The organism is Clostridium sartagoforme (assembly GCF_004794105.1).
GTDB classification, from domain to species: Bacteria; Bacillota; Clostridia; order Clostridiales; family Clostridiaceae; genus Clostridium; species Clostridium sartagoforme_B.
Genome location: NZ_SRYR01000004.1, coordinates 115,173 through 172,843, shown reverse-complemented (window position 1 = coordinate 172,843; position 57,671 = coordinate 115,173). Strand labels below are relative to the sequence as shown.

The 57,671-nt window shown below is 28.9% G+C and carries 54 protein-coding genes, 2 tRNA genes, 1 pseudogene, 1 riboswitch and 1 other annotated feature (2 of these 59 cut by a window edge); of the genes and pseudogenes, 15 read left to right on the top strand and 42 right to left on the bottom strand.

Going from position 1 to position 57,671, the window contains the following annotated elements:
• The 8 genes from E5347_RS10425 to E5347_RS10390 all read right to left on the bottom strand — a co-directional run.
• Nucleotides 1-804: the 5' portion of a heavy metal translocating P-type ATPase gene (locus E5347_RS10425; protein ID WP_136007114.1), read on the bottom strand. Its footprint begins 1,440 nt before the window's first position; the window shows 804 of its 2,244 coding nt (coding positions 1-804); the start codon lies at nucleotides 802-804; its stop codon lies beyond the left edge, outside the window.
• 15 nt (nucleotides 805-819) lie between these two features.
• The gene (locus E5347_RS10420; RefSeq protein WP_136007112.1) at nucleotides 820-1,179 is read right to left on the bottom strand and encodes an ArsR/SmtB family transcription factor; all 360 of its coding nucleotides are present in this window, start codon (nucleotides 1,177-1,179) and stop codon (nucleotides 820-822) included.
• A 323-nt stretch (nucleotides 1,180-1,502) separates the two neighbouring features.
• Nucleotides 1,503-2,096 carry a zinc dependent phospholipase C family protein gene (locus E5347_RS10415; RefSeq protein WP_341472510.1) on the bottom strand — a complete coding sequence of 198 codons (594 nt, stop codon included), beginning with the start codon at nucleotides 2,094-2,096 and terminating at the stop codon, nucleotides 1,503-1,505.
• A 51-nt stretch (nucleotides 2,097-2,147) separates the two neighbouring features.
• Nucleotides 2,148-2,576: an NUDIX hydrolase gene (locus E5347_RS10410; protein WP_136007110.1), complete on the bottom strand. Its 429-nt coding sequence runs from the start codon at nucleotides 2,574-2,576 to the stop codon at nucleotides 2,148-2,150.
• A 30-nt stretch (nucleotides 2,577-2,606) separates the two neighbouring features.
• Nucleotides 2,607-3,680, bottom strand: a complete 1,074-nt coding sequence (gene ytvI, locus E5347_RS10405) for a sporulation integral membrane protein YtvI (RefSeq protein WP_136007107.1) — start codon at nucleotides 3,678-3,680, stop codon at nucleotides 2,607-2,609.
• Between the two features lie 196 nt (nucleotides 3,681-3,876).
• A complete protein-coding gene (locus tag E5347_RS10400) occupies nucleotides 3,877-4,086 on the bottom strand; it encodes a heavy-metal-associated domain-containing protein (RefSeq protein ID WP_136007102.1) in 210 nt (69 codons plus the stop codon).
• Nucleotides 4,087-4,350: 264 nt separating this feature from the next.
• On the bottom strand, nucleotides 4,351-6,795 hold the full coding sequence (locus E5347_RS10395) for a heavy metal translocating P-type ATPase (protein ID WP_207670475.1): 2,445 nt from the start codon (nucleotides 6,793-6,795) through the stop codon (nucleotides 4,351-4,353).
• Between the two features lie 330 nt (nucleotides 6,796-7,125).
• Nucleotides 7,126-8,193 carry a mannose-1-phosphate guanylyltransferase gene (locus E5347_RS10390; RefSeq protein WP_136007098.1) on the bottom strand — a complete coding sequence of 356 codons (1,068 nt, stop codon included), beginning with the start codon at nucleotides 8,191-8,193 and terminating at the stop codon, nucleotides 7,126-7,128.
• A 327-nt stretch (nucleotides 8,194-8,520) separates the two neighbouring features.
• Here E5347_RS10390 and E5347_RS10385 point away from each other — a divergent pair, with 327 nt between their 5' ends.
• Entirely contained in the window at nucleotides 8,521-11,187 is a 2,667-nt protein-coding gene (locus tag E5347_RS10385; RefSeq protein WP_136007096.1) for a cation-translocating P-type ATPase, read from the top strand.
• Nucleotides 11,188-11,370: 183 nt separating this feature from the next.
• On the opposite strand, the gene E5347_RS10380 is transcribed toward E5347_RS10385, so the two are convergent.
• From E5347_RS10380 to E5347_RS10365, 4 genes are all read right to left on the bottom strand, one after another.
• Complete coding sequence (locus E5347_RS10380) at nucleotides 11,371-12,051, bottom strand: DUF3298 and DUF4163 domain-containing protein (protein WP_136007094.1); 681 nt, start codon at nucleotides 12,049-12,051, stop codon at nucleotides 11,371-11,373.
• A gap of 703 nt (nucleotides 12,052-12,754) precedes the next feature.
• On the bottom strand, nucleotides 12,755-13,525 hold the full coding sequence (gene rluF / locus E5347_RS10375; protein ID WP_136007092.1) for a 23S rRNA pseudouridine(2604) synthase RluF: 771 nt from the start codon (nucleotides 13,523-13,525) through the stop codon (nucleotides 12,755-12,757).
• Nucleotides 13,526-13,545: 20 nt separating this feature from the next.
• Nucleotides 13,546-14,541 carry an anti-sigma factor domain-containing protein gene (locus tag E5347_RS10370; RefSeq protein ID WP_136007090.1) on the bottom strand — a complete coding sequence of 332 codons (996 nt, stop codon included), beginning with the start codon at nucleotides 14,539-14,541 and terminating at the stop codon, nucleotides 13,546-13,548.
• Nucleotides 14,542-14,559: 18 nt separating this feature from the next.
• Nucleotides 14,560-15,150, bottom strand: a complete 591-nt coding sequence (locus tag E5347_RS10365) for a class D sortase (RefSeq protein ID WP_136007088.1) — start codon at nucleotides 15,148-15,150, stop codon at nucleotides 14,560-14,562.
• A gap of 566 nt (nucleotides 15,151-15,716) precedes the next feature.
• Here E5347_RS10365 and ispF point away from each other — a divergent pair.
• Complete coding sequence (gene ispF, locus E5347_RS10360) at nucleotides 15,717-16,193, top strand: 2-C-methyl-D-erythritol 2,4-cyclodiphosphate synthase (RefSeq protein ID WP_136007086.1); 477 nt, start codon at nucleotides 15,717-15,719, stop codon at nucleotides 16,191-16,193.
• A gap of 72 nt (nucleotides 16,194-16,265) precedes the next feature.
• On the opposite strand, the gene E5347_RS10355 is transcribed toward ispF, so the two are convergent.
• The 4 genes from E5347_RS10355 to E5347_RS10340 form a co-directional block, all read right to left on the bottom strand.
• Nucleotides 16,266-17,543, bottom strand: coding sequence for a Na+/H+ antiporter NhaC family protein (locus E5347_RS10355; RefSeq protein WP_136007084.1), 1,278 nt, complete (start codon nucleotides 17,541-17,543; stop codon nucleotides 16,266-16,268).
• Between the two features lie 152 nt (nucleotides 17,544-17,695).
• Nucleotides 17,696-17,771 (bottom strand) — tRNA-Lys (locus tag E5347_RS10350).
• A 5-nt stretch (nucleotides 17,772-17,776) separates the two neighbouring features.
• A tRNA-Gly gene (locus tag E5347_RS10345) sits at nucleotides 17,777-17,850 on the bottom strand.
• 63 nt (nucleotides 17,851-17,913) lie between these two features.
• A complete protein-coding gene (locus E5347_RS10340) occupies nucleotides 17,914-18,588 on the bottom strand; it encodes a hypothetical protein (RefSeq protein WP_136007082.1) in 675 nt (224 codons plus the stop codon).
• A 312-nt stretch (nucleotides 18,589-18,900) separates the two neighbouring features.
• Between E5347_RS10340 and E5347_RS10335 the strand changes: the two genes are divergently transcribed.
• Together E5347_RS10335 and thrS are read left to right on the top strand one after the other, a co-directional pair.
• Nucleotides 18,901-19,311 carry an HNH endonuclease signature motif containing protein gene (locus E5347_RS10335; RefSeq protein ID WP_207670474.1) on the top strand — a complete coding sequence of 137 codons (411 nt, stop codon included), beginning with the start codon at nucleotides 18,901-18,903 and terminating at the stop codon, nucleotides 19,309-19,311.
• A gap of 150 nt (nucleotides 19,312-19,461) precedes the next feature.
• Nucleotides 19,462-19,677: a binding site (T-box leader), on the top strand.
• A 114-nt stretch (nucleotides 19,678-19,791) separates the two neighbouring features.
• Nucleotides 19,792-21,729 (top strand): threonine--tRNA ligase, encoded by a 1,938-nt coding sequence (thrS, locus tag E5347_RS10330; RefSeq protein ID WP_136007079.1) that lies wholly within the window; start codon nucleotides 19,792-19,794, stop codon nucleotides 21,727-21,729.
• 98 nt (nucleotides 21,730-21,827) lie between these two features.
• On the opposite strand, the gene E5347_RS10325 is transcribed toward thrS, so the two are convergent.
• The 8 genes and pseudogenes from E5347_RS10325 to E5347_RS10295 all read right to left on the bottom strand — a co-directional run bounded on the left by E5347_RS10325 (nucleotide 21,828) and on the right by E5347_RS10295 (nucleotide 27,980).
• Complete coding sequence (locus E5347_RS10325) at nucleotides 21,828-22,205, bottom strand: four helix bundle protein (RefSeq protein ID WP_136007077.1); 378 nt, start codon at nucleotides 22,203-22,205, stop codon at nucleotides 21,828-21,830.
• Between the two features lie 134 nt (nucleotides 22,206-22,339).
• Nucleotides 22,340-22,798: a hypothetical protein gene (locus E5347_RS10320; protein WP_136007075.1), complete on the bottom strand. Its 459-nt coding sequence runs from the start codon at nucleotides 22,796-22,798 to the stop codon at nucleotides 22,340-22,342.
• Nucleotides 22,799-22,916: 118 nt separating this feature from the next.
• Nucleotides 22,917-23,476 (bottom strand): annotated as a pseudogene (locus E5347_RS10315) (sugar O-acetyltransferase).
• A gap of 23 nt (nucleotides 23,477-23,499) precedes the next feature.
• Nucleotides 23,500-23,670 (bottom strand): hypothetical protein, encoded by a 171-nt coding sequence (locus E5347_RS16900; RefSeq protein WP_168354948.1) that lies wholly within the window; start codon nucleotides 23,668-23,670, stop codon nucleotides 23,500-23,502.
• Nucleotides 23,671-23,875: 205 nt separating this feature from the next.
• On the bottom strand, nucleotides 23,876-24,055 hold the full coding sequence (locus E5347_RS10310; protein ID WP_136007071.1) for a hypothetical protein: 180 nt from the start codon (nucleotides 24,053-24,055) through the stop codon (nucleotides 23,876-23,878).
• Nucleotides 24,056-24,353: 298 nt separating this feature from the next.
• Entirely contained in the window at nucleotides 24,354-25,631 is a 1,278-nt protein-coding gene (locus E5347_RS10305; protein WP_136007070.1) for an O-acetylhomoserine aminocarboxypropyltransferase/cysteine synthase family protein, read from the bottom strand.
• Nucleotides 25,632-25,826: 195 nt separating this feature from the next.
• Nucleotides 25,827-26,050, bottom strand: a riboswitch (SAM riboswitch).
• Between the two features lie 58 nt (nucleotides 26,051-26,108).
• A complete protein-coding gene (locus tag E5347_RS10300) occupies nucleotides 26,109-26,684 on the bottom strand; it encodes a 5-formyltetrahydrofolate cyclo-ligase (RefSeq protein ID WP_136007068.1) in 576 nt (191 codons plus the stop codon).
• Nucleotides 26,685-26,969: 285 nt separating this feature from the next.
• Nucleotides 26,970-27,980: a homoserine dehydrogenase gene (locus E5347_RS10295; RefSeq protein WP_136007065.1), complete on the bottom strand. Its 1,011-nt coding sequence runs from the start codon at nucleotides 27,978-27,980 to the stop codon at nucleotides 26,970-26,972.
• Between the two features lie 323 nt (nucleotides 27,981-28,303).
• Here E5347_RS10295 and E5347_RS10290 point away from each other — a divergent pair, with 323 nt between their 5' ends.
• The 3 genes from E5347_RS10290 to E5347_RS10280 all read left to right on the top strand — a co-directional run bounded on the left by E5347_RS10290 (nucleotide 28,304) and on the right by E5347_RS10280 (nucleotide 30,330).
• Complete coding sequence (locus tag E5347_RS10290; RefSeq protein WP_136007063.1) at nucleotides 28,304-29,473, top strand: iron-containing alcohol dehydrogenase; 1,170 nt, start codon at nucleotides 28,304-28,306, stop codon at nucleotides 29,471-29,473.
• Between the two features lie 20 nt (nucleotides 29,474-29,493).
• Nucleotides 29,494-29,904, top strand: coding sequence for a cupin domain-containing protein (locus E5347_RS10285; RefSeq protein ID WP_136007062.1), 411 nt, complete (start codon nucleotides 29,494-29,496; stop codon nucleotides 29,902-29,904).
• Between the two features lie 87 nt (nucleotides 29,905-29,991).
• A complete protein-coding gene (locus tag E5347_RS10280) occupies nucleotides 29,992-30,330 on the top strand; it encodes a MerR family transcriptional regulator (protein ID WP_136007060.1) in 339 nt (112 codons plus the stop codon).
• 168 nt (nucleotides 30,331-30,498) lie between these two features.
• Here E5347_RS10280 and E5347_RS10275 read toward each other — a convergent pair whose 3' ends face one another.
• Nucleotides 30,499-31,452, bottom strand: coding sequence for a metallophosphoesterase family protein (locus tag E5347_RS10275; protein ID WP_136007058.1), 954 nt, complete (start codon nucleotides 31,450-31,452; stop codon nucleotides 30,499-30,501).
• 410 nt (nucleotides 31,453-31,862) lie between these two features.
• The gene (locus E5347_RS10270; RefSeq protein WP_136007056.1) at nucleotides 31,863-33,557 is read right to left on the bottom strand and encodes a PTS transporter subunit EIIC; all 1,695 of its coding nucleotides are present in this window, start codon (nucleotides 33,555-33,557) and stop codon (nucleotides 31,863-31,865) included.
• 533 nt (nucleotides 33,558-34,090) lie between these two features.
• Here E5347_RS10270 and E5347_RS10265 point away from each other — a divergent pair.
• Genes E5347_RS10265 through E5347_RS10250 form a run of 4 tightly spaced genes read left to right on the top strand, consistent with a single transcriptional unit; the run spans nucleotide 34,091 to nucleotide 36,792 of the window.
• Complete coding sequence (locus E5347_RS10265) at nucleotides 34,091-34,756, top strand: DUF969 domain-containing protein (RefSeq protein ID WP_136007054.1); 666 nt, start codon at nucleotides 34,091-34,093, stop codon at nucleotides 34,754-34,756.
• Between the two features lie 12 nt (nucleotides 34,757-34,768).
• Nucleotides 34,769-35,698: a DUF979 domain-containing protein gene (locus E5347_RS10260; protein ID WP_136007051.1), complete on the top strand. Its 930-nt coding sequence runs from the start codon at nucleotides 34,769-34,771 to the stop codon at nucleotides 35,696-35,698.
• Between the two features lie 21 nt (nucleotides 35,699-35,719).
• Nucleotides 35,720-36,361, top strand: a complete 642-nt coding sequence (gene pcp, locus E5347_RS10255) for a pyroglutamyl-peptidase I (protein WP_136007050.1) — start codon at nucleotides 35,720-35,722, stop codon at nucleotides 36,359-36,361.
• Entirely contained in the window at nucleotides 36,361-36,792 is a 432-nt protein-coding gene (locus tag E5347_RS10250) for a gamma-glutamylcyclotransferase family protein (RefSeq protein ID WP_136007048.1), read from the top strand. The genes pcp and E5347_RS10250 overlap by 1 nt, the downstream gene beginning before the upstream one ends.
• 381 nt (nucleotides 36,793-37,173) lie before the next feature.
• Here E5347_RS10250 and E5347_RS16895 read toward each other — a convergent pair whose 3' ends face one another.
• The 6 genes from E5347_RS16895 to E5347_RS10235 all read right to left on the bottom strand — a co-directional run bounded on the left by E5347_RS16895 (nucleotide 37,174) and on the right by E5347_RS10235 (nucleotide 39,892).
• On the bottom strand, nucleotides 37,174-37,347 hold the full coding sequence (locus E5347_RS16895; protein WP_168354947.1) for a hypothetical protein: 174 nt from the start codon (nucleotides 37,345-37,347) through the stop codon (nucleotides 37,174-37,176).
• Between the two features lie 3 nt (nucleotides 37,348-37,350).
• Nucleotides 37,351-37,851 carry a DNA topology modulation protein gene (locus tag E5347_RS10245; protein WP_136007046.1) on the bottom strand — a complete coding sequence of 167 codons (501 nt, stop codon included), beginning with the start codon at nucleotides 37,849-37,851 and terminating at the stop codon, nucleotides 37,351-37,353.
• Nucleotides 37,852-37,929: 78 nt separating this feature from the next.
• Entirely contained in the window at nucleotides 37,930-38,091 is a 162-nt protein-coding gene (locus E5347_RS16890; RefSeq protein WP_168354946.1) for a hypothetical protein, read from the bottom strand.
• A gap of 153 nt (nucleotides 38,092-38,244) precedes the next feature.
• Nucleotides 38,245-38,778 (bottom strand): GNAT family N-acetyltransferase, encoded by a 534-nt coding sequence (locus E5347_RS10240; RefSeq protein ID WP_136007044.1) that lies wholly within the window; start codon nucleotides 38,776-38,778, stop codon nucleotides 38,245-38,247.
• Between the two features lie 238 nt (nucleotides 38,779-39,016).
• A complete protein-coding gene (locus tag E5347_RS16885; RefSeq protein WP_168354945.1) occupies nucleotides 39,017-39,190 on the bottom strand; it encodes a hypothetical protein in 174 nt (57 codons plus the stop codon).
• 222 nt (nucleotides 39,191-39,412) lie between these two features.
• Nucleotides 39,413-39,892, bottom strand: coding sequence for a hypothetical protein (locus E5347_RS10235; RefSeq protein WP_136007042.1), 480 nt, complete (start codon nucleotides 39,890-39,892; stop codon nucleotides 39,413-39,415).
• Nucleotides 39,893-40,106: 214 nt separating this feature from the next.
• On the opposite strand from E5347_RS10235, the gene E5347_RS10230 reads away from it, so the two are divergent.
• Nucleotides 40,107-40,844, top strand: coding sequence for an NAD-dependent protein deacylase (locus E5347_RS10230; RefSeq protein WP_136007040.1), 738 nt, complete (start codon nucleotides 40,107-40,109; stop codon nucleotides 40,842-40,844).
• 94 nt (nucleotides 40,845-40,938) lie between these two features.
• On the opposite strand, the gene E5347_RS10225 is transcribed toward E5347_RS10230, so the two are convergent.
• The gene (locus tag E5347_RS10225) at nucleotides 40,939-41,625 is read right to left on the bottom strand and encodes a GTP pyrophosphokinase (protein WP_136007038.1); all 687 of its coding nucleotides are present in this window, start codon (nucleotides 41,623-41,625) and stop codon (nucleotides 40,939-40,941) included.
• Between the two features lie 184 nt (nucleotides 41,626-41,809).
• Between E5347_RS10225 and E5347_RS17190 the strand changes: the two genes are divergently transcribed.
• From E5347_RS17190 to E5347_RS10215, 3 genes are all read left to right on the top strand, one after another.
• Nucleotides 41,810-41,950, top strand: coding sequence for a DUF6019 family protein (locus E5347_RS17190; protein WP_279230098.1), 141 nt, complete (start codon nucleotides 41,810-41,812; stop codon nucleotides 41,948-41,950).
• A 93-nt stretch (nucleotides 41,951-42,043) separates the two neighbouring features.
• Nucleotides 42,044-43,027, top strand: coding sequence for a P1 family peptidase (locus tag E5347_RS10220; RefSeq protein ID WP_136007036.1), 984 nt, complete (start codon nucleotides 42,044-42,046; stop codon nucleotides 43,025-43,027).
• A gap of 180 nt (nucleotides 43,028-43,207) precedes the next feature.
• Complete coding sequence (locus tag E5347_RS10215; RefSeq protein ID WP_136007034.1) at nucleotides 43,208-44,560, top strand: MATE family efflux transporter; 1,353 nt, start codon at nucleotides 43,208-43,210, stop codon at nucleotides 44,558-44,560.
• A gap of 103 nt (nucleotides 44,561-44,663) precedes the next feature.
• Here E5347_RS10215 and E5347_RS10210 read toward each other — a convergent pair whose 3' ends face one another.
• The 9 genes from E5347_RS10210 to E5347_RS10170 form a co-directional block, all read right to left on the bottom strand.
• Nucleotides 44,664-45,059 (bottom strand): GtrA family protein, encoded by a 396-nt coding sequence (locus tag E5347_RS10210; RefSeq protein ID WP_136007032.1) that lies wholly within the window; start codon nucleotides 45,057-45,059, stop codon nucleotides 44,664-44,666.
• Entirely contained in the window at nucleotides 45,019-46,023 is a 1,005-nt protein-coding gene (locus E5347_RS10205; protein WP_136007030.1) for a glycosyltransferase family 2 protein, read from the bottom strand. The genes E5347_RS10210 and E5347_RS10205 overlap by 41 nt, the downstream gene beginning before the upstream one ends.
• A 54-nt stretch (nucleotides 46,024-46,077) precedes the next feature.
• A complete protein-coding gene (locus E5347_RS10200) occupies nucleotides 46,078-47,544 on the bottom strand; it encodes a glycosyltransferase family 39 protein (protein WP_136007029.1) in 1,467 nt (488 codons plus the stop codon).
• 29 nt (nucleotides 47,545-47,573) lie between these two features.
• Nucleotides 47,574-49,370, bottom strand: coding sequence for an LTA synthase family protein (locus E5347_RS10195; protein WP_136007027.1), 1,797 nt, complete (start codon nucleotides 49,368-49,370; stop codon nucleotides 47,574-47,576).
• Nucleotides 49,357-50,799 (bottom strand): glycosyltransferase family 39 protein, encoded by a 1,443-nt coding sequence (locus E5347_RS10190; protein WP_136007025.1) that lies wholly within the window; start codon nucleotides 50,797-50,799, stop codon nucleotides 49,357-49,359. Before E5347_RS10190 ends, E5347_RS10195 begins: the two co-directional genes overlap by 14 nt.
• 627 nt (nucleotides 50,800-51,426) lie before the next feature.
• A complete protein-coding gene (locus tag E5347_RS10185; protein WP_136007023.1) occupies nucleotides 51,427-52,035 on the bottom strand; it encodes a copper homeostasis protein CutC in 609 nt (202 codons plus the stop codon).
• 198 nt (nucleotides 52,036-52,233) lie between these two features.
• Nucleotides 52,234-55,764, bottom strand: coding sequence for a pyruvate:ferredoxin (flavodoxin) oxidoreductase (nifJ, locus tag E5347_RS10180; RefSeq protein WP_136007021.1), 3,531 nt, complete (start codon nucleotides 55,762-55,764; stop codon nucleotides 52,234-52,236).
• Nucleotides 55,765-56,430: 666 nt separating this feature from the next.
• Nucleotides 56,431-57,135 (bottom strand): pirin family protein, encoded by a 705-nt coding sequence (locus tag E5347_RS10175; RefSeq protein ID WP_136007019.1) that lies wholly within the window; start codon nucleotides 57,133-57,135, stop codon nucleotides 56,431-56,433.
• Nucleotides 57,136-57,237: 102 nt separating this feature from the next.
• Nucleotides 57,238-57,671, bottom strand: the 3' portion of a protein-coding gene (locus E5347_RS10170; protein ID WP_136007017.1) for a nitroreductase family protein. It continues 166 nt past the right edge of the window; only the last 434 of its 600 coding nucleotides appear in the window; the start codon falls outside the window, past its right edge; it ends in the stop codon at nucleotides 57,238-57,240.

Below are 57,671 nucleotides of genomic sequence, written 5' to 3'. Positions count from 1 at the left end.
TGTTTCTGGATTTACTTTTTCTTCTACACCATTTCTTATAACATTTGCATAGTCAGCTCTTATATCCATAAGTGAAGTTATAGATTTCCTTGATCTATTAACTGCATATGATTGGAACAGCTCACCAACTTCATAGAATAACATAACTGCTACAGCTTCTGGATATTCTCCAACAAAGAATGCTCCTAAAGTAGCTACTGTCATTAAGAAGTTTTCATCAAAGATTTCTCCTCTAAAGATATTTTTAATTGCTGTAGTTAATACTTTTCCACCAATTAAAAGGTAACTTACTACAAATAATACTCCATTTAATAAAGATTCATTTCTAAATACTACTGCAATTGCATATATAATTACCCCTAATATTAAAGGTATATTTTCTTTTAAAGTAATAGGTTCATTATGAGAATGATCGTGACCATGTGAGTGATCATGTCCATCTTCATGAGAATGTTCATGAGAGTCACCATGAGAATGATGATTATGACTATCTTTATCATGTGAACCATCATCTATAGCACATCTTCCATCAGCACAAGAAGAAGTATTTCTAATTGGTTCCTTAACTTCATCTTTATTATAAACCTTAACTTCTGGCTCAAGCTTATTTATTATCTCTTTTGCCTTAACTATTAATTCATCCTCTTCCTTACTTCCATCTCCTTCAATAACTAAGGTAGAAGTTGTAAAGTTTAAATTAGCTTCCTTTACTCCATCTAAATTATTAACTCTTGTCTCTATTTTATTAGCACAGTTAGCACATGTTAATCCTGATAATACTAATTTTATATCTTTGTTACTCATTTTCTCACCACTTCCTTATTCTAATATATGCTTAAAGCCTTCATGGAAGATATGCTTAATATGATCATCTGCTAAAGAATAATATATTACTTTCCCATCTCTTCTAAACTTTACAAGCTTATTTGATTTTAAAACTCTTAGTTGATGTGAAATAGCAGATTGAGTCATTTCTAGTAAAGCTGCTAAATCACAAACACATAATTCTTCTTGAAATAGTGCATGTAAAATCTTAATTCTTGTAGAATCACTAAAAGCTTTAAAAAGGTCTGCCAAATCATATAAAATTTCTTCTTCTGGTAAGTTTTCCTTCACTCTTTCAACTACATCCTTATGAATTATAGTACAATTACAGCTTTCTAATTTATTTTCTCCCATATCAGCTTCCTCCATTCATTTTTACATATGAACAGCTGCTCATATGTTCCTTTGTTTTTATTATATGCAGATTTCATATTTTTGTCAACATTTTTGCCTTAAATATATTTAATATTTACTCTTATATTTTGTATCTAAATAGAAACTATTCTAGGGTTAAAATTACTAATATTATTAAAAAAAGAGAGATCTATAATCTTACTATTTTCTCAGCTTTTTTCTAAGATATACGCTTTTCCATATATCCCATAAATAATAAATATAAAAAAAGAAGCCCAGAAATTCTGAGCTTCTAATCTTATATATTTTATTTCAATTTTTAACTATATAACTAAAGCAATATGTTCCTTTAGCTTTTGGTTTAAAATTACTTCATCTAATATTAAGTTAATTACTGTATTGCATATATGACTTGCATATACTAGGTCCTTCTCATAAGAAACATTACCATCATATTCTTTTTGAAGGTTTTCTATATATTTTCTTATATCTTCTGATTTTAAACTAGTATTAATATCCTGTCTTATTGTGCAAAGCTTAGCATATTTATTTAGGTCATTTTCATATAGTACATGATCCTTTACAGCACCAGGACTTTTAAATTCCCATCTTTGAAAATGTGGTACACAGAAGTAATCACATAAAAAGTGGCATACAACTCCTAATTCCTGATTAAACTTTCCTATTGAATATCTTATATAAATATCATCTAATGTTAATGAAGACAAAAATTCTATCTTCTTAACTATCATATCAAAACTCTCATCAAAATAGTGTTTTTTGAATTTATATTTTGATGCTGAATCTGGTTTTAAATTTCCCCATATAAAATGACCACTACTAATAATAAATACCTTATCATCTTCAAGTCCATTAATAAATCCTTGTGCTAAAGCTTTGTGAGTGTTCATCATCATAACTTACTCACCCCATTTGTTCTTTATATTTTAATAATAATACTATATATATTAAAATACAAACTTATTTATTTCTTCTTTTACCTTATTATGAAGCTTAGGTTGAATATTAGGATAAGTAAGATTTTTTGGAATTTCGTCAAAAAATCCAACTTCACCTATTTCATAATCCGGCAATTCACCTAGCTTTTCTATTTCTGCAAAGAATAATGAAGCATAACTTTTATTTTCTTTAATTTTTAAAGAATAATCACATATATATGTAATTTCATATTCTTTTGCTCCTGTTTCTTCAAAAAGTTCTCTTTTAGCTGTGCAATTTATATCTTCATTTTCTTCTCTATGGCCAGCTGGTATTTCCCAAGTACTTCTTTCCTTATGCCTTACAAAAACCCACTTACCATTATATCTAGATACTACTATGGCATATAATAATTTTTCATTATCAATACTACCACTTTCATAAAATTCTATTTCCATACTCGCTCCTAACATTTCTCTAAATACATATTACTTAAAAATATGTATTTTCCCACTATCATTTAAATTCTTTAATATTATCATTATTATTGGTAACACAAATAATCCTAAGACTCCAAAAAACTTCACTCCGACAAACATACAAATTAACATAATTAATGGATGCAATCCTATTTGTTCACCAACTATTTTAGGTTCAAGAATGTTTCTAATAACTGTAATAACAACATAAACTATAGTTAATCCAATTGCTAAGGCTGTATTTCCTTTAAATAGCTCTATAAATATCCAAGGGATTACTATCCCCCCTGTGCCAAGGACAGGCAGTATATCTACACAAGCAATTAATAAAGCAATAGAGATTGCACTTTCTACCCTAAGTATAGATAGTCCAATAGATAGTTCTATAAATGTTATACATATTAATATTGAATAGGCCTTTATTATTTTAAATAAAGTTCCTACTATATATTCTTTAATATCTAATACAATTTCTCTTCCCTTAGGAGAAAATTGTCTTATAACAAAACTCGTGATTTTCTCATAATCCATAGCAAAGAAGAAAGATGAAATTATAGAGAAAATTAATATAATAAAGAAACTAGGAACTACAGAAACTGTTGAAGTTATAAATGAAACAGCTCCTGAAGATACACTTGAAATTATGGACCCTAAAGAATCAGCTATTGATGTTATAGCTTGCTTAATAGCTTCAAGTAATGCAGGATCTAAATTAACTAAAATATCTTCTACCTTGGCAGCCAGCTCATATATTAAAGGTTCAATAGTATTTAAATAAATACTTGGTAGCTTTATAAATAAATCCTTCATGACTAATCCAAGCTTAAATAGTAATAGTGTAAATAAAGCTCCAACTGTGGCATAAAAAACTAAAACTGTTAATCCAGCTACAACCTTCCTCTTAATCTTTAATTTTTTAGTTATTAAATTAATTAAAGGCTTAAGAATAAATGCTATACCAAATCCAATTACAAAAGGTAAGAACCATCCTAATGCATATTTTAATGTAATATATAAAACAGCACCTACAATTAATATATAAATTACGTTTATTATAAAATCCCTCTTTTTCTCCGTCCCCATATTCCTCTCCTTACATAATAATAAATTATTTAAATGTTTCTAACTTTCCAACTTATTAAGGTTTTTATTTGATTATACACCTAAATTTTATTAAAATACATTTTCATTTCTTAAATAATACTTAAAAATATTAATACCTATAGTATATCCACTTAAAAAGGCTGATACTCTAATGAATATCAGCCTTTATTTCCTCTTAAATATTTTCTATTTTAACAACATCATATCCCATATCTTCGATCTTTTCTGTTATAATATCATCTTTCACATTTGTTTCAACTAATGCATATTTTCCATTTAAATTTACTTCTATGTTCTTTGAATCATCTAACTCATTTAATGCTTCAGTCACATGAGCTACACAATTATTACAACTCATTCCTTCAATTAAAATCTTCTTTTTCATCCTTCATTTCTCCTTAACTAATTAATTATTTTAAATAATGATAAATTCTAGTAAATATAAATAAAATATTCGTACAATTATCTATTACAATTCTTTATATATGCAACTACAATCATTGAAATTCAGCTCGTCTGAATTTCTTCCTTTAGCATACTTGCTTCTGCACCATTAAATTATTCAAGGAGTCTTTAACATATTATGCGTAAGCCGACTTGGAGCTTGCGACGGAGGCCGAGCGTAATATGTTAAAGACTACTTATTGATTTATTTATTAGGATTAAATCCTCTTAATCTTAGTGCATTTGTTAATACTGATACTGAACTTAAACTCATTGCAGCTGCAGCAATCATTGGGTTTAATAGAGGTCCACCAAATACATGTAATAATCCCATAGCTACTGGTATTCCTAAAACATTATATCCAAATGCCCAAAATAAGTTTTGTTTTATATTTCTAATAGTTGCTTTACTTAATTTAATAGCTGTAGATACATCTCTTAAATCGCCCTTCATAAGAACTATATTAGCTGATTCTATAGCTACGTCTGTTCCTGTTCCTATGGCAATCCCAATATCAGCTTGTGCTAATGCTGGAGCATCATTGATTCCATCTCCAACCATTGCCACCTTACTACCCTTTTCTTGAAGCTTTTTCACTTCATTTGCCTTATCTTCTGGTAATACTTCAGATAATACTATATCTATTCCAACTTGCTTAGCAATTGCATCAGCTGTCTTTTTATTATCTCCAGTAATCATTGCAACCTTTATTCCCATCTTGTGAAGATTTTCAATTGCTTCATTACTACTTGATTTAACTGTATCTGCAACAGCTATAATTCCTTCTAATTTATTATCTATTGCAATATACATAGGTGTCTTACCTTCATTAGCTAATCTATCAGATTCATCTCCTAAATCTCCGATTTCTATAGAATTTCCCACCATTAACTTCTTATTACCAAGTAATATAGTTTTTCCTTCTATCTCAACTTGAATTCCATGTCCAGGAATTGCATTAAAGTTAGATATATCTTTTAATGTAAGATTCTTTTCTTCTGCACCCTTTACTATAGCTTCTCCTAATGGATGCTCTGAACCTTTTTCACTACTTGCAGCTAATACTAATAAATCATCCTTAGATATATTCTTTGTAACAATATCAGTTACAACTGGTTTACCTTCTGTAATTGTACCTGTCTTATCAAATACAATAGTATCTATTTGATGAGTAACTTCTAAGGCTTCTCCACCTTTAATTAATACTCCATACTCAGCACCTTTTCCTGTTCCAACCATAATAGCTGTTGGTGTTGCAAGACCCAATGCGCATGGACATGCTATAACTAAAACTGCTATAAATATAGTTAATGAAAATGTTCCAGTTTCTCCAGCTATTAACCAAGCTATACTTGCAAATATAGCAAGACCAATTACTATTGGTACAAAGTATGATGATATTATATCAGCCATCTTTGCAATTGGAGCTTTTGAACCTTGAGCATCTTCAACTAGCTTAATAATTTGAGATAATGCAGTATCTTTACCAACCTTAGTTGCCTTATATTTAATAAATCCTGTTTTATTAATACTTGCACCTATTACTTTACTTCCGACATTCTTTTCTACAGGAATACTTTCCCCTGTAAGCATAGCTTCATCAACTGATGTATTTCCTTCAACAACTTCACCATCAACTGGTAATTTTTCACCTGGTTTAACAATAACTATATCTCCAACAATAACTTCATCTATTGGAAGAACTATTTCCTTACCATTTCTAACTATAGTCGCAGTCTTTGGAGCTAATCCCATAAGCTTTTTAATTGCTTGAGATGTCTTCCCTTTTGAAACAGCTTCTAAATACTTACCTAAAGTAATTAATGCTAGTATTGTTGCTGATGCTTCATAATATAACATCATTGCAAAATGTGCATCACCCATATAAATTTTATACGTTCCATAAAGGCTATAAATAAATGCTGCACTAGTTCCTATTGCAATTAAAGAGTCCATATTAGGACTTAACTTGAATAAATTTCTATATCCTATAGAATAGAACTTATATCCTGTTAAAACTACAGGAAGAGTTAATACTAATTGAATAATAGCAAAGTTCAATGGATTCATCATTGGATCTATAATTTCTGGCAGTGGCATACCTACCATATGGCCCATTGTTATTATTAGTAGTGGAACTGTAAATACTAATGATAATATTAATCTTTTTAATAACTTACTTTGTTCAGTAACTTTTTTACCTTCATTATTAACATTATCTTCTTCTCTTATTAGCTTATATCCAGCTTTTTCAACAGTAGCCTTAACTTCTCCAAAAGTTACTTTATCTGCATCAAAGCTTATTGATAACTTTTCTGTTGCAAAATTAACTACAGCATTCTCAACACCTGGCATTTTATTTGTAACTTTTTCCACTCTACTTGCACAGGCAGTACATGTCATTCCTTCTATCTTATAGTTATGAGATTCAATATTTTTTTCTACCTTATAGCCTAGCTTCTCAACCTTATTTTCAATATCTAATGGCTTAAGCGCTAAATCATCATACTCTACATTTAAAGTTTCAGTTGCAAAGTTAACATTTGCTTCTTTAACCCCCTCCATCTTGCTTACACCTTTTTCTATTCTATTTGCACATGCAGAACAGGTCATTCCGCTTATCTTATATTTATCTTTCAAAGCATTCATCTCCTTTAGATCATAATTATATTTTATATAAAAAGATAATTTCTATTCTTTTTACCCCCACCCCCAGGGGGTGGTATAGTTTTATTATATTCCAACTTTTTGATTTTGCAATACCTTTTTTAAATATTTATTTGTTTTTCTTATTAAAACTTACTACTTTATTCTTTCTATTTATTTTTAAGTCTAAAAAATACCTCTTCTTTTTACTTTAGGTATCTTCATATCTAGAACTTCTTATACGAAGTAAAACTAATTTTCATTAAATAATATATTAAAGTAAAAAAGGTTGTAACCTAAGCCTAAACTTAAATTACAACCTTTTTATGCAAGTTAAATAAAATCCCTATACCCGTTCTTATCATTTAAATCATTTAGTAAATGCTTTATTTCCTGTTCCCTATTTCTATCCATCACTAGTATCACATCTCCAGCGTCTACTATGATTAAATCCTTAATGCCAAAGCCTATTACTAAGTTTTTCTCCCCAAAAACCGCACAATTTTCGCTATCTTGAAGGTATACATTTTCACTAATCTTATTGCTTCTATTTTCTATTAAATATCTACTTAAGGCTGAAAAGCTTCCTATATCATCCCAAATAAAATCACTTTTAATAACAAAAGCCTTTCTTGTTTTTTGCATAACTCCAAAATCAATTGAGATTCCATCTATTATAGAATATTGTTCTTTAATAACTTCCTCTTCATCCTCTTCTCCCAAATGCTTATAAATTTCCATTAAAGATTTATAAAGCTTAGGAAGATATTTTTCTATTTCTCTTAGTATTACATCAGCTCTAAAAATAAACATACCTGAGTTCCATAAATAACTACCCTTTAATAAAAAGTCTCTTGCTACCTCAATATTAGGCTTTTCAGTAAATCTAGCTACTCTAAAACTAGGTATTTCCCCTTGGATTCTTTGTCCCATCTCAATATATCCATATCCTGTTTCTGCTCTACTTGGTGTTATCCCTAAGGTTACTATTCCCCTCTTTTTATTTGCAATATCTACAGCTTGCCCTAAAGTTTCAATATATAGCTTCTCATTTTCAATATGATGGTCTGATGGTAAAACAACCATAATAGCATCATTATCTTTTTTCAATAGCTTAACTGCTGATAAACCTATACATGTAGCAGTTTCCTTATTCATAGGCTCTGTAAATATATTATTAGAATTAATATTTTCAAGCTCAAGCTTAACTTTATCCTGATATTCCTTATTTGTCACTATATAAATATTGTCATTATCTATTAATGGTGTTACTCTCTCTACTGTATTTTGTAGAAAGCTTTTGTTATTAATAACTTTAAGAAATTGTTTAGGCCTTTCTGATCTAGATAAAGGATAAAGTCTTGTCCCTTTTCCTCCTGCTAATATTAGCCCGTATATCAATAATTTTCAACTCCATGTAAATACTATGTTATATATTATGCCATTGATTTTTTTTTGTGAAATTTTGAAAATACAAATATTATATATTGACATTTTTTTCGATTCAATCTATTATAATATTATAAGTAAATATTCCATTAAGAGGGAGTAGTTAAAAATATAACATCAACATTCGCGGCTATTATAGTCTGGTGTTATATACCATCTTGGTAACGAGACTTTTAATACAGTTTTTATTTTTATAAAAATTGTATTAAGAGTCTCTTTTTTTATAGACTCCTAGAAATTATCTATATTCTTATTATTATTATGTTTGGAGGAATCAAAATGAAAAAGTATTTTTCGATGCCTTATGAAGAAGTCCTAAATGAGTTTAATGTTACTTCTGAAGGTTTAAGCGAAAAGCAACTTAAGGACAACCTTGATAAGTATGGTCTTAACCAATTAACTGAAAAGAAAAAACAAACAGTACTTCAAGTATTTTTAAGTCAATTTAAAGACTTATTAGTATTAATCTTAATTGCAGCTGCAGTTATCTCTGCAATTACTGGAAGTTTAGAAAGTACAATAGTAATTATTGCTGTTATTGTACTTAATGCTCTTTTAGGTACTGTTCAACACTTTAAGGCGGAACAATCTTTAGATAGTTTAAAAGCTTTATCTTCACCTTGTGCAAAGGTATATAGAAATGGGCATAAAGTAGAAATCCCTTCTAAGGAATTAGTACCTGGTGATATTTTAATTCTTGAAGCTGGAGATATGATTTCTGCTGATGGTAGAATTATTCAAAACTTCTCTCTTCAAGTAAATGAAAGTTCCCTTACTGGTGAATCAGAGAGTGTGGACAAGATAGTTGATATTATTGAAAAAGAAGAAATTGCTTTAGGTGATCAAAAGAACATGGTATTCTCAGGTTCTCTAGTTACTTATGGTAGAGCTTTAGTAGTAGTTACTGGAACTGGTATGAATACTGAAATAGGTAAGATTGCTAACCTAATGGAAGAAACTCAAGAAAAACAAACTCCTCTTCAAGTAAGCTTAGATGACTTTAGTAAGAAACTTGCTATTGGTATATTCATAGTTTGTATCTTAGTTTTTGGTTTAAGCCTTTATAGAGGAACTAACCTTTTAGATTCTCTTATGTTTGCTGTTGCCTTAGCTGTTGCTGCTATACCAGAAGCATTAAGCTCAATAGTTACAATAGTTTTAGCTCTTGGAACTCAAAAGATGGCAAAAGAAAATGCTATAGTTAAGAAATTAAGAGCTGTTGAAGGATTAGGTTCTGTATCTGTAATATGTTCAGATAAAACTGGTACTTTAACTCAAAATAAAATGACTGTAAAGAAAATTTATTTTGATAACAAATTAGTAGATGGTGAAGAATGTGACTTAAATGATGAAGTTGCTAAATACTTAGTTAATGCTTCTATATTATGTAATGATTCTACTTCAAAAGATGGGGTAGAAATTGGAGATCCAACTGAAGTAGCTTTAGTTAACCTTGGTCATAAACTATCTATAGAAGAATTAGATTTAAGAAAAACATATGGAAGATTAGGCGAAATACCTTTTGATTCTGACAGAAAGCTTATGAGTACACTTCATAACTTTGATAATAAGTACTTAATGTTTACTAAAGGTGCTTTCGATGTACTTTTAGATAGAATAGTTAAAATTAAGACTTCTTCTGGAGTTAGAGATATAACTTATGAGGACAAGCAAAATATCATTAATACTAATAAACAATTATCTCAAAGTGGTTTAAGAGTATTAGCCTTTGCTTATAAAGAGTTTGAAACTGCTGACAATGCTTTAACTTTAGAACATGAGAATGGATATACCTTCCTTGGTCTTATTTCAATGATAGATCCACCAAGAGAAGAATCTGCTGAAGCTGTTAGAGATTGTATAACTGCTGGAATTAAACCAGTTATGATTACAGGAGACCATAAAATAACTGCTTCTGCTATAGCTAAGCAAATAGGAATCCTACAAGATGGTGATAGAGCTGTTGAAGGTGTTGAATTAGAAAAAATGACAGATGATGAGCTTAGAGAAAATGTTGAGCATATATCAGTTTATGCTAGAGTTTCTCCTGAGCATAAAATAAGAATCGTTAGAGCTTGGCAAGAAAGAGATGAAATTGTTGCTATGACAGGTGATGGAGTTAATGATGCGCCTGCACTTAAACAAGCTGATATCGGTATAGCTATGGGTATTACAGGTACAGAGGTATCTAAAGATGCTGCATCAGTAATATTAACAGATGATAACTTTGCAACTATAGTTAAATCTGTTGCTAATGGTAGAAATATTTATAAGAATATAAAGAACTCTATTAAGTTCTTATTATCTGGTAATGCTTCAGGTATATTATCAGTATTATATGCTTCAATTATGGCGCTACCAATGCCATTCCATGCAGTACATTTACTATTTATCAACTTATTAACAGATAGTTTACCTGCTATTGCAATAGGTATGGAAAAGCCTCAAAAAGATTTATTAAAGGATAAACCTAGAGGAAGAAATTCTTCAATACTATCTAAAGATCTTATAGCAGAAATTGCTCTTGAAGGTTTAGTAATTTCAATATTTACTTTAGCAGCATTCTACATGGGCTTAAAAGTAAATGATGCTGTTGGTTCAACTATGGCTTTTGCTACACTATGTTTAGCTAGACTATTCCACGGATTTAACTGTAGAGGAGATAAATCAATATTCTCTATTGGATTATTCTCAAACAGATATAGCTGGATGGCTTTTGGTGTAGGATTATTATTACTAAATGCAGTTTTATTCCTACCATTTATGCAAAGCTTATTTGAAGTTTCTGTATTAACTGGATCACAAGTAGGATACATTTACTTATTTGCTTTCCTACCTACTGTAATTATTCAAGTAGTTAAGGTAATAAGAGATTTAGTATCTAGCAATAAATCCTCTAAAGAAAATATAGTTGAAGAAAAGAATGATATAAGCAAAGTCGCATAATAAAATGCGTTGCATTTTATTAATGAAAGAATGAAAAAATTAAAGAATAAAAAAAAGATGATTAAAAATCTTTGCAGATTTCTTATAAGATCATTTATATAGTTAGGAGGTTTTGCACAGCAAAACCTCCTTAATTTTTTCCTTCATTTTTTCACTTTTTCATTTCTTCATTCCTTCATTCTTTCATTTTTTAATTTCTATCGTGAATTCTGGCATTCCAGATGCATATGGTGCTATTTCATAGTAAGGAAAGTGTATAATAAGCTTACCATCTTTTATGTAGAATTGTTGATTTTCTTTTATTCCATTAAAGCCTTCTTTTCCCGGGAAATAATATTCTGGATGTTTATTTACTTCTTTTCTTATTTCTTCATTAATATAACTAGTATAATCATATCCTTCATTAAATAGATCTTTTAACTGTACATCTTCCCCACTACTTATTTTTATATTATAAGTATCTCTTATAGTTATCCCATGAGCCCCTCCACTAAATTGATAATTATCTATGTAAAAACTTAGAACTTCATTATCATTAGCTAAAGTATATCTAGCAAAAACTTCATATGGTATTGTAGGCTTTAAATCCTCACTTGTATCTTTAACATCTTTTATCCACAGATTAGTTTTATCTAAAATTTTGTTGTTGATATCTTTTTCCCTATCCTTATTAGCAAGTCCTACAATCTGAGGAATTTCTACATCAATATTTATATAACTTGTCTTTTCTTTTATAGGTTTATCCACAAGAATAGGATTTTCGACAAAGTTTTCCTTTTTAGTTATTAACACCCCTTGTGGATAACTATTGATATTTAATAGAATTACTATTACTGATACTATTATCTTATTTACTGCTCTCATAATATTTTCTCCTACTTACATAGTAATTTTCTTAATATTAAAATATATTTATTCTGTATATTTAATAGTATGTACATATTTATTATTATTTATTAACACTCATGTTAACACCCTTTACACAACTTATCCACACCCACCTGTGGATTATGTGCGTAACCTTCATATTTTTACCATAAAATCCTATAATTAAATTTTACCATTTTCTGAACCCCTTATGATAAGCCACTTTAGAGGTTGTGGATAACTTTTTCGCATAATTATTAATTGGTGGACAATTTTCTATTTTAAGAAGACTTTAACAATAAACTTTTTCCTTTATTCAAGTAGGAGGGGTTTAATTTGTATATTCTTTTATTATGATTTGAATAAAACTTATGGATCAAACAGATTTAAATTAATTTCTTATTAAATTCACCCTTTAGAATTTCACAAAAATATCATATATAGAATTATATACAGTACTTGTGAAAGTTATATAAAAATTCCCCTTGGTTCAATTAAAGGCTTTTTAACAATCAATAGTTTATATATTAATTATTAATAATTGAAATTAAGCTTACTTAATTTCTTCCTTTATCCTACCAAGGGGAATTTATATGATTCATCCCATCACTTCCATTACTATTGCTAATACTCCCTCTTCTCAAAGTGGGAGCTAAGCACTGCTACGCACCTGGATTAGTTCTTCTAAGAATCACTTTATCTAGCTATATTCTTTGGTTTTTCCTGAAGTACCTATTAACTTACTTAGTTCTTTTAATTCTTCTGTAGTTAAGTCTCTCCAAGCTCCTATTTTTAAATCATCTAATTTTATATTCATTATTCTTATTCTTTTTAGTTTAACTACAGTATATCCTAATGTTTCACACATTCTTCTTATTTGTCTATTCATACCTTGAGTTAATATTATTCTAAAAGTCTTTACACCTATTTTTTCTACATGGCATTCCTTAGTAATAGTACCTAGTATTCTTACTCCTGATCCCATTGATTCTATAAACTTTTCACTTATTGGCTTATCTACTGTAACAATATATTCTTTTTCATGACTGTTTCCAGCTCTTAAAATCTTATTTACTATATCTCCATCATTTGTTAAAAGTATTAACCCTTGTGAATCTTTATCAAGTCTTCCTATAGGAAATATTCTTTTTTTATGATTTACAAAATCCACTATATTTCCTTTAACCTTTTTTTCTGTTGTACAAGTGATTCCTACAGGTTTATTTAAGGCTATATAAACTAATTCCTCTTCTTTAAATAGAGACTTACCATCTACTCTTACGTCAGCACCTTTAGGAACCTTAGTACCCATAACAGCCTTCTTACCATTCACAGTTACTCTACCAGATTCTATAAGTTTATCCGCTTCTCTTCTTGAGCAGAATCCAGTTTCACTTATAAACTTATTTAACCTTACTTCTTCCCCTCTATCCTTATGTACTATTATGTATTTGTTATTTTTGTTATTCATTCTTATCACCTTTTTAATATTTAAGGACTTACCTTATGTTCATCACCTGAGTTATTAAGTTTAATCTTTAAATCTTTTTCGTCGATAAACTTCTCTGTTTTCTCTAATGCATTGTATTCTAGAGCATTTCCAGTTACAGTTATTATTATACCTGATTCAGGAATCATTTCATTTTTAGATGCATAATCTATAATGCTTAATACAGATTCATCTAATTTTCCATTATGGAGATTTAATTTATCTAACATAATATTACCTTTTTCAGTTGCTGTATATGCATTAATAATAGTATCATATTTATTTACTTCTAAAGTAATTGATGATGTTGTATCTATTACTATAGTTTTATCTAATTTCTTATAACTAAATATTACTATTGCTGATACAAGTACTACTATACTTAAGAAAATAGATATTTGAAGCTTGTACTTTCCTATTCTAAAACCTTCCTTAGCAACTACTTCTTCTCCAATCATAGCATCTTTTTCAGCCTTAACTTTAAGAAACTCACCTTTAGAAGTTAAAATTACAGCAGCTCCCATAAGCTTCTCTAATATAATCCCCCTATGCTCTTCCTCTTTAATAGATTGGCTAATTTCTTCAGCCCCTAAAATATTTATTGATTCAACTATTTGAATATAATCTTGTAGATTCTTATAATATGGATCAGCAAGTATTATTGCATATGCGATAATATGCTCCTTCCATTCCACTAAGAACTCCTTATTTACTGGAGTTCTTCTTAAAAGTCTATTCATTGGAAACTTCTTACTAGTATTAAAAATTTCAAATATCTCAACATCTTCAATTATAAAATATGCTATATTTAAAATTTTATTTCTTGTTATATATGATGGCTCATCATGGTACAAGTCCTTAATTAATATCTTATAATTTAAAAGTTCTTCACCTAACTTTGCAATTTCTTCTCTTCTTTTCTCTATAACTTCCTCTAAAGCTAAAACAGATGGAGCCTTTGTGGAAAACTTATATTTATCAGCAATAAAATCTGCCATTTCAAAACTCCTCCTTTATTATAAATTATTCTCCCCTACTAATTTTCCTTTAACTATAACCCTCTCTTTTGCACCAACAGTACAAGTAACTAAAGTAATAGTTGCATCATCAGTATCATCAAGTACATCAACCCTATCTGGTGCTACAATAAAACTCTCTGTTATCTCATATATATACTCTTTTTTATTTGCCTTAACTAATATCTCATCTCCTATTTCAGCCTTATATAAATTAACAAAAGCTTCTGAGTAATCTGAAACTCTATGTCCTGCTACAGCAAAGTTACCTTTTTCACCAGGCATTGCTGAGCCTTCAAAATGGCCTAAATAATATTGAAGAACATCATCTGCAATTCCTTCTACTAAGCCTTGTGATAAATTGATGCTTGGTATTTCCATTAAAGCAATAGGTTTATAACCATTTATTAATTTTTCTTCTTCTTCTTTAGATAATTCCTTTGGTTCATCATTAATTACTTGCTCTAAAATATTCTGAAGTTCTTTTTGCTTATTATTTGTTTCTATTTTCTTATACACAATGGACGCTATTATACTTAAACCTACTACTATTAAGAGAAGCCCTATTATCCTTCTAATCTTTTCTTTCAAACTTACCCAACTCCTATAAACTTTTATTAATCTTATTCATATATTATATCATAAAGAAGTATTATCATTAATCATTTAGGAGCAAGTTGTGAAGGAAAAAATTATTTATGTAGACTTTATTTTTAAACGTAAGAAGATTAAATCTAAATCCTTATTACTTATCTATAAAATTAGATATTTTTGTAGATATTCATTAAATAACTTATTCCAATATAGATTCATAAAAAAAGAAAATTATGATAACGAATCTAAAATATATACTTTTAAAAAAGTATTATAATTTGCTAATAACATAGTGAAATATTTATATAAACTTATACTTATTTCACTATGTTATTTAATTTTTATTATGATTTCATGCCTAAATAAGATAATTATTACCTTAAAGCCTATAACTTTACTTTAAATCCTTGAATTTATATTTCTTTAAGGTAAAATTATCTATATAAAAATCAAAAAACTATGATTTCAATTTCTGTAATTTACTTTTATATTTTTTCACTTGAAACTTTATAAGAACTTAAGATACAGTTTATTTATTGGAACATAGACCATGGAGGTTATTAATGAGAATAGGATTAGGATACGATGTACATCGTCTAGTTGAAGAAAGAGATCTTATTATAGGCGGGGTAACTATCCCTTACGAAAAGGGTCTGCTTGGTCATTCAGATGCAGATGTTCTTCTTCATGCAATAATGGATTCATTGCTAGGTGCCTCAGCTCTTGGCGATATAGGTACACATTTCCCAGATACGGATGAAAGGTATAAGGGGGCTTCTAGTATTAAATTATTAGAGGAAGTTGGTAAGCTTTTATATAAAAATGGATTCTCTATAAATAATATTGATTCAACTATAATAGCTCAAAGACCAAAAATGTCTCCTCATATAATGAATATGCGTGAAAACATAGCAAAAGCCTTAAATATTGATATTAATAAAATCAATGTTAAGGCTACAACTGAGGAAGGTTTAGGCTTTACTGGAACAGGAGAAGGAATCTCTTCTCAAAGTATATGCCTTCTTACAGTCAACAGTTAATAAAAAAAGCTATGCTTCTTTAGAAGCATAGCTCTTTTTTCGGTTATATATATATTAATTTTACAACAGCCTTTATTTATTTCTCCAATAAAAGTATATTGCTATTATAGCACATATTCCCATAAGATATGGGTAAAATAAATATTTCATTATTGAAAAAGGTGAAATTGCAGCTAATCCTGCTGCTGATATTAATTGCGCTCCATATGGTATTATTCCTTGGAAAACACAAGAGAACATATCCATAATACCTGCAACTCTTTTTGGCTCTAAGTCAAATTCATTTGAAATATCCTTTGCAATAGGTCCAACTGTTACTATTGCAACAGTGTTGTTAGCAGTACATATATCTACTAAGCTTACTAAGGTTGCAATTCCATATTCAGCCCCTCTTTTACTTTTAAAGCCTCTTAAGCCTTTACTAAGTATAAAGTCTATTCCACCATTATGTTTTATAATTTCTATAGTTCCTGCAATAAGTATTGATATAATAATAAGCTCACTCATTCCAGAAATACCTGTAGATATTGAATTAAAAAATCCTAGAATATCAAAGCTTCCAAATATAAATCCAATTAATCCAGAAGATAAAATACCTAATAATAAAACTATTATTACATTTACTCCAAGTAAAGCAGTTGCAATTACTATTATGTAAGGTAAAATTTGAACTAAATTAAAATCTAATGTATCTAAGCTTATTGCTGATGAATTTCTAGTTAATACCATAAATATCACTGCAGTTAATATTGCTGCTGGAAGAACTATTCTAAAATTCATTTTAAACTTATCCTTCATTTCACAACCTTGAGTTCTAGTTGCTGCTATAGTAGTATCTGAAATTATAGATAAATTATCTCCAAACATAGCTCCACTAACTACTGCTCCAACTGCTAATGCTACTGCTATACCTGTCTTATCTGCAATTCCTACTGCAATAGGAACAAGTGCAACTATAGTACCCATAGAAGTCCCTATTGATAAGGAAATAAAGCAACCTATAATAAACATACCAGGTATTAAAAGTCCACTTGGTAATAATGATAAACCAAGATTAACTGTAGAATCTACTGCCCCCATATCCTTAGCTACCTGTGCAAAAGATCCTGCTAATATAAATATGAGAACCATTAATAAAATATTACTATTCCCTGCACCCTTACAAAAAATTTCTATCTTATCATTAAAATTTTCTTTTCTATTCATTAATAATGCTGTCAATGCAGCTGCTAAAAATGGAACTATTATAGATATAGCATAAAAATCCTTAGCTACCATAGCTCCACCAAGGTAAACTAAAATAAATACTCCCAACGGAAGTAATGCTAGTCCGTTTCCTTTGTTCTTCAAATTAAATTCTCTCCTTTAAAATTAGTTAAACCCTAGTTCTCTTCACCCTATGTACTCAACTTATAAAATAAAAATAATTATCTACATTCATCCTTTATAATTTCTTAGAATTAAACAAAAAATAAGAGAGATTAAAAATAATCCCTCTTTACTGGTGCGTTATCAGGGGATCGAACCCGGGACACCCTGATTAAGAGTCAGGTGCTCTACCAACTGAGCTAATAACGCATATTTGGAGCGGGTGATGAGAATCGAACTCACGTAACTTGCTTGGAAGGCAAGGGCTCTACCATTGAGCTACACCCGCATGTCTTATTGACAATAACATTATATATTCACATTAAGTTACTGTCAATAACAACTTTCTCTCTTATATTATTTCAGTAAGTGATTTCAATAAAATATCTCTAAATCTCTCACCATAACTCTTGTTTATACTCGCTTTTTCACATATGCTTTTCCATTCAGACAGATTTACTCCTGTTCTTTTTGTAAACTCTTCCTCTGTAGTTGTCATATAACTTGAGCCAACTACAAACTCCCCTAAGGCTTTTGGCGAATTAAATACTTTTAAGTATAAAAACTCTTTATTATCACCATACCAAGTTCTATTAAAATCTCTAGCAAATCTTTGTAATGATTTAAGCAATTGCTCTTTTGGTAAATTCCAATAACTTTTTACCATCTTAACATGCCTTCTCATATTATCTGCTTCTTCTTTTGTAATTTTTTTATTTTTTTCTCCATCTGAGATTATTTTTTCTACTGGAACATTTGGAACACTTACAACTAATCTTTCTTTTCCATATATCCATTTATAAAAAGCTTCTTGTAAAAATGAATATTGGATATATCCTAATAAGCTTTTTTCATTAGGAAAGTAAGACCATATATTATTTAGTCCATTATTTTTACAAAATATTAAACTGTGGATATAAATGCTTGTTTTGTCAGGCAGTTTATCCATAAACATATGCCCTCTAATAGTCTTGTTTTCGTTTATTAATTCTTCCCAGTAATCAAATGAATCATAATTATGTCTCATTGTATCACCTTTCTTTCAGTTCCCTAGTATACTGTACTATAATTATATTATATAGTAAGATATACCTCATTTTCAAGTATTTTTAAAGAATATAACAAAGTAAATTTAAACACTTGCTTTTTTAAATATTCAGATAATATAATTTACAATATAAATCGCTGTATTAATCTCATAATAAATCTTATACCATATTACATAAATTTAACATTCATACCTATAATAATATTAATTATTGTTAAATTCATAATATTATAGATTATTAAGAAAAAACCTTATATAATATAATTAAAGATATATAAAGGAGGCATGACTTTGTACCACTGCGAAATTTGTGGAGCAACAGCGGACATTCATCATATAGTTCATAAACATGAAGGTGGTTACGATATTAAAATTAACTATAAATATCTTTGTAACTACCACCACAGAGGGAAAACAGGTCCCCATAACTGCATAGAAACTGATTTTAGGTATAAGCTTGAAATGCAAGATAAAATATATAAACTTTTACCTAAGGAATACTATACAGCTAAGGAGCTTTATAGCCTTTTAGGAATGACAAATTCATCTTTAAAGAGACTTCTTAGAAGATTAAAACTCTATAAAGAAGGTTATTCGAAGAAGGAAATAATTAAAACCCTTATGGGTGGTAAACTATACTCCTATAATATCCTTAAGGAATTGGAGCTTCAGCGACTTTTCCATAATATTAATATTAGCTAAATTTTTCTTTATTATTCAGTTTTAAAGAAGATTTCATTTATCTTCTAAATTTATTAGCTAATTTAAAATATTAAAGTGTAAATTATTTATTTAAACCTATATATTAGGTTGACATTATAATTCTAAATAATTATAATATGTATTAAATATTTCAATACGTTGAAGAGAAGAGTAAACTATTATTTCATTTCCAGAGAGAGATAAGCTTGGTGAAATTATCTTATTTGAATTTAGTTGAAGACCACCTCTGAGTGACTCTAATAAAGTCCGTTTATATCACGTTACGATATCTTAAGTGGCCTAGAATTTTAGGCAATTAAGGGTGGAACCGCGGGAAATTAAGAATTTGATGCTCTCGTCCCTTCTTTTATATGAAGGGATGAGGGCTTTTTTGTTTTTAAAAATTCTTATTTAAAATTTAATGAATCTAAAATCGCAATTGCGATACTTAATTTATAAAACATGGAAGGAGAAATTAAAATGATTAAAATCACTTTAAAAGATGGATCAGTTAAAGAATTTGAAGCTGGTATTTCAGTATTAGACATAGCAAAATCAATAAGTGAAGGTTTAGCTAGAAATGCTTGCTGTGGAATAGTAAATGGGGAGGTTGTAGACTTACGTTATGTAGTTAATGAAGACTCTGACCTTGCAATATGTACATTTGATTCTCAAGAAGGAAAAGATGCAGTAAGACATAGTATATCTCACGTTTTAGCTTATGCTGTTAAGAGATTATTCCCAGAAGCTAAATTAGCTATAGGACCTGCAATTAATGATGGATTCTACTATGACTTTGATGTAGAAAACTCTTTCTCAGCTGAAGATTTAGTTAAACTAGAAGATGAAATGAGAAAAATAATAAAAGAAAATCCTTCAATAGAAAGATTTGTATTACCTAGAGCAGAAGCTATAAAGCTTATGGAAGATGCAGGGGAACCTTATAAGGTTGAATTAATAAATGACCTTCCAGAAGATGAAGTTATTTCATTCTACAAAATGGGAGACTTCGTTGATTTATGTGCTGGACCTCACATAATGTCATTAAAGCCAGTTAAAGCAGTTAAACTTATTAGAAGTGCAGGAGCTTACTGGAAAGGTGACGAAAAGAATAAGATGCTTTCAAGAGTATACGGTACTGCATTCTTAAAAAAGGCTGATTTAGATGCTCACTTAGAAGCTTTAGAAGAAGCTAAAAAGAGAGATCATAATAAATTAGGTAGAGAGCTTAAAATCTTCACTACTGATGAAAAAGTAGGTCAAGGATTACCTCTTATAATGCCTAAGGGTGCTAAAATTATTCAACTTCTTCAAAGATGGGTTGAAGATGAAGAAGAAAAAAGAGGCTATGTATTTACAAAGACTCCTTCAATGTCTAAGAATGATTTATTTAAGGTTTCTGGACACTGGGATCACTATAAAGATGGAATGTTTGTTTTAGGAGATGAAGAAAAGGATCCAGAAGTAATGGCTTTAAGACCTATGACTTGTCCATTCCAATACACAATTTATAATGCAGAGCAACACTCTTATAGAGAATTACCTATAAGATATGCTGAAACTTCTACTTTATATAGAAATGAATCATCAGGTGAAATGCATGGATTAATTCGTGTAAGACAATTTACTTTATCTGATGGACATATAGTTTGTAGACCAGACCAAATTGAAGAAGAATTCAAAGGTTGTGTTGAATTAATTACTCATATAATGACTACTTTAGGTATTGATGGAGATATATCATTTAGATTCTCTAAGTGGGATCCAAACAATACTGAAAAATATATAAACAATCCAGAAGCTTGGGAAGAAACTCAAGTATTAATGAAAGGTATCTTAGATCACCTTGGAATTAACTATGTTGAAGCTGAAGGTGAAGCTGCATTCTACGGACCAAAGCTTGATATCCAATTCAAGAACGTTCACGGAAAAGAAGATACAATAATAACTATCCAAATTGACTTTGCTCTTGCAGAAAGATTTGATATGACTTATATCGATAAAGACGGAAATAAGAAACGTCCATTTATAATTCATAGATCAGCAATTGGATGTTATGAAAGAACTTTAGCTATGCTTATTGAAAAATATGCTGGTGCATTCCCAACTTGGCTTGCTCCAACTCAAGCAATAGTTTTACCTATTTCAGATAAGTACAATGACTATGCTGAATCAATAGTTAAAGACTTTAAAAATGCAGGTATAAGAATTGATGCAGACTACAGAGCTGAAAAGATTGGTTACAAAATTAGAGAAGCTAGACTTGAAAGAATTCCTTATATCCTAGTTGTTGGTGAAAAAGAATTAACTAACAATGAAGCTTCAGTAAGAAGCAGAAAGAACGGAGAAGAAGGTCCAGTTTCAGTTGCTGAATTAAAGAATAGATTAATATTAGAAATAGCTAATAAAGAAAACTAATCAATGTAGAATGATGGTAAAAAATTAGATGTTTTTTAGGAGAGCCATAAAAAATCTTAGATTTTTTATGGCTCTCCCTATTTATAATGACATTTTAGTCATGAGATAATCTTTTTTGCATTTATTATTCTTTCATTACATGTTTTGATTATTTTTCTTAGTATCTTGTTTAATTCAATGCATTTTTCTCCTAATTGTAGAGCTTTTTGCTTTTCTAAATATTCGGTTTTATACATCAACTTAATCCAGTATTCAGTTTCATTACATTCTTTCAAAGCTATTGTAAGTTTATATTTAAAATCAACCTTACTAGGTGCATTTACTGCCTCACTAACATTAGCTCCTATACTCGTTCCCGATTCCAAAAACTGTTTTGATAAAACAAATTCTTTTTTATCCTTAACCAGTATTTTATATGTCTCCACTACTTGAATTACGAAATCAAAAGATTTAGTAACTATTATATTCTCCTTCATAATATCCTCCATATCTTGATATTATGATTTTTACCTTATTACACTGATTTATACTTTAAATTTAATTAAAAGAAACTCGCCTCAAGCGAGTTTCCTCCTAAATTATAAATTCTACATTATCCATTCTTCATTATTCACCTGCGTATGATATAATAACCATCATGGTCATCAAGTAATAATACAGCACTTCCTATTTTCTTACCATCTTCAAGGATAGTTAATCTAACAGTTATTGTTTTTGTAATAGGTGCATCCTTGTTAAATCCACCTAATAAATCAGGTGAAAAATAAACTCTTCCTCCATCATTTAGAATTTCTTTACCCCAATTGTTGCCGTCACCCAATCTTTCTTCTTTAGCATTAATTAACTCCCATTTATACTTCAAATTTTGTTTGCCTGCGTCCTCTATTTTAGGGGTAAATTCCATACTTGTTGATAGATAAGCTGCCGATTCCTCTTCAGTTGACTCTATAGCCACCTTAATTTCTTCTATATTATCCTCGCTACTTGGTATACTTTTTATTACAGTAAATATGCCAACTATAAATATTAGAATAGTAATTAGAATTAAACCTATTTTTCTTTTTTTCATTAAAATCATATCCCTTATTTTTATATTTTTATTATCATAATTCTTTAAGACTTTAAATCAAAATAAATCTTTGTATTCCCTATAAACTATTTCTTACATTTATATTTTTTATGAATTACTACTCCTTGTCCAGTTTTCTTATTACCTACAAGGATTACCCACAGCTAGTACATTTTCTGGTATATTTTTAGTTACTACACTACCTGATCCAATAACTGAATTTTTTCCTATTCTTACTCCTGGATTAATTGTAGTTCCTCCACCTATCCATACACCGTCCTCTATTTCAATTGTATCAGCATATTCTAATCCTTCCATTCTTTCATTAATAGATAAAGCATGATTTGCAGTAAATATATTTACATTTGGCCCTATCATAGCATTATTTCCTATTGTTACTCTTCCACAATCTAATATCGTGCAATTAAAGTTTGCATATGAATTTTCTCCCCAGTGAATATTGTATCCATATGTACATCTAAAAGGCTGCTCAATATAAAACTCTTTAGGCGATTCCCCAAATAACCTCCTTAATAAATCCATTCTTTTTTCTACTTCTCTTGGATGCAATGAGTTATATTCAAATATAATTTCACTAGCATTTTGCCTATCATTAAAAAGCTCTTCTCCTAATGAAACATACCAATCTCCTCTAATCATTTTTTCCTTTTCTGTCATTATATAATCTCCTCTTAATTTAATTATCTTTTTCTAGTAATAGTTATGTAAAAACTGCATAATATTAATGAAATTAGCATTGGTATAACTGCTAACCCAGGTCCAATTTGTCTTTTTGATAAAATAATATAAGATGCACCCACTATCGATAAAAGAGCAAAAACTATAGTTAAAACTGCTAATAATTTTTTCATCTTATCACTCCTATATACCAAGGTAAATTTCAACCTTATTATACTAATTTTACCAATGTGAAATAAAAAAAGAAAGCTATATTAATAACTTTCTTAACTATAAAATATTTAAAATAACTTTCAAAATAATTTTAATAATAAAATTAAAGAAACTCGCCCTAAAGCGAGTTTCAACTTACATTATAAATTATTCATTATTCATTTTCTAAGCTTCTTCTATTATTTTCTTCAGCTTATTTTGAAGTAACCAAACCTTCTTTTGCTTTCTATTATAAGCTACCATTTTCTCTTTATTATTTGTACTAGATTCTAATAACTTTGTAGTCTTTTCTTCATACATCTTTAAAGCTTCATTTAATATTTGAAGTTCTTCTTTATTAAACATAAATACACCTCTTATCTAAAGATAAAGTTTTTTCATATTATAAAATAACTAATTCTTATTTATAATATTTAAATTTATTCTTTATTATTATAGTGTATCAAAGTTGACTTTTCAAATTAAAATGCAAAGCAAAATAATGAAAAAATGAAAGTGCTATCACACAATGAAAAAATGAAAAATAAAGGAGTTTTGCTATGCAAAACATCCTTTGTTCTAAAGATACTCTTATAAAAAATCTGTAAATATTTTTATATAATCGTTTTTTCATTCTTTCATTAATAAAATGCTTAGCATTTTATTAGATTACACTTAGCGCTTGTTCAAAATCTGCAATTATATCGTTAATATCTTCTATTCCAATAGATACTCTCATTAGGTCTGGAGTTACTCCACTTGCAATTTGTTCTTCTTCAGATAATTGGCTATGAGTAGTTGTTGCTGGATGTAGAAGACAGCTTCTTACATCTCCTAAAGTTACTACTAAAGCAACTAGGCTTAAAGCTTTAGTGAACTTCTTAGCAGCTTCTATATCTCCATCTATTCCAAAGGTTAATAATCCACTTGCTCCACCTTTTAGATACTTCTTAGCTCTATCATATTCTGGGCTAGTTTCTAAATAAGGATAGTTGACCCATTTAATTTTAGGATGCTTTTCTAGCCACTTTGCAAGTTCTAAAGCATTTTGAGAATGTCTCTCCATTCTTAAATGTAAAGTTTCAAGTCCTAAGTTAGTTAAGTAAGCATTAAATGGACTTTGGCATGCTCCTAAATCTCTACCTAATGTAACTCTTAATTTAGTTATATATGCTGCATTTCCAAAAGTCTCAACATACTTTATTCCATGGTAACTTGGATCTGGTTCCGTAAATTCACTAAAGTTTCCATTAGCCCAATCGAAGTTTCCTCCGTCTACTACTATTCCTCCTACACTTTGAGCGTGTCCATCAGCATACTTTGTAGTTGAATGAATTACAACATTAACTCCATGTTCAAATGGATTGCAAAGGTAAGGAGTTCCTACTGTATTATCAACTAAAAATGGTACCTTTAATTCCTTTGCAACTTCTGCAAACTTATCAAAATCTAATATATTTAGTCCAGGATTTCCTATAGTTTCTCCATAAACTGCCTTAGTATTTTCCTTAGCAAGAGCTAGAATTTCTTCCTTACTTGCTTCAGGATCTACAAAGCTTACTTCTATCCCCATTTTCTTTAAATTAACTGTGAATAAGTTAACTGTTCCACCATATAAAGTAGATGCTGTTATAATATGATCCCCAACTTTACAGATATTTAAAATTGCATATAGTACAGCTGCTTGTCCTGATGCTGTAGCTAAAGCCCCAACTCCACCTTGTAATTTAGCAAACTTTTCTTCTAAAGCAGCTACAGTAGGATTAGAAATTCTACTATATAAATGCCCCGCTGCTTCTAAATTAAATAAACTTGCTAGATGATCTGGATCATCATATTTATAAGTTGCTGTTTGAAATATTGGTAATACTCTAGGTTCCCCAGCCTTTGGTGAATAACCTCCTTGAATACAAATCGTTCCCTTTTCCCAATTGTTTGACATAATAAAGCCCCCTTTTAATTTTGTATTAAAATATTTAAAATTGTTGATATACATGAATATGCCTATACATCAGTAACTTTAAAATTATCATAAACTTATATATCTACTTATTTACTAAATAAAATAAAAAAAGTTACTTCAATATAAGAAGCAACCTTGAATACTAACTATTCACTATACATTAATATAATGAAAACCTCATTTACCAAGCTATTTAAATAAGCTTGCAGGATTTAGCACCACACTAATATAGTTTATTTTTATATAAGCTTTTAAGATAACTTCATATTTTAAATATTTTTAATATGAAATATACATTAATACAATGTATAATCTTTTTTACAACTTATACACCTAAATTATATTTAGTAGGTTGCTAGGTTTCACAGGGCCAGTCCCTCCACCATTCTTAATAAAGTCTTTTTCTATTTATTTATAATCATATTATACACTAGTTTTTTTCAATTACAACTATTTTTAATAAATTTTATTAATTCTGGAATTTGTTATAATATAATCCACTTTAATATCGTGTTCTTCAGCTTCTATATTATCTACAATTTGTAACTCATAAGCCAGGACAATCTTATTTCTTTTCTCCTCAATATCAGATAAAAACCTATCATAATATCCCCCACCATATCCTATTCTATTACCTTTAAAATCAAAAACAGCCCCTGGAACTATAATTAAATCTATCTTTTCCTTAGCAATAAAATTAAAATCATCTTTAGGCTCTAATATCCCCATAGAGTTTTTTTCTAAATCCTCAAAAGTATTTAATCTTATAGCCCTCATTTCCTTATTAATTTTATAAACCTTGGGTATGTAAACTTCTTTTCCCTCTTCTAAAGCTCTATCAATTATAGGTTTAGTATCAATCTCACTTCCAAAGCTTAAATATATAAAAATATTTTTAGCTTCCTTATATAAGTCTAAATTAATTAGCTTATTAAATAGCTCTCTATCCATCTCTTCTTTTGTACTATTATCTATAGAATTTCTCTTGTTTAAAATAATTTTTCTTAAATCTTTCTTTTCTTCTTTATTCATAATTCTCGCCCCTTTATATCATTAGCAACTCATACATTCCCAATGAATCCTTCTATTTAGATAATACCTAATTATGCTATAATATCCAAGTTAAAAAAATAAAGATTCCGTAGGGGATGGCTACGGTGGTTGTACGTTGCTCTGCAAAACTCAACTAAAGGTTCAAAGAACCTAAATTTCCTAATATACCACCTTGGGCTATTTATGATTTCCATAATAGCTTAAGGGGGTGGTATTGGATATGGTACTGATAGTAATACTATTTTTAGCATTTTTATTAAATTATTATTTTATACCTCTATTTATATTTACTATATCTCTTAAGATTGAAGCTGCTGCATTTACAGTTCCAGAAGCTCCTCCAATTATGCTAATATCACCTAAAGTATCTGTTGAATAACTCACACCTTTATTTTTATTATCCACAAAATACAGTGGATGTTCCTTAGTTATTACTTCTGGTCTTACATATGCAGAAACTTTATTATTTCTATTATATACTTTTCCAATTAATTTAATTTTATTACCTCTAGCTTTTTCTTCTAGAATCTCTTCTTTCTTTACTTTATCTATCCCTTCAATACTTATATCTTTAAGAGATAAATTAGCATCCATTAATACATTAGCTAATATTAATATTTTAGAAGCTGTATCATACCCCTCTACATCTAACTTATAATTAGCTTCTGCAATGCCTAGAGAAATTGCCTTGTTTAATGCATCTTTATATTCAACTTCACTTTCATACATCTCTGATAATATATAGTTACTAGTCCCATTTAATATGCCCTCTATTGAAAGTATTTCAGATCCAGCTATGTCATAATTACCAACATTTATTGAAGGTAAGGCCCCTCCTGTAGTACATCCAATTCCAAGTGCTAATCCATTATTATCTGCTATAGATTTTAATTTCTTATACTCTAATAATATAGGTCCCTTATTTCCTGTAACTACATTTATATTATTTTCTAAGGCTAGTCTAATATGAGTTAACCCAGGCTCTCCAGTTTCTATATTAGTATTGGTAAGCTCAACTAAAATATCTATATCGCTATTATCTACTATATTATGTATATTAATATCTTCTTTAAAGTCGGAGTCTACTAAACTATAATCTCTATCAACTATTTCCTTAATATTTATTCCATCTTTATTATAAATTCCACCATTACTTTTAATTATATATTTTACACGTATATCTAAACCTTTTTTATTTAAGCTATCTTCCTTATCTAATAAAAGCTTTATAAAAGCCTTACTTACTCCTCCAAAGCCAATTATCCCTATATCCATAGTTTTGCCCCCTTAATCCCCTAAAATTATACTTCTAAATCAAACTCAATATGATTTTCTTTTTTACTAGCTTTAATAAACTAAAACACCTTTTAAGTAACTTAATTATATCAGAGTTTACATTGTTCACACAAAGATATAGATTACTATACACCTCCTGAATAAGTTAATTATATAAGATTTCTTCTCTTTGCAATTATTCAGCTTAGTATAATTGCTCTAAAAATTAATTTCAAAACATCTATTGACTTAGAGTTAACTCCAAGGAGTATTCTTTATTTGTAAGAAAGAACCAATTATCAAATTATATAGGGAGTGATTTTATGAGTTTTCAAATGTATGTACCTACAAGAACTCTATTTGGTGTAGGTGAATTAAATAATTTACATAGTCAAAAAATGCCTGGTAAAAAAGCTATGATTGTTATTTCTAATGGTAAATCTACTAGGTCAAACTATTATTTAGATAGAACTGAAGAACAACTAAATATGGCAGGTGTTGAAACTGTTTTATTTGATAAGGTTGAAGCTAATCCTCTTAAATCTACAGTTATGGATGGTAGTTTATTTGCCCGTGAAAATAATTGTGACTTTATAGTGGCCTTAGGTGGAGGAAGTGTAATGGATGCTTCTAAAGCTATGGCTATTATGTCAACTAATGATGGTGACCTTTGGGATTACGTATCATCAGGAACAGGTAAAGGAAAAGCTATTGCTAATACTCCTCTTCCTATAGTAGCAATTACTACTACAGCTGGAACAGGTTCAGAAACTGATTATGGTGCTGTAATAACTAATGCTGAAACTAAGGAAAAAACAGGAATAGTACATGAATCACTATTCCCATACCTTGCAATTGTTGATCCAGAACTTATGACTACAGTTCCTCCTAAATTTACTGCATATCAAGGATTTGATGCACTTTTCCATAGCGTTGAAGGATATATATCAAATAAAGCAAATGTTATGAGTGATATGGTTGGAATTACTGCAATTGAAAATGTAAGTAGGAATCTTGAAAGAGCCGTGAAAGATGGTAATGATTTAGAGGCAAGAGAAAAAATAGCCTTTGGAAATTATTTATCAGGAATTGAAATGTGTGTAGGATCTACTTCAAGCCAGCATTCATTAGAACATGCAATGAGTGCTTATCATCAAGATTTACCTCATGGAGCAGGCCTTATAATTCTAAGCAAAGCTTATTTCACTTTCTTTATAGAAAGAAATGTTTGTCATGAAAAATTTATTAAGATGGCAAAAGCTATGGGTATGGAAGATGCAAAGGAACCTATGGATTTTATTAACGCTCTTACAAAATTACAAGAAGCATGTGGAGTTTCTGACTTGAAAATGTCTGACTACGGAATTAAGCCTGAAGAATTTAAGATGATGGCTGAAAATGCCATGTCTACAATGGGATTCTTATTTACCTGTGATAGAATTTCTTTAACTATTGAAGATTGTATTTCCATTTATGAAAAATCATATAAATAATATTTGAAAGGCGTGATTTTATGAATATAGAAACTAGACTAGATAAAAGTGTAATCTTCCCTATTGGAGAAAAATTTGATAGTACTAATTTTATCGGAACTGTACGGCTTAATATGCTTACTTCATCTGATACAAAATGTCCTATTGCTAATGTAACTTTTGAACCAGGTTGTAGAAATAATTGGCATAAGCATCCTGGTGGACAAGTTTTATTAGTAACTGGAGGTAGAGGTTGGTACCAAGAAGAAGGTAAAGAAGCTTACGAGTTAAAGGCTGGTGATGTTATAGAAATACCTCCTTATGTTAAGCATTGGCATGGTGCATCTAAAAACAGTTGGTTTTCTCATATTTCTATTGAAGTAGATTCTTCTAAAGGTGCTGCTGAATGGTTAGAGCCCGTACTTGATGAGGAATATAACAAATTAATATAAAAATACTACTTTTGTTTAATTACTATCATAATTTTGTATTATAGATGCTATTTGTTATAATTAAAGTGTAAATAGGGGGTGTAATTTATGACTATAACAGAAGTAAGTAAAATGTATAATATTTCAGCTGATACCTTAAGATATTATGAGAGAATAGGATTAATTCCAGCTGTTAATCGTACTCCTGGTGGAATTAGAGATTTTACAGAGGAAGATTGTAAATGGGTTGAATATGCTAAATGTATGCGTAATTCTGGAGTTCAAGTTGAAGCATTAATAGAATATGTTGAGTTATTCCAAAAGGGTGATTCTACTACTGCTGCTAGAAAACAAATTCTAATTGACCAAAGGGATATCCTACTTGAAAAAACTTTAGAAATGCAAAAAACTTTAGAACGCTTAAACTCAAAAATAGAACGATATTAGGAAACACTATTAAAAGCAGAAAATAATTTAACTAATAATTAAATTGTATATATTAAAATAAAGCTTCCAAACTAATATATCTTAATTAAAACTTACTTTGTTTTAAATTAAGCAATATTATTTGAAAGCTTTATTTGAAAGTTTTACATTTATAAAAAGCTATATATTTTACTTTGTAACTTCAGTACTAAATATCCATTGCTTTTCTTTTATATCTCTTCCCTTAATGGTAACATTATTCCCATTAACCTCAATATAGACACCTTTAATGTAATTTCTATTTCTTATAAATCCATTCTCAGTACCTGATTCAGGAAGAATAGTATAATGAACTGCTCCTGTATGAACTACAGTAAATGGCTTATTTAAAATAACGCTATCTTTAGTTAAATCCCTATGAGTATGAGATGAAAATAGAACTACTTCTGGATAATTTGATAATATTTCTTTTATTTCTTCACTTTGCTGTACCCCAGTCCATGAACTATCTCCAAAATCTAAATGTTGATGTAAAAATACAAATATAGGCTTACCCTTCTCGTATTTTTCTGATAACTTCTCTTTAAACCATTCTATTTGCTCATTAGTTATAAAGGCTGTTACTGAGTTCATAGTTTCAGAATTTCCATCTTCAGATCCTAAGGATATAAAATGATAATTATTGATCCACTTATCATGATAAACCTTATCCTCTCCAGCGAAATCTAAATACTTATTTATAAACCCTTGAACTTGCTCCTTAGAGTTAGTTTCTATCTTATAATCAAAAAACTCATGGTTTCCAATATTCTTAATAATTGTTTTAGGTAATAAATCTTTATTTTTCTCTAAAGCTTTCTCTACAGACTTATATTGTTCATCTAATCCTTGATCTACAACATCACCATTTAATATTAAAGCATCCATATTGGGATTTATTGTATACAAATCATTAATAGATTCTTGAAAGTGTTCAATATTTTCATGAACATCTCCAAGGACTGCAAAGGAAAGGTCTGATTTTGACTCAGCTGTTACTGTTTTAGTATTTTTAGAAATAGGCCTTGGCTTACTTGCCCACATAATTGATACTATCGCTAAAAAAAGTATTCCAACTATACTAATTTTCTTTAATCTTTTCACTATATAACCTCCATTAAAATGTCCTCAATTAAACCCTTTATTTAAATATCTTTAGTAAAAATAATATAGTTTTCAATTAATAATCTACTTCTATAGTTTTATATAATCATAAACTAAAAATAATTCTTTAGTAAATTATCTAAATTGAAAGAATCAATCTTTTAATTTAAATATAAGTTGTTTAGATAACTTAATATATTAATTATTTTCAACACTAAATAAAACTTCATAAAATGTAAAAACTTAATTATAACTTATATATAAACTCACTATACATATTCTTATTGAAAATAATGTAAGTTTATTATACTTCATTTATCTATTAATTATTCTTTTTCATAAAATTTTATTATAGAAAAAGTCGCTAACTCACATTATAAGAGTTAGCGACATTTATATAAATCACTATATTAGTCAATATCTAAAATATTTTTAATTTCATTTTTGTAAGCATCTGCTTTTGCACCAAAGATGGCTTGAATTCCATTACCTACTTCAACTACTCCTGCTGCCCCTAATGCTTTTAATTCATCTTTGTTTACATTTGCTTTATCTTTTACTTCAACTCTTAGTCTTGTGATACAAGCATCGACACTAACTATATTTTCTTCTCCACCTAAAGCAGCTAATACAGCTGGTGCAGTTTCTTGAATTTCATTTCCTTTTCCAGCTTTTTTTGCTGATTTTTCATTTATATCAGCTTGTGGAATACCTGCTTTTGCTTGGTAATCTGATTTTGAGTAAAGCTTAACTTCTTCTTCACTTTCATCTCTACCAGGAGTTTTTAAGTTAAACTTCTTAATTAAGAATAAGAATAAGAAGTAGTAAACTACTGCATAAACTATACCTACAAGGATTAATCTTAACCAGTTAGTTGGAACTCCTGCTCCTGCTGGTAATAAACCGAATAATGTAAAGTCTATTAAACCACCTGAGAATGTCATACCTATAAATACATTTAGTATATCCATTAACATAAATGATAAACCTGCTAATACACAGTGAACTCCATATAATACTGGTGCAACGAATAAGAATGTAAATTCTAATGGCTCAGTTATACCTGTAAGTAATGCTGTTACTGCTGCTGATGCTAATAATGAACCAACAACTTTTTTCTTAGCTGGAGCTGCTGTGTGATACATAGCTAAAGCTGCTGCTGGAAGACCAAACATCATGAATGGGAATTTACCAGCCATAAATCTTGTTGTTCCTGAAACTATATTTGCCATATCTGCTGATGAAGCTCCTACTAAGCTACTCATGCTTGATAATTGAGCGAAGTAAGCTGTATTAGCACCTGCAACTGTTTGCCATGCACCATCTACTAATATTTGTCCTTCAACAAATGATCCATACCAGAATGGTGTGTAGAATACGTGGTGTAATCCAAACGGAATTAAGGCTCTTTCAATAACTCCATAGAAGAATGTTCCTATTGCACCTGCATTTCTAACTAATTCTGAAAGTACTCCGATACCATTTTGAACTACTGGCCAAGCAAATGCTAATAAAGCACCAACTACTGCCATTGCTAAAGAAGTTACTATTGGAACAAATCTTGATCCTGAGAAGAATCCAATAACTTGTGGTAATTGTATTGTATGATATTTATTGTGTAATATTGCTGTAACTATACCTGTAATAATTCCACCGAAAACTGACATATTTAATGTAAATATACCTAAGTTAGTAGTAACATAAGTTCCATATTCTCCAACTGAATCTGGAGTAAGAACACCTAATTGAGTTAATCCTAATGCTAACATTGAAGATATAACTTGGTTCATAACTATGAAACCAAATATTGACGCTAATCCTGCAGTTCCCTTATCTTTTTTAGCAAGTCCAACTGCAACACCTACTGCAAATAGTAAAGGTAGGTTTCCAAATATAATATCACCTACATTTTTCATTATTGTTAATATAGCAGTAACAACTGGAACATTAACAAAAGCAATTAGTGGTTGATAAACCGCTGGTGGATTAGATAATCCTGAAATTCCTAGTAAAGCTCCACCAACTCCAAGTAATATACCTGCGATTGGTAACGCTGCTATCGGAAGCATTATTGCTTTACCGATTCTTTGTAATTGTTGTAACATTTATAATTCCTCCTTTAATATAAATTTGTATAATAAATAAAAATAAAATTACTACAGTAGTTTGCCACTCTTCAAACTTATTATTTACACATTTTCTTAAAGTTATTATAAAAACCTTCTTAAAAAACAAAAAAAGGACCCAAAACTTATAGATATAGCTATATCTATAATATTTTTAGTCCTTGCCTGCTTTACCAGTAACACACTACTTTTTAAATTATGCATTTATCATATCATAGTAAAAATTAAATGTAAATGTTTTTTAGAAAAAATTTTTTTTAGAAAAATCTTCCTAAGTTTTAATAATTCAACCTGAAATAAATTTAATTAAATAAACTTTTATTTATAGCACTTAATTTATCACTGTTGCTAATATTTACACTTAAAAATCTTATAAAACAATTATTTGATTTGTATTTTTAAAACAGTTTTTTGTATAAATTATCAAATTTTACTATAGATTTTTTATAAAAATGCATATATAATAAAATTAATATTCAAAAAACAACAAAATTCGAAAGGATTCGATAATAATGGCATTGATAGGAATACTAATAATTATAGTAGGATTTGCACTTAAATTTAATACAATTGCAGTAGTAATTGTTTCTGGTATTGCAACTGGATTAATTGCGGATATGAGCATTTCTGAAATACTTACAACTTTAGGTGAAACTTTTGTACAAAAAAGAGAAATGAGCTTATTCCTTTTAACATTACCAGTAATAGGTTTATGTGAAAGATATGGATTAAAAGAAAAAGCAATTATGTTAATAGAAAAAGTAAAAGGATTATCAACGGGTAAACTTATTTCCGGATATTTATTTATTAGACAAGTAGCTGCTGCTATGGGAGTTAAACTAGGTGGTCACCCTCAGTTTGTAAGACCATTAATAAATCCAATGGCTCAAGGTGCAGCCATTGCAAAATGCGGTGAACTTAAAGAAGAAGATGAAGATTTAATTAAAGCTAATTCAGCAGCTGCTGATAACTATGGTAACTTCTTTGGTCAAAATGTTTTCTTAGCAAACTCAGGTGTGTTACTTATTGCAGGTACTCTAGAAACTCTTGGATATGGTAATATTGATACATTACAAATTGCTAAAGCTTCAATTCCAGTAGCTTTAATAGCTTTTATTCTAGGAGTTATTCAAAATTATTTATTAGATAAAAAACTTGCTAAAAAATATAAAAAATAGGTAGGAAGACATATGGATATTAAGGCATTTTCAAATATACTATTAGAAATATTCTACATTATGGTTGGTTTATTCTTTATACTTACTATGATGTTTACTTTAAAAGATAAAAATCATAAAACTAAATACGGTACTGCATTATTCTGGGGAATACTTGGTGTTATCTTTATATTAGGAGAATTTATTCCTCCAGTTATCTCTGGTTTACTTATTGTAGTCATAGGTGTTTTAGCTGCCTTTAATCAAATTAATATTGGCACTATAAAACAGTTAGATAGTACTTTTGCAAGCTTAAAAGCAAATAAAATTGGGATAAAAATCTTTATTCCTTCATTAATAATTGCTTTAGTTGCATTACTTATTGCTCAATTCACACCAATCTCAGGTGTTGCTGCTGTAGGTATCGCTGCAATAATGGCTTTAATAGTTACATTTATCATTACAAAAGCTAAACCTACTGAGTTCTTAGAAGATAGTAATAGAATGTTCCAATCTGTTGGAGCTACTGCAATATTACCTCAATTACTTGCTGCTCTTGGTGCATTATTCACAGCAGCTGGAGTTGGTGATATTATATCTAGTATGATTTCAAGCGTTATTCCAGAAGGTAATATATTAGTAGGAATAACTGCTTACTGCGTTGGAATGGCTTTATTTACTGCTATTATGGGTAATGCTTTTGCTGCATTTTCAGTTATTACTGTTGGTATTGGTGTTCCTTTTGTTTTTGCTCAAGGTGCTGATCCAATAATGGCTTCTGCTCTAGCTATGACAGCTGGATTCTGCGGAACTTTATTAACTCCAATGGCAGCGAACTTTAATGTATTACCAGTAGCTTTATTAGAAACTAAGGATAAGAATGCAGTTATAAAGGCACAAGCAATATTTGCAATAGTTTTACTTGCAATTCATATACCATTAATGTACTTCTTAGCATTTTAGTACATAAAGGAGGATTATAGAATGAAAATATTAATTACAGGATTTGATCCATTTGGTGGAGAAAATATAAATCCAGCTTTAGAGGCTGTAAAGAAATTACCTGATACTATTTTAGGACAAGAAGTTATAAAAATAGAAATACCAACTGTATTTAGAAAATCTCTAGAAAAAATTGAAGAAAATATAGAAAAACATAATCCAGACGTAGTAATATCTGTAGGCCAAGCTGGTGGAAGATTCGGAGTAACACCTGAAAGAGTTGCTATTAATATGGATGATGCAAGAATTAAAGATAATGAAGGTAATCAACCTATCGATATATCAATATATGAAGATGGTGAAGCTGCATACTTCTCTAATCTACCTATAAAGGCTATGGTTAAAGAAATGACTGATAATGGTATTCCAGCTTCAGTTTCAAATAGTGCTGGTACATTTGTATGTAACCATGTTATGTATGGAATTCTATACTTAGTAGATAAGAAGTATCCAAATATAAGAGGTGGATTTATACACGTTCCTTATATTCCATCTCAAGTAACTACAAAGCCTAACACTCCATCTATGTCTATAGATGATATAGCAAAAGGCTTAGAACTTAGCATAAAAGCAATCATAGAAAATTCATCAGATATAAAAACTGTAGGTGGAACTATCTGCTAATGACTAAAAAAGCAAATATCTTTGTCTATGGCAGTTTAAGAGAAGGCTTCTTTAACTATGATATTTATTTAAAGGGAAAGATTAAGTCTATAAGACCTGCTGAAATAACTGGCTTTGATTTATACCATATGCCTTATAAAGGTTATCCAGCAGTATTTCCTGGAAATAATACTGTAGTTGGTGAAGTAGTTGAACTTGAAAATTACGATTCAACATTAAAAGCCATGGATGAAATGGAAGGTTTCTTAGGCGAAGGAAACCCAAATAATGAATACTCAAGAAAACTTGTAAAAGTTAAATTAACTGATGATGAAAGCTATGAAGATTGTTATTCTTATTTTTATAATAAGGATATAGATCCAAAATTCAAAGAAGAAGCCATTTACATAGAAAATGGTGACTGGAAGGATTACATGCTAAATTCAAAGTAGCATTAAAAATGTGAATATAACGGCAAATATAAATAGAATATGCTCCATAAGCTGAATAGCTGCAAAAAGAAGTTCTAGGCTCGTAAAAACTACTAGGCCAAGAGTTTTGGTAGAACTCGACTACGCTCAGACAAACCAACAACTCTAAGGCCTAGCAGCTTTTACTTCACCAAGAACTTCTAATTTTTCGCTATATGCTTATTTCACATATTATATTTATATTTCCTACTAACTCTATATTTAAAATACCTAAAAAAGAATCTATCACATTAATAATTAAATTTCAGATTTTATTACAATGTGCTACATACAAAAACAATCATTGAAATTCAGCTCGTATGAATCTCATCCTTTAACATAATTTCATCTACAAGATTAATTCTAAAATTCTTCTTCATCCTCGTCATCTTCTATAAGTCTCTGTCTTTCTTTTTCTCTATCATACTTTTTCAGAGCATATAGTACTCCATCTTCTACTGCTGTTCTTATTATATAGAATAATATAGTAAAGAAAATTATTGATCCTATTACACCAAATCCTAATATATTTCCCACCCCTTATAATGTTTTTATAAATTTATTGCATTCTTTTCTCTTTGTAAATATGTATATCTCTTTATCTTTTTGTTCTTCAATAATCTTATAAAATTTATCTCTATGTTCTTTATTGAAATTCCATATCCATTTAATAAAATCTAAATCAATTCTTTCTGGACATCCATCTGCCATATCTGGACGAACTTTTCCATAGCTAGATAAAACTCTTTTTATTACTCCAAATAAAGAAGTTCTTCTTGGATAATCTAAATATATTATAGTGTCACACCTTTTAATTCTCGCTTCTAGGGTTCTATCATAATTACCATCTATAATCCAATTATCCTTCTCTAATTCTTTCATAAGTAAGATATTAAATTCTTCCCTAGGTATGTTTATCCAGCCTTCTTTCCAAAATAACTTGTCTAGGTGTACCACTGGCAAATCAGTTTTTTCAGATAAAATCCTTGATAATGTGGATTTACCACTTCCCCCACATCCTATAATTATAACTCTTTCCATACTTAAGTCTCCTTTGTATTTATAAATACTATCTAGATACCTTAGTCATTGATTTCAGTGTCATATTTACATAAGCAATTATTTATAAGAGTTTGAGATATTATTTCCAGCATTTGAAATACTACTTCCATTATTATTGCCACAGTATATACCCTTTCTTATAGGTGCAAGTAAAAACCCAGCTACAACTCCACCTAAAAAGCATGATAATACTAATAACTTCTTTTCCTTTTCATTCATAAATTTCACATCCCTTATAATACTATAAAACAATTATATCATATGAATATACATTATTATCCATATTAATATTCATAGTTTCTACTTACTAATAACAATTAAATAACTCTACATATTCTAAATAAATCTACATTTATTAAATTAACTATTATATTATTTATAATATCTATAATAATAAAAAGGTTTTTCACTAATTTCGCCACTATTAAGTATCATTCTAGAATCTATCTTTTTAAATCCTATTCCTTCTACAACCTTCTGCGAAGGATAATTATCTACTTCAACAATAGCCATAACAAAAGGAAGATTAATATAATTAATTCCCCAATCTAATATAGCTTCAGCTGCTTGCTTCATATACCCTTTCCCAGTATATTTTTCAGAAATAAAATAAGCTATTTCAGTCTCATTGTTTACCTCTTCTTTACTCTGTAAAGCAATAATCCCCATTACAGCACCATCTACTTTTCTCTCTATTACTAACTGGCACCATAAATCTCCTGGTTTCTGTTTATCATAAAAATTAGTTAATGCAACTATCCACTCTTCTGTTCTTTCTTCAGTACTTTTCCAATCAGGCATCCATTTTAATATATGATCTTCATTTCTTATCTTATGAAGTACCTCCTTATCCTTAATTTCTACTTTTCTTAAAATTAAATCCTTTGTCTCAATTCTCACTTCCATTTATACCTTCCCCCTTAAAATAATTATACAGATTACTATTTTTATATTACAACCATTTTTTACAAATAAATAAAGATATATAAAAGACTATTATTCAGCCCTTTATATATCCCTATATTCATCTTATATTAATGTATTTTTTGAATTTATCCTTAAGTAAAACTCCATATACCTAATATATTTCATTAAACATTACTTTACTTTTATATTATATAGTTACTATTTAATATTTTGATATCTATTCCTCGGTTATTGTTTCTTCTTCTCTTACAACTTCTTCTTCATCACCTCTGCAGCACTTACAAAGACAGTCAAATTCACCCTCATTAACCTTCTTTGATATAACTGCTGCTGCAGCTACTCCACCTATAACTAAAGCTAGACCTAATAAAACCTTTCCACTATTCTTCATGTAATTTCCCCCTTATTTTTATAAAGTTCTTATACCATCCTTTATATGCTAATTATAACATGTTTTGATACAGTTTTATCTACATTTATTTTATAAAAAACATAAAAATAGATGTAGGTATTAGTCTCTATCTATACTAACTACTTACATCTATAATACTCTATTAAAAAATATGTCTATTAACCTATATTTATAAAGCTATATTCAACTACAGACTTTGTCTTATATAATTTGAAACCTTTTCAAACTTAAAATGTACATAGCTACAGAAAAATAATTCTGTATCTCTTCCTCATCTAGTCCTTTAAAGGCCATAAGTTCATCCCTAAGTAGGCTACTTCCCTCTACATGGAAAAAACCTGACTCAATATCTACTCCAATAAAGATTTCTGTGCCGTTATATATATCATCTTGCTTTTCATATAAACAACAGCCTTCATCTCTATTTTCAACAATGAAAGTAAGTATCTTAGGTGACTGTCCCTCTGATAATTTATTTGCATATACTCTATTCTTTAGAATATTACTTTTTACAATTTCTTTTGCCTTTTTATCATTTAGCTCTCTTAAAATATATCTTTCCTTTATATATTTAATAAGCTCTTCACCAGTCCTTCTATTTGAAACTAATATATTTTTATATTCCTTCCAAATCCCCTTCCACTCATTAATCTTTTCAGGAGTAGCTTCTTCCATTAACATATTTTCACCTCTTATTAAATTTCTCAATAATCCATATACTATTCTAACAAAGAAAAATTTAATTTACAATATTATACAAATAAATTAACACGCTTCTAATATCTTCAATAATATTAAGTTCACTAGATTACATTACTCTTCTTATATAGATTCTAAATTATATTTATTTCTATATGATATAATCAAAATATAAATGTATTATGGAGATGATTATATGGAAAATAAAATAGAACAATTAACTCAAATACTTAAAGAAAGTAACAACATAGTTTTCTTTGGTGGTGCAGGGGTTAGCACTGAAAGTGGGATTCCTGATTTTAGAAGCTCTAATGGGTTATTTAACGAGAAACTTAATATAACATTCACTCCTGAGCAATTAGTTTCTCATAGCTTTTATATTAGGTATCCTAAAGAATTTTTTAACTTTTATAAAGCTAAACTAATATATCCTGATGCTAAACCAAACAAAGCTCATATTGCTTTAGCTAAGCTTGAAAAAATGGGAAAACTTAAAGCTGTTATAACTCAAAACATAGATGGGCTTCATCAGGCTGCTGGTTCTAAAAATGTCTTTGAACTTCATGGATCAGTTTTAAGAAATTATTGTGTTAACTGCAATGCCTTCTATGATGAAAAGTTTATTTTAGAATCTGAAGATATACCTACTTGCAGTAAATGTGGTGGAAGAGTGAAACCTGATGTGGTTCTTTATGAAGAAGGTTTAGATGATGCTACTATTATGGGTTCAGTTCAAGCAATTTCTAAAGCTGATACTTTAATAATTGGAGGTACTTCTTTAGTAGTTTATCCTGCTGCAGGACTTATTGATTATTTTAGAGGAAAGAATATTATTCTTATAAATAAGACTTCAACTTCTGCTGATAATAAAGCTAATTTAGTAATTAATGATTCTATAGGAAAAGTCTTAGGAGAAGCTGTAGAAAACTTATAAAAAAATGCTGTCACTAGCGTATTTACTGTGACAGCATTTTATATTACATAGTTATTTCTTTATTTCTAACTTTTCCTTACTCTAATCTTTTTATTTATTCCAACCTTTTATCTATTCTATTTCGTATTTCCTCCATACGCTTGTCCAATGATGCACTGATTTCAGAGCACTCAAGCAACTCTTTTCCTATTATTTCTGCTTCTTCTGGATTAATATTTTTCTTATATCTTAATTTATGTTCTAGGCTTGCCCAAAAATCCATGGCTATTGTTCTTAGCTGCACTTCTACCTTCATTCTTTTCTTTTCATTTTTTAAGAAAATAGGTACTTCAATAATTAAATGCAAACTTCTATATCCACTTTTCTTAGGATTTTTAATATAATCTTTCTTTTCAATTAATTTAATATCATCTTGACTTAATAAGCAATCTGCCAACATATAAATATCTTCTGGAAAAGAACAAATTACCCTTACCCCTGCAACATCCTTTATATTTTCTTCTATTGACTTCAATGAAAAAGGCAAGTCCTTTCTATTAAGCTTCCTAACAATACCTTCTTTGGACTTTAATCTAGTTTTTATACCTTCTATTGGATTTCTATCATACTGTAATGAAAATTCTTCATTTAATACTTTAAACTTTGTTTCAACCTCCATAATTGCACAACGATAATATGCCATTAATTCATTCATCGGTCTTATATTTTCATTTATAATATCAAAAAGATCATCATTTATTAATTTCTTTCTTAAAATATTTCCACTAATTTTATTCAGCATATAACCATCCCTTACCTTATGTTGATAGTTTTATATTAACACTATCTAAATATAAAAACATTAATCTTAACCATATTGTAATAATTTCTTAAAGATATTCTAATAAATATCTATATGTAGTTACCTTAATTTGTATAAACCTATAATAGATAAAGGAGGAAGAATAATGTGGCAATAACTAGGTATTAGTGGTGGAACTGGATTGATTATACTTATAACTTTATACTATATTATAAAATGGGCTGTTAAAAATGGAATTAATGAATCAATATTAAACTCCTCTATTAAAAGTAATAACCATTATAATAATCAAGATATGATATAATAATTTTATAATAAATGTATTTTTCCATATTTGTTATTTAACTTACAAATATGGAATTATAATTATATAAAATATTTTTCTATGGGGGCACAAATGAAAACAGGAAAACTAAATAAAATAACTGATGTTAAAGGAATAAAGGTAGGTCATAAAACAATTGATAATGGAGATGTTCATACAGGAGTAACTGTTATTATTCCAAGCGAAGATAATATATTTCAAAATAAGTATGTAGCATCATCCTATGTTATTAATGGTTTTGGTAAAACTAGTGGACTTGTTCAAATTGATGAACTTGGAACATTAGAAAGTATTATAGGCCTTACTAATACATTGAGCGTTGGTACTGTACAACAAGCTATTGTAAAACATATGCTTAAGGACAATCCTGATATCGGTAGAGAAACAGGTACAATTAATACTGTTGTTGGAGAATGTAATGATGGTTATATAAATGATATTAGAGCTTGTGCTATTAAGGAAGAAGATGTTTATGAAGCTATTGAAAATGCAACTATAGACTTTGAGCTTGGAAGTGTTGGGGCTGGTAGAGGAATGTCTTGCTTCCAAATGAAAGGTGGAATTGGATCTGCTTCTCGTATTGTTGAATTAGATGGGCAAGAGTACACTGTAGGACTTCTTATATTAAGTAATTTTGGTTTAAAGAAAGATTTTATTTTTGATAAGATTAGCTTTTCTGACCTTGATGATGAAACTTTAGAAAAAGGAAGTATTATGATGATACTAGCTACTGATATCCCCCTATCATCACGTCAATTAAAAAGAATTTGCAAGAGGATGAGTGCTTCTTTAGCAAGACTTGGTTCTTATTTAGGTAATGGAAGTGGAGATATAGTAATTGGATTTTCAACTGCAAATATAATTCCTCATTATGAGACTACAGATATAATTAATGTTAAAGAAATTCATGAAAATAAAATGGATTTAGTATTTAGAGCTTCAATTGAAGCTTGTGAAGATGCCATTATGAGCTCTTTATGGAATAATGAAACTGTTGTTGGTAGAGACGGAAATACTAGATATTCTTTAATGGATACCTTAAAAGAACTTAAGTAATAGATCTTTTTTATAAAAATAATAATTATATATTCACTTAGTAATTTGTAAATTACACTTAAATAAATGGAGGAATATTAGATGAATAATCTGCTTGTTTTAAGCCTATTGAGAGAATAGGCTACTAAAATACTATTCTCTTTTAATCAAATAACTATTATTTGAGGAAGTGAGAATAAAATGAAAAGAATTAAAAATAAATATATTGATATCTTAGTTAAGATGTCCTTCCCTATTTTAATGAACTATTTAGTTATGACTTTATTTGAAGTATTAGATAAGGCTATAGTAGGAAATTATTCAATAGATGACTTTGCTGCAGTTGGTGTATCTGCTACTGTAATATATGGAATTACTGGATCTTTAGGAGTAATTTCAGCTGCATATAATATTATTGCTGCACAATATTTAGGAACAGGTGATAAGGAATCCTTTAACAATTCATTCTATACAGTTATGTGTATATCTTTAATAATTGGACTATCCTTAATATTACTTTCACTATTAGGTGGTAAATTATTATTTTCTAAAGTATTTAGACTAGATGGTAATATCTTAAACCTTTGCTTGGAATACTTTTATATTGCATCAACTACTATAGTAATGAATATGGTTTTATTCAATTTTTCTGTTTATTTTAGAAATCTAAAAGATACTAAAATTTCTTTATATAGTACAATAATTTCTACATGCTTAAATGTAGTATTTGACTATTTATTTGTATATGGAAAGTTTGGATTTCCTGAACTAGGAGCAAAGGGTGCTGCAGTAGGAAGTATATTAGGATTGATAGCTGGAATTGCAGTTTATATAATTAAATTTTATAGAAATGGAGATATAAAATTAAAAGGAGTAATTAGTAAAAAATTTACTCATAAACTTATTAAGTTATATATTCCATTATTAGGCCAAGATGTTATAGAAGGATCAATATTCCCTATTATTTTGACTGGAATTATCTCAAGACTTGGATTATATGAAATTGCATCATATAATTTAGCAGAAAGTCTTGGTAGCATAATGGCTTTACCTATTTACGCATTTTCAACATCTGCAATTACATTATCTATTCAAAAGTCCTTTTCTAATAAGGAAGATAATTCAAAAGATAACGAAGATAATCCAAAAGACATAATAAATACAGCTATAGTATTATCATGCTTCATGGTTTTAATTATAGGTATATTTATTTCTATTTTTCCTAATAAGGTATTAGGATTAATAACTAAGGATGCGACTTTGATATTAAAAGTAACTAAGATATTTATATTAGTAATTCTAATGCAAGTATTTAATATTTTTCATCAAATATATAAAAGTTATTTACAAGGTTTAAATAATGAAAGATTTGTATTAAAATTTACAGGTTTTATAAGTACTATATCTATATCATGGATTCTACTATTATCTATAAAGTTTAACTTAATAGGTGTATATATCGGCTTATGTATAAATAATTTAATATTTGCTATTGTTTATTATTTAAAAATAAATAATAAACAATTCTATAGTGCTAAAAGGCCTAGTAACTAAACCTTAGATTGAAAATCTTATAAGAAATTAATAATAAGAGTTATTACAAAACTATTAGAAATAATCATTTTGTAATAACTCTTTTTTAAATCGAACTTACTAATTACTTTTTAAATGCAAAAACCTTCAATAAGATAAAAGTTACTGGAATTCCTATTATTGCTGCTAAGCTGTATGCTATTAACTTATGTAAGGCTAAAATATTGAATGCTATTACTACAACTATATTTTGAATTATAAAGTTAGGTATATAGGAAACCCCAAACTTAATAAACTTTACAAATGATAGTTTTTCTTTAAAAGTTATACAACTATTTAAAAGGTATGAGATTATAAGCCCAGAAATATATCCCAGAATAAAAGCTAAATTTTCATTAAGTAAACTTGAGTATATATAAGAAAAAATAACCCCATTAATTGTGTTTATTCCACCTATTATAATGAAAAATATAAATTCCTTATTTAAAAATAATCTCTTTATTTTGGACATAAAGTTCATTTCTCTTTTCACCTTTATTATTTAATAATTTATCTTTAATTATATACCTAGGTCTAGCCTTAGTTTCATTGTATATCTTACCTATATATTCTCCTATTACACCTAAAGAAAGTAATTGAATTCCACCTATCATCCAAATAGAAATTACTATTGATGTCCAACCTATTTGAGTTTTTCCTAGAAATTTCATCATTACTGAGTATATTAATGCAATCAAGCTTATTAAAAATATAGAAAATCCTAAAACCGAAATTATTCTTATTGGCTTAATACTAAAGGAAGTTATACCATCTATTGCAAATGCAAGCATTTTCTTTAGTGGATACTTGGACTCTCCTGCAAAACGCTCATGTCTTTCATATTCAACAACAGAGTACTTATATCCAATTAGGGGAACTATACCTCTTAAAAATAAATTTACTTCTTTAAATTCACTTAATCCCTCTAAGGCTCTCCTACTCATAAGCCTATAATCTGCATGATTGTAAACAACATTTACGCCTAACTTATTCATAACCTTATAGAAGCCTAAAGCTGTTGTCCTCTTAAAAAATGTATCTGTTTTTCTTGAGTTTCGAACTCCATATACTATATCATTACCTAGATAATATTCTTCAACAAACTTTTCAATAACATCTATATCATCTTGTAAATCAGCATCTAATGAAATAACCATATCTGCATATTCTTTAGCAACCATTAATCCTGCAAGCAGGGCATTTTGATGTCCCCTATTTTTTGATAAATTTACTCCTGAAAATATATTATTACGCCTATACAACTCTTCTATTATGCTCCAGGTTTTATCCTTAGATCCATCATTAACAAATAGTATCTTACTTTTACTTGATACTTTTCCGTCCTTAATCATTTTATTTACTTTTTCTAAAAGCCTCTTACTTGTCTCCCTTAAAACCTCTTCCTCATTGTAACAAGGGATAACCAAATACAATACTTCTCTCATAACCATATCTCCTTATTTTTATATAGCTAGTCCATTATTTATAGTTAAACATATTTAATAAATTGTAGTATTTTCAAATTCCTCACTTATGTTATATTTATTTAATAAAACTCTAATTCCTTCTATAGCAAAAATGATAAATGCCCATGCTATTATAAGTGAATATCTTCCCTGAGCCTCTGTTACTAAATACATAACTCCATATCCACACAACATTAAATATATTAAATTAATTTCAGAATCCTCAGTATTCTTTCTTCTCTTAATTAGTCCCAGGAATACTAGTATCATAATACAGGCATAAATCAACTCAATTAACCAAAGAGAAACATTTATTCTAACAGCCTCTTCTGGAATATCTAATTTAGATAAATATGCTCCTTCAAAATCTCCTATACTCCATTGCATTGCAAATTTAATTATATAAAATCCAGCTAGTTTTATAGGATTAGTAGTAGTTAGTCTTTCTATTATAATTTCCTTACTTGCTTCATTTATCTTGTCATAATCATAGTTATATTTATTTACAATGCTGGCATCTTCCTCATTCCATCTTCCAAGTCTCTCAATGTTAGTTCCTTTTAATATACTTGTAACTTTTGGCTCACTACCATTCCAAAGCGGAAATTCTGTTACTCCTAGCCCCTGCAACGTAGTACTTACAGTGAATAAAACTAATAAGTATGGTATTAAGTAAAGCCCAACTTTTCTGACCTTTTCAAATAATTTATCTTTTGTATAAATTATTAAATACATTGCAAAGGCTATTATCATAATGGTTGCAACCATTCTAAATAAATTTCCAACAGATAAAATAATTCCAGATAAAACTAGGTAATATTTACTTTTCTTCTTTTTAACTACTAAGATAAATAGATATGTACTAAGTAAATATAATGGTATAGCTATATTCTCCGTACAAAAAATTCCAACATAAGTTACTAATGGTGGAAAAAATGAAGCTAGACTAGCACCATAGAGACCTAGCTTTTTAGAATTAAATATTTCTTTTGCTAAAAGATATATTAAATAAATAGTTAAAACTCCAAAAAACAAATTAAAACTCTTCATTGCAATTAAGTTATTAGCAGGAAAAACCTTTATCATAAAGGCCATATATAAGGTCATTATTGTTAAATGTGGAAACCTACCTAAATATCCACTTCCCCAAAAAGCTCCTGTATCTCCTGATAATAAATCCTGTGCTGTTTCATATATAACTCTAAAGTCTGATATTGGCACAGTATTTATGTTTAATAGCCATAATCCTCTTAAAATAAATCCTAAGAATAAAATTAATAATATCTTTAATTTTATACTTATATTCTTTTTAATAATGAATAGCTCTAAACCAATTGTAATTGCTAAGATTAAAATTGGTATTATAACTTCTATATTGAAACTTTCATAAAAAAATACACTACCAATAGTAATTAATCCACAGGAAAATAAAACTATTCCCATTAAAGCTGTTAATATATTTGTATAAAATTTTGTAAAACCTATTTTAAACTTTTCCATGTTTACTCCTTAATTAATCTAATGGATATCTATTCTACCTTATTAGTGTTATAGTAATAATTATTTTTTATTATTTTATCAGCTATATCATAAGCTTTCTTTAGCATCTCTTCTTCTTTTTCTGATGGATTTCCAACTACTATTCCACCTTTAATTACTGTTGCATCTCTATTTGTTTTTAATAGATTTCTACCCATTTGGTATCCCTTTGTATCTAAACCTAATATATAAGCTACCGTTGGCATAATATCTATTTGTCCACCATGAGCTTCAACAATCTTACTAGGCATATCCACTCCATAGATAAATAAAGGAACCTTATTATCCTTTTCTTGCCACCAGTTTCCATCAATATTACTAGCTTCTACATCTTCCATATAATATTTATGAACTCCACCATGATCTCCATAAATTACTACTATAGTATTGTCTAATAAATTTTTTTCCTTTAATAATTCAAAAAACAATCCAATTTGCTTATCTGCATAATTAACACTTTGAAAATATCCACCTAACCTATTTTCATCTAAATCCTTTGGTAAATCTAATTCTCTATACTTTTCATCAATATCAAAGGGACCATGACTACTCAATGTTGGTAATACAGCTAAGAAAGGTTCTTCCTCCTTTGAAATCTTGTCTACAAATTGTGTATAAAAGCTTCTATCTGATAATCCAAAGCCTGCATATTCATCTATAATATAATCATTTATATCCCATATTGTATTATATCCCGCTGCTGACTTCCCAGCCTGTGCCCAATTCCAGTCACCAGCTCTTTCAGCATGAGTTAATATTGTATTATATCCCTCTTTATTTAATAATCTTGGTAATGAATAATATTTAACTTCTGGGTACTCTAAATAAGTTATAACATCACCTAAAGGTAATACCCCTGAGGCTGCAATCATATCCATATCTATGCTATTTCCCGCATTATTTTGCTCATGTATATTATTAAAATATATACTATTATTATTAATTAACTTATTTAAATTTGGTGTTATCTCCTGCCCAAATACCCTTTCATTAATTACAAAGTTTTCTAAAGACTCAATTTGAAGAAAAATAACATTTTTACCTTTAGCTATGGACTTATACTCATTATCTTCTATATATTCATTATTCCAAGATAACCACTCATCTATTTCATTAATATCATTATCATCAGTTTGTTTTACTAATTTTTTAATAGTCTTATAATCCTCATAAATATGATGACCTATTGGTGATCTATATAGAATTCTAGTATACGGATTCCATGATCCTTGCCAATCTTCTTGCATAAATCTAACTTTCCCATTAGATACTTCTTTAATATCAAATATATAGTGATAACTTCCTATTATAATAAAGCAAATAACAACTAGTGATAATGAAAGCCCTACTCTTCTTTTATTATTAATTTTATTACTAAGTTTTTTATAATAAAATAATAATATACCAATATCAATTACAAGTATTATATCCCTTAGTTTAGGATTGATTATACCTTTATTTAAAGTATAAAAACCTTCATTAAAGAATAAGAACTTTAATTCTAATAAATGTCCAGTCCCTCTATACACCCATAAATCTAAGATAAGTAAAAGAGTATATATAATATCTACAATAATTATATACTTAAGAGAATTCTTTCCCTTAAACATTAAACATGGAAATATAACTATTCCTAATATAGCTAAATGAGCTATTGTTAAAAATACATTTATACCTACTCCATTAATAGCATAAATACCATTATCAAAGGAAATAAATAATGTGAATAAAAATCCTTTTAAATATAAAATACTTATTAATATTGTTATCCCTCTAAATTTTTTCAAAAGAATCCTCCCTATTAGATTTTCTAAGTAAAAATCTTATTCCTTCTATTGCTAAAATAATAAATACCCATGCAATTATTAAAGAATATCTTGCTTGAGACTCTGTTATTAAACACATCACTCCATAGCCACATAATATTAAATATATTAAATTTATTTCACTATCACTATTATTCTTTCTCCTATTTATTAATCCTAAAAATACAAGAATTAAAGTGCCCATATAAAATATCTCTAGAACTTTTAGCTTTACATCTATTATTATTTCCTCTTCTGGAACATATAGCTTTGACCAATAACTCCCTCCAAAATCCCCTTCATTCCACTGATTAACAAATTTAACTAAATAAAACCCTGCTAATTTTAAAGGAGGAGTTGTAGTTAATCTTTCTATTATAATTTTCTTACTTTCTTCTTCTATTAATTCATAATCGTAGTTATTATTATTAACTATAGAAGCATCCTCTTCATTCCATCTGCCCCAGCTTTCTAAATTACTTCCTTTTAAAATACTAGTGATCTTAGGCTCACTACCTTTCCATAAAGGGAATTCTGTTACTCCAAGGCTTTGCAGTGAAAAACTTACAGTAATTAAAACTAAAAAGTATGGAATTAAATATAAAGCTAATTTTTTTATTTTTTCTAGTAGATTGTCCTTTGTGTAGATAATAATATACATAGCAAAAGCTATTAACATAATAGTAGCAACCATCCTAAATAAGTTTCCAAATGACAACATTATTCCTGATAAAATTAGATAATACTTATTAACTTTCTTCTGTACTACTAGCACAAAAATATAAGTGCTTAATAAATAAAATGGAATTGCAATATTTTCTGTACAAAAAACTCCTACATATGTCACCAGTGGTGGAAATATCACTGCAATACTTGCTGCATACAAGCCTAGTTTTTTAGATTTAAAAATTTCTTTTGCTAAAAGATATATTAAATATATAGTTAAAACTCCAAATAGTAAGTTAAATATCTTCATTGCTAGTAAATTTTTTACTGGAAATACCTTTATCATAAAGGCCATATATAGAGTCATAATAGTTAAATGCGGAAATCTTCCAATATATCCATTTCCCCAAAAGGCTCCAACATCCCCTTCAAATAATGATTCTGCAACTTCATAAATAACTCTAAAATCTGAAGTTGGAGAACTATTAATATTTAATAGCCACAATCCTCTTAAGATAAATCCTAAAAATAAAATAATGAATAATTTCCATTTATTATTTATTTTCTTATTTTTGATAGCAAAAATGCATAAAAAAATAATAGCTACTCCTATTATTATTGGTGCTATATCCCTAATTTCTAGCTTACCTAAATAATAACTACAAGATACTATCACCATTGCCATTAGAATTATTAGTATATTTATATAAAAGTTAGTAAATAACTTTTCAAATCTTTTAATCAATATAATATCACCTATCCCATTTTATGTATTTTTGTGATATTTTATATTATATCACTTTTTTACAAATATTTTCTATATTTTGATAAAACAACATCATTGTATATATTCCAGCTAAAATTAGTGAACTCTTTATACAAAATATATTAAGCCTTCTTATATATCATATAAGCCTTTCCTTTTTATTAAATATTATCTATTTGTTCTAATTTCAATATTAAGATAAATATATTAAGTATAATCAAAGGATTTATTAAGGAGTTATTAAGGAGTTATTAAGACTTTATAAATAAAATATCCAATACTAATTTAGTAACTCTAATATCCTTGACATAAGCTCTATATTTCACCCCTAGTAAATTCAACTTAACTAAGTATCTCAATTATTAGACACCTAAAGGCTTAAAAAGGTTCCCATATTTTCAAAAAAAGAAGCTACCCCACTACTTATTTAGTGAGATAGCTCCTTTTTATTACAATATTAATTTTACTTATAATTATTCTGAATATTTTTCATAAGTTAGTATAACTTCTTCAGCTGCTCTCATTGCTTAATTTTGAAATGCTTTTACCTCTTTAACTATAGGTGCATATTACCCTAAAGCACAACTGTATATAGCATATTATAAATTACACTACCTTAGTTCCATGAATTTCTTTAGCACCAGTATATTCTAATAAGTAATCTCTATTTTCCTTATTTACACCTTTTCCTGGCATAACTATTATTCTATCATTTGCATATTCGATTAATTCTTTTAGAACATCCTTACCTGCCATAGCATCTTCTGTTCCACCTTTAGTTAGGATTCTATCTACTCCTAAATCTACTAATTCATCGATGGCCTTCTTTTTATCTTCTATTTCATCAAATGCCATATGGAAGGTAATTTTCATAGGTTTTGCTTCTTCTACTAATCTTTTAGTTAATTCTAAATCTATTTCATTTTCTTTTAAAGCACCTATTACAACTCCATAAGCTCCTAATTCCTTACACATTCTTATATCTTCAATCATAATATCAGCTTCATCTTTTGAAAATTCAAAGTTTCCACCTCTAGGTCTTATGATAACCATAGCTGGAATCTTAAGAGTATTAATTACTTTTTTGATATTTCCATAACTAGGAGTTGTGCCTCCTTCTATAAGATTATCGCAAAATTCAATTCTATCTGCTCCTAAAATCTCAGCTTCTGCAGCATCACTGTAACTACCTACACATTTCTCAAATAATTTCATAATATCCTCCTTAGTTAAATAACTATTAACCTTATATATTTATATTTATTATTATATAAATAATAAAATAATGTCACACTATAAACCCTAAAAGAAAAACTCAACCTATATGAATTTTGTTTTATACTGTACTTACTTTAACTGTACAATATAAAATAATAAATCACAAGACTGAGTTTTTTATTGATATTTCTCTAATTATAATATTGAATTTTGTGATAAGCTCTTATATCTATCATATCTTTCTTTAGCATCTTCTTCAGTTTTAGCAAATAACTCATCTGCTATTTCTGGGAAGGCCTTAGCAAGTGATGAATATCTTACTTCACCCATTAAGAAGTCTCTAAGACTACTACTTGGTTCCTTTGAATCTAAAGCAAAGGCATTTTTACCTTGAACCTTTAAATCTGGGTTATATCTATACAAATGCCAATATCCTGAATCAACAGCTCTCTTTTCTTCATAAGGAGTATTGGACATTCCAAGCTTAATTCCATGACTTATACAAGTTGCATAAGCAATTATTAATGAAGGTCCATCATAAGCCTCAGCTTCTGCTATAGCCTTAAGGGTTTGATTTAAGTTAGCTCCCATACAAACTTGAGCTACATAAACATAACCATAAGTCATAGCCATAAGTCCTAAGTCCTTCTTCTTGGTTCTCTTTCCTGTAGCTGCAAACTTAGCAACAGCTGCTTCTGGAGTTGCCTTTGAAGATTGACCTCCTGTATTTGAATAAATTTCTGTATCAAATACTAAAACATTAATATCTTCACCTGAAGCTAATACATGGTCTAATCCACCATAGCCAATGTCATATGCCCATCCATCTCCTCCAAATATCCATTGAGATCTCTTAACAAAGAATTCCTTATCCTTTAAGATTTCTTTAGCTATTTCTGAGGTTTCAGATTCTAAAGCCTGAGTCAATAACTTAGCTCTTTCTCTAGTTCCTTCTCCACTTTCTCTATGGTCATACCAATCTTGTAGCACTGCTTTAGACTTATCTGAAAGATTTCCTTCTTCTAAAGCTATTCTTACATTATCAGCAATTCTTTCTCTTATAGTCTTAACTCCAAGGAACATTCCAAGACCATATTCTGCATTATCTTCAAATAATGAATTAGCCCAAGCTGGTCCATGGCCTTCACTATTTGCTTTATAAGCAGTTGAAGCACCTGATGCAGCCCAAATTGATGAACAACCTGTTGCATTGGCTATCATCATTCTATCACCAAATAATTGAGTTACAAGCTTAGCATATGGAGTTTCTCCACAACCTGCACAAGCTCCTGAGAATTCTAATAAAGGTTCCTCAAATTGACTTCCCTTTACTGTATTCTTACTCATAGGATTTTCCTTAGGTGATAATCCATCAATAGCATATTCCCATGCTTTAATTTGATCTGTTTGAGTTTCTATAGGCTTCATAACTAAAGCCTTACCTGGAGCTGGACATATTTGAGCACAGTTTCCACATCCAGTACAATCTAAAGTAGATATTCCAATAGTGTATTGATACTCTTTATTTCCCTTAACTCCATTAGCCTTTATACTCTTATAGCTATCTGGAGCATTCTTTGCTTCCTTGTTAGTAGCTAAGAATGGTCTAATAACAGCATGTGGACAAACAAATGCACATTGGTTACATTGAATACATTTATCTTGTTGCCATTCTGGAACATTAACAGCAATTCCTCTCTTTTCAAATGCAGTAGTACCTGACATAAAGGTTCCATCAGAAGTACCTGAATCTATAAATGTTGAAACAGGAATATTGCTTCCTTCTAAACTATTAATAGGAATACAAATTTCTTCAACAAACTTAGGTAATACCTTCTTTTCACTTTCTTCCTTATCTACAGCATCCCTCCATGAATCCTTAGGAGTAATCTTAACTAATGAATCTAAGCCCTTATCAATAGCTTCATAATTCATATTAATAATCTTTTCTCCCTTTTTACCATAAGATTCAACTACTGCATTTTTTAAATACTTAACTGCATCTTCAATAGGAATAATATTAGCTAGCTTAAAGAAAGCAGCTTGCATTATCATATTAATTCTTCCACCAAGGCCTATTTCTTGAGCAATCTTTATAGCATTTATAATATAGAAATCTATATTATTTTCTACTATATATCTCTTCATCTTAGCTGGAAGCTTTTCTTCAAGTTCTGCTTCATCCCAAATAGAGTTTAAGACAAATACACCATTTTTTCTTAATCCCTTTAGAACATCATACTTATAGACATAAGATTGATTGTGACAAGCTACAAAGTTAGGCTTTTCTATTTCATAATGTGATTTAATTAATGATTTACCAAATCTTAAATGTGATACAGTTATACCACCTGATTTCTTTGAATCATAGGCAAAATATCCTTGAGCATACATATTAGTATGATCACCAATTATTTTTATTGCACTCTTATTAGCACCAACTGTACCATCTGATCCTAATCCCCAGAATTTACACTCAGTTGTGCCTGCTGGTGTTGCATCTACTTCTTCAATTGGATCTAAAGAAAGATTAGTTACATCATCTTCAATACCAATAGTAAATCCATTTATAGGTTTGTCAGCTTTTAAGTTTTCAAATACTGCTGCTACATGTGAAGGATATGGATCTTTTGAAGACAGCCCAAACCTTCCACCATAAACCTTAGGTGGATTATCCATTTCATTAACAGCTCTAACAACATCTAAGTATAAAGGCTCACCTACTGATCCAGGCTCCTTAGTTCTATCTAAAACGGCAATTTTCTTAACTGTATTTGGAATAACCTTTAATAACTTTTCAATAGAGAATGGTCTATAAAGTCTTACTTTAACAAGACCTACTTTTTCTCCTTTAGCTCTTAAATAATCTATAGTTTCTTCAGCAACTTCAGTTACTGCACCCATTGCAATTATAATTCTATCAGCTTCTTTGTCTCCATAATAATCAAAACAATGATATTCTCTACCTGTAAGTTCAGTAATCTTAGACATATATTCTTCAACTATATCTGGAATATCCTCATAATACTTATTTAATGCTTCGCTTAATTGGAAATATACATCAGGATTTTGTGAAGTACCTCTTGTAACTGGATGATCAGGATTTAATGCACCTTTTCTAAAATTATTTAAAGCTTCATAATCAACTAAATTTGCAAGTTCATCATATTCTAAAACTTCAATCTTTTGAATTTCATGGGATATTCTAAATCCATCAAAGAAATTAACAAAGGGCATCCTTGCTTTAATAGCTGTTAAGTGGGCAACAGGAGCTAAGTCCATTACTTCTTGTACTGAACCTTCTGAAAGCATTGCAAATCCTGTTTGTCTTGCTGCCATAACATCTTGGTGATCTCCAAAAATACTTAGTGATGATGTTGCAATAGATCTAGCTGCCACATGTATAACTGCTGGTAGTCTTTCCCCAACCATCTTATACATATTAGGAACCATTAGTAATAAACCTTGAGATGCTGTAAAAGTAGTGCTTAAGGCACCTGCTTGTAGAGAACCGTGAAGAGCACCTGCTGCCCCCGCCTCTGATTGCATTTCAACTAGCTTCACAGGTTTACCGAATATATTTTTCTTACCCTTTGCCTCCCATTCATCCATATGTTCAGCCATTGGTGAAGATGGAGTTATTGGATAAATTGTACTAACTTCTGTAAGGGCATATGCCACATGAGCTGCAGCAGTATTTCCATCCATGGTCTTTGTTCTTCTCATTTTGTCTACATACCTCCTTTGAACTTTATTGTATATATTAGTTTCAATAATATTTTAGTTTTTGCATAGATATGTTCAAATATACAAAAATCAATCTTGTATTTAACACCTACATCTATAATATACCAAATAATAATAGTTCTTTAAAGATAATCATTATACTTTTAAGTAATTTTCAATATTCATATTTATGCATATTATGCCCATATAAAACCTACTTCTCTCCAAGTCGACATTCTGATTATATTATGTAAAATCATATTAATGAAAAACTTCCTAACAATATAAGTTTATCTACATTACAAAAAATAGTAGATAATTAACTTATATTATTAAGAAGTCTCAGTTTCACTAACTTTTATTGAAATTCAGCTCGTCTGAATTTCTTCCTTTAGTAGGCCTGCATCCCCAAACTCAAATTATTAAAGAAGCTTTTTAACATTAATGATATGTATTAAATTGGAGATTTTATTATAATGAGAAACTACAATTCTTATTTAAGATAGCTAAGATGGCGTTAAGAATTTTTATTGTTTGAGCGAAGCGAGTTATAAAAATTTAGCCAGCTTAGATAACTTAAATTTAGAATTGTATTCGAAATTATTTAAAAATCGGAAAGTTAATACATATCATTATGTTATATTCGCATTTTAAAACTAGTTATACTTATTGATTGCTTTTCTTCATTTCTATTAATAGTATATGAGATTTATTTTTAGCTTTAATATTTATACTATCTTCTACTATTTCTAATCCATCTCTTTCATAAATATCAAGATTATTTATTTCAGAATCTCCTTCTATTTGAACTAAGTATCCTTGTCGTCCTTCTTTTATTGGAAAATCTATTTCCTTACCCTCATCTAATTCAACTACATAAAAGTTTGCATCTTGATTTATCTTTATAGGGGCATTGCCTTCCTTGCTAGAAACGATATTTAACCATTTATTTTTTCTATCATCTTCTTTAAATCTATAGTCTCCATAGTTTGGCTTATATCCCTTCTTATCAGGAACTACCCAAATTTGAAGTATTCTTGTAGTTTCATCACCTAAGTTTTCTTCACTGTGATAAACTCCTGTTCCAGCACTCATATATTGAACGTGTCCCCTATATACAGTATTTTTATTTCCCATAGTATCCCCATGAGTTAGTCCTCCATCCACAATGTAAGATACTATTTCCATATCTTTATGTGGATGAAGAGGAAATCCTGTCCCTGCTGCAATTAAGTCATCATTAATAACTCTTAATGCTCCAAAATTCATATTATCTATATTAAAATATTCTGCGAAAGAAAAGTGAAATATACTTCTAAGCCATCCTAACTCACTTTTTCCCATATTCTTATGATCAATTCTTCTTAACAAATTAAATTCCTCCTGTATACTTTTTATACTAATAAAATATCTATCGCTTATTTATAAAAAGGAATCCAGTCTAAAACTGAATTCCTATGTTAATTTTTTATTTTACTTAATTATTTTAACTCTATCTTCTATTGGGGAAAATTCCTTTTCTCCAGCTCCTGCTACAATCTTACCGAAAGGCATTTGAGCCATCATTCTCCAGTTATTTGGTATATTAAATTCTTTCTTAACTTCTGCATCTATTAATTCAGTATAATGTTGAAGACTTGCTCCAAGACCTTCTGCTGCAAAAGCAGTCCAAACTGAGAATTGCATCATACCTGATCCTTGAAGAGCCCATACTGGGAAATTATCCTTATATAATTCAAATTGCTCTTGTAATGATTCCACTACTGCAAAATCTTCAAAGAATAAAACTGTTCCATATCCACCTTTAAAAGAATTGATTTTTGCTTCAGTTGATGCAAAATCATTTTCTGGAACTATCTTTCTTAAAGCTTCCATAGTTATATTCCATAGCTTATCATGAGATTCTC

What these genes read in the sequence shown, in the direction of transcription:
- E5347_RS10420 (WP_136007112.1), bottom strand. Translation starts at nt 1,179, where the DNA reads ATGGGAGAAAATAAATTAGAAAGCTGTAATTGTACTATAATTCATAAG.
- E5347_RS10415 (WP_341472510.1), bottom strand. Translation starts at nt 2,096, where the DNA reads ATGATGATGAACACTCACAAAGCTTTAGCACAAGGATTTATTAATGGA.
- E5347_RS10410 (WP_136007110.1), bottom strand. Translation starts at nt 2,576, where the DNA reads ATGGAAATAGAATTTTATGAAAGTGGTAGTATTGATAATGAAAAATTA.
- ytvI (WP_136007107.1), bottom strand. Translation starts at nt 3,680, where the DNA reads ATGGGGACGGAGAAAAAGAGGGATTTTATAATAAACGTAATTTATATA.
- E5347_RS10400 (WP_136007102.1), bottom strand. Translation starts at nt 4,086, where the DNA reads ATGAAAAAGAAGATTTTAATTGAAGGAATGAGTTGTAATAATTGTGTA.
- E5347_RS10395 (WP_207670475.1), bottom strand. Translation starts at nt 6,795, where the DNA reads ATGAATGCTTTGAAAGATAAATATAAGATAAGCGGAATGACCTGTTCT.
- E5347_RS10385 (WP_136007096.1), top strand. Translation starts at nt 8,521, where the DNA reads ATGAAAAAGTATTTTTCGATGCCTTATGAAGAAGTCCTAAATGAGTTT.
- E5347_RS10380 (WP_136007094.1), bottom strand. Translation starts at nt 12,051, where the DNA reads ATGAGAGCAGTAAATAAGATAATAGTATCAGTAATAGTAATTCTATTA.
- rluF (WP_136007092.1), bottom strand. Translation starts at nt 13,525, where the DNA reads ATGAATAACAAAAATAACAAATACATAATAGTACATAAGGATAGAGGG.
- E5347_RS10370 (WP_136007090.1), bottom strand. Translation starts at nt 14,541, where the DNA reads ATGGCAGATTTTATTGCTGATAAATATAAGTTTTCCACAAAGGCTCCA.
- ispF (WP_136007086.1), top strand. Translation starts at nt 15,717, where the DNA reads ATGAGAATAGGATTAGGATACGATGTACATCGTCTAGTTGAAGAAAGA.
- E5347_RS10340 (WP_136007082.1), bottom strand. Translation starts at nt 18,588, where the DNA reads ATGAGACATAATTATGATTCATTTGATTACTGGGAAGAATTAATAAAC.
- thrS (WP_136007079.1), top strand. Translation starts at nt 19,792, where the DNA reads ATGATTAAAATCACTTTAAAAGATGGATCAGTTAAAGAATTTGAAGCT.
- E5347_RS10325 (WP_136007077.1), bottom strand. Translation starts at nt 22,205, where the DNA reads ATGAAGGAGAATATAATAGTTACTAAATCTTTTGATTTCGTAATTCAA.
- E5347_RS10320 (WP_136007075.1), bottom strand. Translation starts at nt 22,798, where the DNA reads ATGAAAAAAAGAAAAATAGGTTTAATTCTAATTACTATTCTAATATTT.
- E5347_RS16900 (WP_168354948.1), bottom strand. Translation starts at nt 23,670, where the DNA reads ATGAAAAAATTATTAGCAGTTTTAACTATAGTTTTTGCTCTTTTATCG.
- E5347_RS10310 (WP_136007071.1), bottom strand. Translation starts at nt 24,055, where the DNA reads ATGTTTAATAAAGAAGAACTTCAAATATTAAATGAAGCTTTAAAGATG.
- E5347_RS10305 (WP_136007070.1), bottom strand. Translation starts at nt 25,631, where the DNA reads ATGTCAAACAATTGGGAAAAGGGAACGATTTGTATTCAAGGAGGTTAT.
- E5347_RS10300 (WP_136007068.1), bottom strand. Translation starts at nt 26,684, where the DNA reads ATGAATAAAGAAGAAAAGAAAGATTTAAGAAAAATTATTTTAAACAAG.
- E5347_RS10295 (WP_136007065.1), bottom strand. Translation starts at nt 27,980, where the DNA reads ATGGATATAGGGATAATTGGCTTTGGAGGAGTAAGTAAGGCTTTTATA.
- E5347_RS10290 (WP_136007063.1), top strand. Translation starts at nt 28,304, where the DNA reads ATGAGTTTTCAAATGTATGTACCTACAAGAACTCTATTTGGTGTAGGT.
- E5347_RS10285 (WP_136007062.1), top strand. Translation starts at nt 29,494, where the DNA reads ATGAATATAGAAACTAGACTAGATAAAAGTGTAATCTTCCCTATTGGA.
- E5347_RS10280 (WP_136007060.1), top strand. Translation starts at nt 29,992, where the DNA reads ATGACTATAACAGAAGTAAGTAAAATGTATAATATTTCAGCTGATACC.
- E5347_RS10270 (WP_136007056.1), bottom strand. Translation starts at nt 33,557, where the DNA reads ATGTTACAACAATTACAAAGAATCGGTAAAGCAATAATGCTTCCGATA.
- E5347_RS10265 (WP_136007054.1), top strand. Translation starts at nt 34,091, where the DNA reads ATGGCATTGATAGGAATACTAATAATTATAGTAGGATTTGCACTTAAA.
- E5347_RS10260 (WP_136007051.1), top strand. Translation starts at nt 34,769, where the DNA reads ATGGATATTAAGGCATTTTCAAATATACTATTAGAAATATTCTACATT.
- pcp (WP_136007050.1), top strand. Translation starts at nt 35,720, where the DNA reads ATGAAAATATTAATTACAGGATTTGATCCATTTGGTGGAGAAAATATA.
- E5347_RS10250 (WP_136007048.1), top strand. Translation starts at nt 36,361, where the DNA reads ATGACTAAAAAAGCAAATATCTTTGTCTATGGCAGTTTAAGAGAAGGC.
- E5347_RS10245 (WP_136007046.1), bottom strand. Translation starts at nt 37,851, where the DNA reads ATGGAAAGAGTTATAATTATAGGATGTGGGGGAAGTGGTAAATCCACA.
- E5347_RS16890 (WP_168354946.1), bottom strand. Translation starts at nt 38,091, where the DNA reads ATGAATGAAAAGGAAAAGAAGTTATTAGTATTATCATGCTTTTTAGGT.
- E5347_RS10240 (WP_136007044.1), bottom strand. Translation starts at nt 38,778, where the DNA reads ATGGAAGTGAGAATTGAGACAAAGGATTTAATTTTAAGAAAAGTAGAA.
- E5347_RS16885 (WP_168354945.1), bottom strand. Translation starts at nt 39,190, where the DNA reads ATGAAGAATAGTGGAAAGGTTTTATTAGGTCTAGCTTTAGTTATAGGT.
- E5347_RS10235 (WP_136007042.1), bottom strand. Translation starts at nt 39,892, where the DNA reads ATGTTAATGGAAGAAGCTACTCCTGAAAAGATTAATGAGTGGAAGGGG.
- E5347_RS10230 (WP_136007040.1), top strand. Translation starts at nt 40,107, where the DNA reads ATGGAAAATAAAATAGAACAATTAACTCAAATACTTAAAGAAAGTAAC.
- E5347_RS10225 (WP_136007038.1), bottom strand. Translation starts at nt 41,625, where the DNA reads ATGCTGAATAAAATTAGTGGAAATATTTTAAGAAAGAAATTAATAAAT.
- E5347_RS10220 (WP_136007036.1), top strand. Translation starts at nt 42,044, where the DNA reads ATGAAAACAGGAAAACTAAATAAAATAACTGATGTTAAAGGAATAAAG.
- E5347_RS10215 (WP_136007034.1), top strand. Translation starts at nt 43,208, where the DNA reads ATGAAAAGAATTAAAAATAAATATATTGATATCTTAGTTAAGATGTCC.
- E5347_RS10210 (WP_136007032.1), bottom strand. Translation starts at nt 45,059, where the DNA reads ATGAACTTTATGTCCAAAATAAAGAGATTATTTTTAAATAAGGAATTT.
- E5347_RS10205 (WP_136007030.1), bottom strand. Translation starts at nt 46,023, where the DNA reads ATGAGAGAAGTATTGTATTTGGTTATCCCTTGTTACAATGAGGAAGAG.
- E5347_RS10200 (WP_136007029.1), bottom strand. Translation starts at nt 47,544, where the DNA reads ATGGAAAAGTTTAAAATAGGTTTTACAAAATTTTATACAAATATATTA.
- E5347_RS10185 (WP_136007023.1), bottom strand. Translation starts at nt 52,035, where the DNA reads ATGAAATTATTTGAGAAATGTGTAGGTAGTTACAGTGATGCTGCAGAA.
- nifJ (WP_136007021.1), bottom strand. Translation starts at nt 55,764, where the DNA reads ATGAGAAGAACAAAGACCATGGATGGAAATACTGCTGCAGCTCATGTG.